The sequence below is a fragment of the Mesorhizobium sp. M0166 genome (genome assembly GCF_040322255.1).
GTDB lineage: Bacteria > Pseudomonadota > Alphaproteobacteria > Rhizobiales > Rhizobiaceae > Mesorhizobium.
On the sequence record NZ_JAMYTD010000028.1, the window covers coordinates 1 to 57,671 of the forward strand.

Genomic DNA, 57,671 nt, shown 5'->3' on the forward strand with positions numbered 1-57,671 from the left:
CTGGATATACGTCGCTCACATTCGCCTGCTCACCCGCAGGCTCGCAAGAAGTTGATATCAAAACACTCTTTTTGATTCAGGCTCTAAGGGCGCACCAGAGTTCACGGCCAGGAAGCTTCCGTCACCACAAAGTTGAGCTGAACATAATCGGCGTCGCTGACCGCTTGCGCTGTTCGGGTCAACTACGCTGCCGTCATTGAGTCCGCGCTGGGCCGTCGCTGTCATGCAGAGATGAACACGTCGGTGAACAATCCGGCGACTCCGGCGGCGATGTGACGGATCGCGTCTCGATCTCGACGGATGGATTCTCGACCGTGCGCCCCGGCGGACGAGTTGGCACATGCATTATTCCATCGACGATTGCACCTCGGGCACCGTTTCACGACTACACCATCGATCCCGGGGGGACCGGAGGCACGTGACGAATTCGCCGGCGGCGTAATCAGCGAACAGCGGCTTCAACGATGGCAACATCCTCTTCGGCCGTGCCGCCGCTGACGCCGACGCCCGCGTAAACTGTGCCGTCGTCGTCGACCAGGGGGATGCCGCCACCCATGGGGCAGAAGCGCCCGCCGCCCACCGTGGGCAGCGCATAGAGCGATTGCCCCGGCTGCACGAGCGGCAGGATGTCAGCCGTGCGCACGCGCACGAGGGCCGAGGTATACGCCTTTCGCTCGGAAATCTCGAGCGCGAAGACAGGCGCGCCGTTCATCCGGTGCTGGAGCACCAGATTGCCGTGGACGTCGATGATGCATACTGCGACCGGAACCTCGGCCTTTGTCGCTTCTGCCTCCACACGTTCGGCTAGCGCCTTCGCTTTCATGAGCAGATCCATAGGGCTCTTCCTTCTCTTGGGGGGACGGCGTCGCCATCGGCGGCGGTCTATCGCGGCGGCAATTCGCCCAGGTGAAAACCCAGCCGGTCCTCGACATCTCCAGGCGCCTGGAAACCTTTAGCGGTCAGCGCTTTGATCCCCTCCTGGGCGGCGGGTCGACCCAGCGATGCTATGCAAGCTTCCCAGCCGGCACCGAGCTCGACATCCGGAGTCAGGCTAGTGTTAACCAGACGCTTAGTCTGCGCGATCGCCCACTTGTCAAACCTCGAGATACGCGTAGCAAGCGCATCGACATAGGCGTCGAGCTCAGCGTCGGGCAGGGCCTTGTTCACGTAGCCATAAGCCTCGGCCAGTTCGCCGCGGATGTCCTCAGAGCTCAACAGCACCTCCATGGCGCGATTGCGGCCGATGAGGTGGGGCAGGCGGGCCATCGGTCCGCCGCCGGCGACCATGCCCACGCCGACTTCCCACTGGGAGATAATGGCCTTTTCCTTGCTTGCGAAAGCCATGTCGCAGGAAAGGGTGATCTCGCTGCCATTGCCCGTAGCACGACCGCGGATGAGCGCGATCGAGGCGACCGGCGCGCGTGTCAGCCGCACGAGGAAATCCGGCCAGGGCGGCAGCCCGGTCCGGCCCGGCGGCAGCGCGAGCATGTCGTCGATCCGCGCCTTGAAATCGGAGTGGTTAAGGAAGTAGCCGTCCACGCTGCTGTCGAACACCACGACCCGAACGTCATCGTCGGCCTCGATGGCGTCGATCAGATGCGTGAATTCTTGAACCATCTGCGGGCCCATGACGTTGAGCGGTGGGTTGTCGAACGTCACTCGCCAATAGGCGGGCGTCCGACGTGTCAGGCGAATCTGCGAGGTGATTGTCTTGGCGTCCACTGGACCCTCCTTCGGTGTTTGCATGCACGGTCCCCACAAAATGATGCACGGGCTTCTTGCCCGCGATTGGACGAACGTATTGCCAAGACCATGGTGTCGGCCTGGGAAGGTAAGGCCGACCGCTTGACGATCGGCCGACCGACTTTCGGACTCCAGCAGCGGCCGCGCCGCCTGTATTCACGCTGCGAACGTTTGCTGTAAAAGAGCTTCCCGGGTATGAGCCCGCACGGCTCCGATGGAACCCTGCTCAAAGGTGCTCACACAGGCACCGAGTCACAGCTGAGGGCAGCCGGCGGATCGCCATCGTCTTCATCCCGGCTTTCCCAGAGATTATCAGTCCCAGGAAAACTTCGGCGGATGAACGGCAAAACTTCGAAGTGGCACGATGTCAATCAGTCCTGCAACGACTAGCGCACAGAATTCTCGTCATCGGCCGCATCTTCGGCACCTTCCGGAAGTGAGTTGGAGATGGGCAGGCTAACGGACCGTCAGCGGCCGGCATCGGCAGAGTCGATGTCCCGATGTGATTGCAGCGCAGCAGCTTGTGCCGTGGGCCGATCCCGATCTCCCTGCCGCCCCCGAACCGACTGACCGCGTTGTCCCCGACATAGGATTGCCAGAGAAGGCCAGGCCTGGACCTTGGTTCCCGCTGACGTAAGGCGGCCGCCGTGAGTCTCGACGATCGAGCGGCTGACTGCAAGGCCAGCCCACGCCGTCAGGCTACTGCCGTAGAAGGCGGCGGACATTTGCGAGATGCTCTGGCGTGGTGCCTTGCGGGCACCCCGCACCATGAAGAGCACTTGGGGCCCCCCTTTCACCGCGATCACGGAAAAATAGGCTCCGTTTTGAATACGGCCTATCTCTTGCGGCGTGCGGCGACGGGCGGCGGCTCGATCGCGCCGGCCCTGACTCGGACCGGCTTCAGCGCCGGGGCGCCGGTATCCTTGACGATCGTCAAACCGCGCGAAAAGAACTGATCGTTGTGCTCGTCACGCCCGATGTTGATGATCGCGGATCCATTCAGATGCCTTTCCAGCATCGACAGCACGCGCCCCAACGAGGGTCCGTCGAACGCGTCCATGGCTTCGTCGATGATCACCCATTTCGGCTGCCGCAAGGCGAGCCTGGCCACGCCCAGCAAGCGCTGTTCGTCATCGCCCAACTCATGACCCCAGCGCCCGACGAGGTCGAGCGACGACGACAGCCGCTCAAGACCGACCTCGGCCAGCACCGCCGAAATGTCGGCGTCACTCGCCGGCGCATGCCCGTTCGCGTGATTGAGCACATCGCGCAGCGTGCCGGCCGGCAAATACGGCACCCGCGGCACGAAAATGAGGGTTTCTCCGGCCGGCAGGCCGATCTTGCCGCCGCCCCACGGCCACAGCCCGGCGATGGCGCGGAAGAACAGCGTCTTGCCGGCACCCGGCTCGCCGGTGATCATGACGCGTTCGCCGGGGCGGATTTCGACATGCTGGTCGGAGAGTTTGGTACAGCCCTCCGGCGAGGCCACTTGAAGCTTCTCGAACGTCAGGTTGCCATTGGCGTTTTGATCGAAGGTGATGCGCTTTTCGGTGTCGTGCAGCACATCGGTTTCATTGAGCGCGATGCGGAAGTCAGCGACACGCATCAACGTAGCGCGCCAATCGGCGATGCTGCCGATGTTGTTGATGAACCAGCGCAACGAAGAATGAACCTGGTTGAAGGCGCCGACCGCCATCATCAGCCCGCCAAAGCTGATATCGCCCGAGAAATAGACTGGCGAGGCGACCAGGATCGGCGCCACGACAGTGATCCAGCCATAAGTATCGGTCACCCAGGAAAGGTTGATCTGCGCGGTATAGATGCGCCGCATGGCGCCCAGCACTGTGCCAAGGTCGAGTTCGAGCGGCCGCCTGGCATCGGCCTCGCCATGGTACAGCGCGATGGCATCGACATTCTCGTTGACGCGCACCATCGAGGAGCGCAGCTCGGCTTCGCGGGTGTAGCGGTCGCTGTTCAGGCTGATCAGCGGCCGCCCGACCAGCCAACTCAGCCAGGAGGCGGTTCCGGCATAGAGGAACGCAGCCCAGACCATGTAGCCCGGTATGGCGAGCGACCAGCCGTCGACGTGGAAGACGAAGCCCGAAGACAGTTCCCAGAGCACACCGACAAACGACACGAGCAGGATGACCGACTGTAGCAGCCCGACACCGAGGTCGGTCGACAGGTCCGAGAGGTGCGCCGCATCCTGCTGCATGCGCTGGTCGGGATTGACGCCGATGGCGCCCGCATTGGCCAACCGAAAGGCCCGCGCCGGCCGCATCCACTGGTCGATCAGGTCCAGCGTCAGCGCTTCGCGCAGCTTCAGCCGGATCATCTGGTTGAGCCAGGTCTGGCCAATATTGAGCACCAGCAGCCCGCCGGCGATCATCGCAAAGATTAGCAACTGGTGCAGGAAGGCCGCCATGTCGCGGCGCGCCAGCGCGTCATAGAAAGGCTGGTTCCAGCGGTTCAGCAGGACCTGACCGATCGATGTCGCGACAATGACGGCCATGATGCCGACCGACGTCCACAGCAACCATTTGCGAACCGGCGAACCCACCAGCGCCTGCTTGATCGTGGCCACCTGATCACGCAGGCTGCGGGCTTCGACAGCCACCAGCTGAACGGCGGCCTGATTGTCCAGTTGATCAGCCATGCCAGAAGTCCTTGCGTTCAGATGCGATGCTGAAACCGGATGAAGAGAGCCGCCGCCACTCACCTAGCCCGTGAGCCCAGCACGACAGATAGGTCCAAGAAATACCGGGCGAGGCAAGTCGCGACTCCGGATGCAGGAGCTAAGGTGTGATCACCGGGAAGCGCACACCCGCAAATGATCCGCACTGGGTAAATTTCCATTCCACGATGCCGCCGAGTTCTGCGGTCAGCCCGCGTATCAACCGCCGCCCACGACCCTCGGACAGATCAGAGGCCGGGCATCCGTTGTCGCAGACGACACACGAGACGCTGCTGCCATTCCTGTTCAGCGTGACGCGGATAGAACCTCGGCCATCCTTTAGACTATGACGTGCCGCGTTCCGGATCAGTTCGGAGATGATCAGACCGACGCGCCAGCATCGCGCGGGGTCGAGCTGGATTTCATCCGTAGCAACGGTCAGTCGAATGCCTTGCTCGCTCAGGGACGCGCGCGACAGGCTGGAACACAGCGTCCCAACATGATGACCGAGGTCGATGTATTCCTCAGTGATCGGTACGAGAAGCGATCGATGTGCCTCAGCCATCGCCTGCAGACGGTCCACCGCGCGCCTCAACGCCGGCTCCGCCGTCACATCCATTAGTGACGCGGCAGACGACAGGATCGCTATCGCTTCAGTATATTCGTCGATCACCCGGTGACTGATCTCTTCAGCCAGATGCAATGCCACCGGCTGGCAGGATCCGAGTGATGGATTCGCAAATCCAGTCGGCATGGCCAAATCCTCCGGTAAACCGCCCGCCGCGAGACTTCCCTCTCGACGTTCCCACAAGACAACAGCAGACCTGGGCGAAACCTTCCATTGCACCAAGGTGTCGGCGGTACTTAAGACGGAGGTGCGCCGCGCGGGTTTGCGCTTTAAGCATCGGCAGGCGAGCCCGTGCCGCCAAATAATCAACAATCTCCGTCAGCTATTGACCTGCGCTTTGGAGGCTCCGCTGATCATCGATATTGTGCGACGTGTCCCGGTATAACCACCGATACCAAAGTGTGCGCGACACCATTGGATAATGGTTCGAGGCCTCGATTGTCAGCATGTAGACGGGGCAGGTCTGGCGTAGCCGGGTCGGTGCGCGGACATCCATCGAGGTTATCATGGAAACTGAACAGAAAGTCGTCGTCATCACCGGCGCGTCGCAGGGCATTGGCGCAGCTCTGGTTGAGGCCTATCTCGGCCGGAACTATCGCGTCGTTGCCACCTCGCGTTCTATGAAGCCTTCCGATAGATCGGACGTGCTCGCGATCACAGGAGATATCGGCGACCCCGCTACGGGGCCGAAGGTGGTTGAGCAAACACTCCAGCGCTTCGGACGGATCGATACGCTGATAAACAACGCCGGCGTCTTCCTTGCCGGCCGTTTCACGAATTACTCGCCGGAGGACTACACCCGTCTGGTCGCGACCAACCTGACCGGTTTCTTCTTCATTACCCAGGCCGTGATCGCCGCAATGGAACGCCAAGGCAGCGGCCATGTCGTCAACGTCACCACCAGCCTGGTGAAGCAGGCCAACTCGAAGGTGCCATCGGTGCTCGCGTCCCTAACAAAGGGCGGGGTCGACGCGGCAACTAGGAGTCTGGCGATCGAATATGCCGGCAGTGGAATCCGGGTGAATGCTGTGTCGCCTGGCGTCATCAGGACGCCCATGCACGAACCAGAGACATACGAGGCGCTGGCGGCGCTGCATCCGATGGGGCGGCTGGGCGAGATTTCCGACATTGTCGGCGCGGTCATGTATTTGGAGAATGCCCCTTTCGTGACGGGGGAAACGCTTCATGTCGACGGCGGCCAAAGCGCTGGCCACTGATTCAGCTGGTCACAAGGGAGAATTTTCATGCCTATCGTTACCGTCCAGCTCACGCGCGAGGGCACGGAACCTGGAGTGGATCATGTTACAGCGGAGCAGAAAGCAGCCATCTACAAGGGCATGAGCGAGGTACTGCTCGACGTCCTCGGCAAGCCGCTGGACTGGACCTGGGTCGTGTTTGAGGAAGTGGAGATGGAGAATTGGGGTTGGGGCGGGATGCCAGTCGGCGAATACCGCAAGCTGTTGGCGGCAAGGGGCGGGTGAGCCTCATTGCGTCCCAGAACGCAACTGCCGCGCCGGCTCAGAGACGGATCGATGACAAAGGCCAACTTAAAGCCCGAGCCGACAAGCCACGTTAGAACCTGTGAGCCGCGCGCCACGGCGGCTCGCGACCGGAACCTGTCTGACTAGGAGTCACGGATGACCCAAGTGCGAGTTGAGGATAAAGTCTATACGATGCCCCCGCAGGACGGATTTACCGTCGCGCATTTTTTGACAGTTGCCGACATCGAACGCTCGGCACGATTCTATGAGAAGGTCTTCGGAGGCCGCATCCTGAGCCTGGGTGATAGCAGTGGCGCGCCGGGATACATCCAGATCGCCAATACGTGGCTCATCGTCAACATCGGGGGCGGCCCCACACCTGACAAACCGTCGGTGACGCTCGGTGTTCCCCCCGATCCCGATTCACTCAGCAGCTTCATGAACATCCGCGTTGATGACATCCACGGCTGCTATGAACACTGGCAAGCCCGGGGCGCTGAATTCATCACGGAGCCGATGGAAAAGTACGGCGAGACTCGCTGCTACATTCGCGATCCAGACGGCTACATCATCGAAGTGGGTCAGAGCAAGCCGGCTGTCGTTTACGGTTAGCCCTGGAAGGACCCATAGTCCGCAACGATCCGCTTTTCACTGTAGAAACAGCGCACCGCACTAGAATCGCTCAACGCGCGTTGGAGCAAATCAGGGACTATTTCCGTATATCGTCTCAAAAGGGTCGACATCCCGCCGCGCTGCCGTTGCCCGGCCGAAGGACTAGACGCGAATCGAAATGCTGGAGGATGCCGGTCTGCTAAGCAAGGCGCGACTGCTGGCTGAGAACCTGCCGGCCCTTCCAGGCGAAAAAGAGGGGGAGGGCGATGCAGCCCGAAATCAAAGAGGCGGCGGAGCGCGTTTCGGGCAGTGGCTCCGAGCGCAGCCACGGTTGAGGAGCCGACTGGCGACTTTCTTCCGCGGAGCCTTGAGATCCTGGGGAACCCGCGAATTGGCGCACATGGATTGCCGACGTCAACGTAGAGCACAATAAAGGCCACGAGCCGACTCTTCCTACGCGAAGGCGCTTTCGGGATAGAGCCGGCAGGCCTTCTCCTCGAGCCAGGCCTCGGCCTCGGCTAAGATGCTGAGTCGCTCATCGCGGAAAATCGGTCGGGAGGACGTTACGGGAAATATTTTCGGTAGATCGCCTGGAACGCCTCGGTCTGCTTGAACTGCTTCAAAGCGCTCGAGAAGGCGTCGACGAAAGCGGGCGAAACACGCGCCTTGGTGAAGCAGACATAAACATTTTCTTCCGCCACGCTACGGGACAATAGTGGCTCGATCTTTCCGGATAATCCCATCTTCGTGATCTCACTCATCGCGTAGGCGAGGCTCGCGACCGCATAATCGACGCGGCCGGCTGCCAGCATGCGGAGGCCGACGGGGGTGCCGTTGGTTGCGACCATGTTGTGATGCTGGCGCAAGAAGCTCCACAACTCGGGCGACACGGTCGGTTGTTCAGATACCTCTACCTGGGGGACTGCTTCCCGGATAGCGACGTCGTGTCCAATCAGATCGTCGAAAGACGTGAACTTCAGCTTCCCGATGTCGGCCGTGCGCACGAACAGGACCCACTTATCTTGGATTAACGGCTCGTCAGAGAAGGAGCAGAACCGCTCTCCCTCGCTGGTTCGAAATGTGGCGACCATTCCGTCGCGCTCGCCGCGGACCACCATCATCCAAGCGCGCTTCGTGGGGAAGCGCTCGAAGGAGACGTCCCGTCCCAGGCCGGCGAAGACCTGCCTGAGGACTTCGCCCCCTAATCCCGGCAACTTGTCATTCTCGTAAAGAGTCAAATAATCATCGTTGACGAGCCGCAACGGGTCCGCCAACAACGGTCGTCCGCTGAGCGCCCAGGTAACAACGATAGTCCCGCATAGCAAGCGCCTGAAACCGGCCGATCTAGCCATTTGCGGGCATCCCTTGCATTCCACATTCGCACGATAGTGTAGAAACGCGATCTATGCGATGGTAGAGGTCTCCATCTCGCGCGAGCCGAGCCTAGCAGTCGTACTAACATGAATTGTGCGAGCTTGCGTCGCGAGGGTAAGTTTTGCAATCTGAATCGATATACGCCAGCACGGGCGGCAGCAAATCCGATCGCGAATCGTCGAAGCTGAGGCGCAGCGCGTCTGCTTGGCGCTTGTTGCCAGACCTTCTCCGCGGCATAGGCGGGCGCTTGCTTGTTCGCGTCGTCTTCTTCAGCTCGGTGATCACGCTGATTCTGACATTGGCGCAGCTTTACCTCGACTATCGCAGCGACGTCCAAGCAATAGATCAAAAGATGTCCGAGATTGACAGCAGCTATCGGCAAAGTCTTAGCGAAGGGCTCTGGGAGATGGACGGGCGCCAGCTTCAATTGCAGGTCGAGGGGATTCTTCGCTTGCCTAATATCCGCTACGTCGAACTGCGTGAGGCCACCGATCAAGCTGCCCCCCTCGTCGTAACCGCCGGCTCCCACCAGGCCAATCCACCCGAGCGGCACGAACTCAGAATTTATTATTCCAAACGCGACGCCAAGCAGTTGCTTGGCATTCTCATGGTCGAAGCCACGTACGACCAGATCTATCGCCAGCTTCTTAACACCGCGGCGACAATCCTGGTCGGTCAGGCGATAAAGACGTTCCTGGTTTCCTTTTTCATCCTCCTTACTGTCCACCGGCTGATCACACGTCACCTCACCGCGATAGGAACGTCGCTCAAGGGATACGATCTTCGCGGTTCGCGGGCACCGCTTCGACTCGAGCGGCGTCCGCCTCGGCCAAGCGACGAGCTTGACTTTCTCGTCGGGGCATTCAACCAGATGTGGACAGGGCTGCAACAAGCGTATGACGACCTGCAGCTCCAGGTTGGATTGCTGCAGCGGCTTCCGGTATCCGCTTGGACGCTCAAACCCGATGGGACGCCGGATTTCGTGAACCAAGTCTGGCTGGAATTTGCGGGTCAGACCCTCGACTTCGTCCAGTCGCATCCCGAGGCCTGGATGACTGCGATCCACCCCGATGATCGAGAGATGGGGGTCAAGAGCTTTTGGGATGGGGTACATTCGGGGCAGGATTTCGCAATGGAAACCCGGTCTCTCCGCGCTCGGGACGGGGCATATCGTTGGCATCTCCAACAAGCCGTGGTCTTGCGCGATTCCGAGGGGAAACTCCTCAGATTCGTCGGTACGACAACCGATATCGACGACCTGAAGCGGACCGAAGAAGCCTTGCGCCAAGCGCAGAGCGATCTTGCTCGCATTAATCGGGTGACAACCATGGGAGAGCTGGCAGCATCCCTTGCGCATGAAGTCAGTCAACCGATCACCGGTGCCCTCACCAATGCCAATGTCTGCCTCCGGGGACTCGATCACGACCAACCCGATCTCGACCAACTGCGCGCGGCTGTCACCAGAATGGTAAGAGATGCACAACGTGCCGCCGAAATTCTGAGACGGATACGCTCACAATTCGAAAGGGGCAACCTGGATCGGGAGGTTCTCGATGTAAATGAGATCAATCGAGGAACCGTGGCCCTCTTGCGCGACCAGGCAGCGCGATACAACATATCGGTACGAACGGAGCTGGCGACCGATCTTCCTCAGATCGCTGGAGATCGCGTGCAATTGCAGCAGGTCGCGATGAACCTGATCGTCAACAGCATCGAAGCGATGAAGAACTTCGAAGGAATACGAGAGGTCGTCGTCAAGTCGCAGCGTGTCGAAAACGATATTCTTGTTTCTGTCAGCGATACCGGCCCAGGGTTCCCGCAGGAACTCGCGGAACAGATATTCGACCCGTTCTTTACAACGAAACCGGACGGAACGGGCATGGGGCTTCGCGTCGCCCGTTCAATCATCGAGTCGCATGGTGGGCGCATGTGGGCGATCGGTTCCCACGGGAACGGCGCAACCTTTCACCTGAGCCTACCCGCCGCGATTTCAGGTTAATTATGAACCAGCCTGTGTGCAGCGGTTGGTAATGAGTCCGCTTGCTTCCCACGCTCATTAACGTCGGTGCCGGACAGCAATGCCTCTCGAGCAAGCTGGAGGCCGGAAAAGCATGGGAGTACCGTTAGTACGAAGTCCAGCCCGGCGGCAGCCGCCGCCGCTTCGACTTGGCGCTCGGAACGTCCGAGAACCATCCGAACGAAACGTCGGAAAAAAAGCGGCCGTCACAAAAAAGACCGTCAGCGCTACCTGCCTAACTGACGGCCGTTTGATTTCGGCAGGTATCCCCTTCAAAAAGAAGTGCCAAGGCCATTTTGGCGCGACGAGGCGCCAAAAACGCAGCTGCCAGAAAGGCGGCGTGAACCGCAGGGCTTGTGGAGACGCCGAACGGGAAATGGACAGCGGCACCTAGCAGCTGGCGTGAGGCGGGTCACGGATGCCCGAGCCTTCTCTCCTGGTGTCAGCCTTGGCGCGGCCGCTGCCGCAGTGCCGACGCTTCCAGTGGCGCGCGGATGCCGGGAGAGGAAGAGGGCGGGCGGGCCGCGGCGGCGGGTGAAGGTCCGGGAGAGAGTCTCCCGGCGCCCGCCGAGGAGCGACACCCATGACCCAGATGGAAATTCACACGCCCAAGCGCAACGAGCGTGCCGGTTACAAGGTCGACGTCAGCCGCGGCCAGCGCATCAGCCGCGTGTCGTCAGAATGGTTCAACCGGCCGGCGGACGAGCGATACCTGTCGCTCACCGACCTTCGGAATTCGGTGAAGGCCCGGTCGGAGCGCAGCAAGACCCGCATCGTTGAAAGTGAGCTGATCCGCGTCGAGGCCAGCCGCGACGATCCGGAACGCCTGAGACTAATGCTGCCCGATGCGCCTGCCCCAGTTGCGCCCACGCATTGGAGTTTCGGCCAACTCGCCAGCCTGGTAGGCGCGCCGGCCACCTATCTGCGCCAGCTTCCGGCCCCGCTCGCGGCGATCAACCTTCAGCACGGTCTCCTCAACCAGCGCGCCGAGCAGGTGAAGACGCTGGAAATCGAGAACGGACGCCTCGAGCTGCGAGCGGTAACAGGTCCGGACTACGGCAGAATATTTGACTCAGAGCTGGTGGACGCCGTGCAAACGATTGCCGGCAACGGTACCGGCGACACGCGCTGGAAAGTGCCCGGCGTGCTCGACTGGTCAACGGGAATCTACAATCCGCACGTCGATATCTCCAGCGACACCACGACGCTCTACGCCTCTGATCGCGATGTCTTCGTGTTCCTCGTCGATGATCTGAACCCGATCGAGGCCGGGCGGCTGCCGAATGGCGAACCGGATCTTTATTTCCGCGGCTTCTACTGCTGGAATTCCGAAGTCGGAGCCCGCACCCTCGGGATTGCCAGCTTCTATCTACGCGCAGTGTGCCAGAATCGTAATTTATGGGGCGTTGAAGATTTCGAGGAAATCACCATCCGCCACTCAAAATACGCGGCCTCCCGTTTCGCCCTGGAAGCCGAGCCGGCGCTGATCCAGTTTGCCGATTCCTCGCCCATGCCATTCGTCAACGGCATCAAGACGGCGCGGCAACGGATTGTTGCCAGAGACGACGAAGATCGCCAGGGTTTCCTGCGCAAACGCGGCTTCTCTAAGTCCGAGACCACAAAGATCATCGATACTGTTCTCATGGAGGAAGGCAGACCACCGGAATCGATTTTTGATTTCGTGCAGGGCATCACGCGGGTCGCGCGCGACAAGCCTCATCAGGATGCCCGCCTGGACATGGAGGGCAAAGCCAAGAAGCTTCTCGACTTCGCCGCCTGATCCTGGAGGCCGGCAACGAAAACTCTCGTCGCCGGCCTGCCTCCGGGCCGTCTCCATCAATCCCAGCGCGGTCCTTCGAAGCAAGACGGCGGCGATTTTTTTCGTGGGAGAACCCGGTGAAGCCAACATGCTGGTGGCCCCTCCCGGCGGCTTGGTCGCGTCGAGATCCGCGAGCCGGGGCCGGGTCGGCGTGAGGCCTGGAGGCAGAGGGGGGAGGGGAGGGTTCTGACGGGCTTGGAGGTTCGGGGAGAGGCCCCGGGCCGCCCGTCATGGAGAACCTGACCATGGCAAAGAACGCCATTCAGAAGATCGCGATGAACGCCGCGGAGAATATTCCCTATGACAAGCTAATGTTGTCGCAGAAAAATGTTCGGCGCATCAAGGACGGCGTGTCGATCGAGCAGCTGGCCGAAGACATCGGACGGCGAAAGCTGATCCAGAGCCTGAACGTCCGTCCCGTGCTCGACGGTGAGGGCGAGGAGACCGGCACGTTCGAGGTGCCCGCCGGCGGGCGGCGTTATCTGGCGCTCGGCATCCTCATCAAGCAAAAGCGCCTGGCCAAGAACGAGCCAATCCCCTGCATCGTCAACCGCGGGCAGGAGACCTCGGCCGAGGAGGACTCTCTTGCTGAAAACCTGCGGCGCGCCGACCTGCACCCGCTCGATCAGTTTCGGGCCTTCAAGACGCTCAGCGATCAGGGCCTCGATCCGGACGAGATTGGCGCCCGCTTTTTCGTGTCGCCGGCCACAGTGAGACAGCGTCTGCGGCTGGCATCGGTATCGCCAAAGCTTCTCGAGCTCTACGAGAAGGACGAAATCCGGCTCGAGCAAATCATGGCGTTTTCGATCTCCGACGATCACGCGCGCCAGGAACAGGTCTGGGAGCGGATTTCCAGCTCGCACATGCACGAACCATACTACATCAGGCGTCTGCTGACGGAGACGACGGTGCGGGCCGATGATCGCCGTGCCGTCTATGTCGGTGCCAAAGCCTATGAGGCTGCGGGCGGGGTCATCCTTCGCGATCTGTTCGAGCAGGATCCCGGCGGCTGGTTCCAGGATGCCGCACTCCTCGAGCAGCTTGTCTTCGACAGGCTGAAGGTGGATGCCGAGGTGATCCGCGCCGAAGGCTGGAAATGGGTCGAGGCCGCGATCAGCTTTCCCTATGGCCACACCTCCGGCATGCGGCGCTTCTACGCCGAGGCGCAAGAGCTCAGCGCCGAGGAGATCGAACGCTACGACGCGCTGAAGGCCGAATACGACAAGCTGGATGCGGACTATGCCAAGGCCGAGGATGCCGATGAAGCAATCGAGGCGAAGCTCGACCAGTTGGGTTCCGAGCTCGATGCGATCGATGATCGTCCTCAAAGCTACGATCCCGCACAGAAGGCCATCGCCGGTGTGTTCGTCACGCTTGCCGCGAACGGTACGCTCCAGGTCGATGCCGGTTTCGTGCGGTCCGAGGACGAGCCGCGGACCGAAACCGGCGACCTCGATGAGGGAGAGGAACAGGGCGCCGACGGCGGAACCCGAACCAATGGCGACGACGATGGCGATGGTGTTGTCGTCAACGGAAAACCGGTGCACGACACCTCTGGCGATGACGGCGAGGACGATGGCATAAAGCCACTGCCCGATCGGCTCGTCTTCGACCTGACCGCGCAGCGGACGCTGGCACTGCGCAACGCGCTCGCCGGTGACGTCGACATCGCCTTCGTCGCCGCACTCCATGCCTTCGTCCTGCAGGTCTTCTATCGCTTCGCGCCGGACACGTGCCTGGAGATCAGCCTGAAGAGCGGCAGCTTCAGCCAAGTCGACGGTCTTGCCGAGACATCCTGGGCCAAGGAGATCGTCGAGCGGCACGAAGCCTGGGACCGCGATTTGCCCGATGAAGCGGATGGCCTGTGGAACTTCCTTCTCGGCCTCGACGAAGCAAGCCGCAAGGCGCTGTTCGCGCACTGCGTCTCGCTGACCCTCAATGCGGTGGTCGAACCCTGGAACAGGCGAGCGAAGGCGCTCGAGCATGCAGACGTGCTTGGCCGCTCGCTCCAGTTCGACATGGTCGACGCTGGCTGGACGCCTACGGTCGAGTTCCTCGGGCGGCTCACCAAGGCGCGGATCCTGCAGGCAGTCCGTGAAGCTCGTGGCGCAGACTCCGCGCAACTGATCGACCACATGAAGAAGGACATCATGGCGCGTGAGGCCGCCCGTCTTCTCGAAGGATCGAGCTGGCTTCCAGAGCCGCTGCGCCTTGAGGTCGATGAAGTTGCTACCGATGCTGGCGACGCGGTCGCTGGCGATATGTCGGACGAGGCGGCTCTCGACGGCGATGCCTCCGAGCTTCCGGCCTTTCTCGCCGACGATGCGGATCCGTCCTCCGATGAGCCGGTGACCATGGACGGCGACGAAACGGACAACCTCCAGGCCGCCGAATAATCGGCCCCACGCTCGCCCCGGGGCCCGGCATTCCCGCCGGGCCCAACCCAGTTCCACTCACTCTCGAGCCCGGGATCGCCATCGCGACCCCGGGCGCTTGCGTTTCATGGAGATCGACATGTTCGACTGGAACAGAAGCTGCTCCTACGACGAGCAGCAGAAGAGACGTTTCCACACCACAGCCCGTTCACGCCTGAAGAAACTTGCCGCTGAATTAAACCTGCCATCGGGCAGCTATGACCTGCGCTCAAACAAGGCGGGCATCGCCGTTTGCGGTGAAATTACCTTGCACCATGACCACACCTACATCCAGGTCGGCCAGTTCGGTTTGTCCTCAGGTCACGGTATCCTGATCCGCACCTGCAAGGGCCGTAAGGACTACACCGGCGGGGCCAACCACTTCGTTGCGCTCGGCATGCTTGACGACATCCCGGCGCTCGCCGCCGCCGTCCGTGCCATCACCGGGGTTGGTCGAGACGCTTCGCGTTCCTCCGAACGACGCGCCGCCTGAACCCCTGCAAACCCCATTATCGCCGATGGATGCGCCGGCCGCAGGCTCGGCCCGTCGCCAGCCACAACACACCAGGCAGTTGCCATGGCGCGGTGATGCCGCGCGTGGCCGACCTGCGTTCAGGAGAACCCCATGACCGCACATCCACCGTTCAGGAAGGTGCTCGACGGCGTCGCCACCCGCGAGCAGATGTTCCAACTGTTCAGCCGTCACAAAGACACTCCCGGCATCGATCCGCTTTCCGGCACTCCCTATTCAGCCGAGTGGTTCGAGATCAACGCGTCAGAATATTACTTCATGCTCGATTTGCTGCCGCCGCTCTTCATGCGCACCGGCATGTTCGGAATGTCTGAGTATAAGGCCGGCAACGTGACCAGCGTATTCTTCGCGATTCGGGTTCGGGGCCGCGAGCGCTGGTTTCACGGCTTCTGCGATCTCACGGATCGGCAGTCGCCAGACAAGATGCGCGCCGCCATCATCGCCCACGAGACCGGCGCGAGCGACAGCATGACCCGCTCGGAAAAGCTCGAGGCGATCTGGACCATAACCCCCGTCGAACTCAGGGGGACCGCCCGCAACGCAGACCCCGAGACCGGGTGGGCCGAACATCGCGGCAAACGCACCATTCTCGTCAACGCCGGAAAGCATGATGCTGCCTTCAAGCTGCTCGATGATCTGTCGGATCTCGAGATCGACGAGTTCCTGTCCAAAGTGCGATTGCATCGGAGCTGACGACCGCGCCTCGACGGCGAAACCTCTCCATCAGGGCGACCGACTTTCGCTCAATGGATGCACCCGCATACGACCCATCCTCAAGCTGTTGAGACATGCGAGACCGTATGGCCAACTGCCCCGAGGAAATAAGCATCCGGCCCCCAGAAAAACGTCTGCTCAGTGCCCGCCACGCGGGAGGTATCCGGCATTGCGTAAAGCGCCGATGAACAGGCTGGCCGGGCCGGCGATACTCGTCCTGGCCTGCGTCGCGAGCGGCAGCGTGTTCCAGTACTCCAACGGAGCGATAAAGCTGGAGAAGGTGCCATTGACCATGCAATGGCTGGTCAACAAGCCCTGCCTATCCAGCACCAGGACCCCTGTCTGATTGCTTGGATACCGGATAGCGGCGACGCGCTGAAGTTCCATGTCGCCATCGATGCGCAAATTGAAAAGCACGACGCCCTGGCTTCTGTGGGCGACTTCCGCGACTTTTTCCGCGAAAGGAACAGAAAGCGCACGAACGCTGTCGACCGCCATCCCGAAAACAAGCGCGTCCAGCTCATCCGCCGCCATGAGAAGATTAGTTCCCAAGAAAATTGGGATTGCAATCGCTCCAGCCGGATTGTGCACAGTCATCCCACACCGCCGGCTAGACGCCTGAGCATCGCGTGTACGATGCAGCTCTCTCTGTTGGCGTGTTTGCCCGCGTTGATTGAGCCGATTGCCCAAGGCCCATGACACACCGCTTGCTCGTTGCGGGGTTTCTCCGATAAAGCACGGCGAGTTCGATAAGATACGTCGGGTACCAGCTAACACGGGCAGCGACTTGGCTTGCAAGACATGCTCACATCAAGGAACAGACTATGAAGCGCCAGATCCGGCCATTCATCGTGGAAATGAAACAGAAGCGCGGCCTGCCAAAGCGAAGTCATTCGATATGGGGCGATCTTGACCTGTCCAATATTGCCACGGAGATGACGCAGCCGGCTCATGCTGCTCAGCTTCCAAAGTCCCAGGTCATTGACTTCAGTATAAGACCCCTTGATGCTGAAGAAGGGGACAAACCACAAGCGGAGTGTATGATGGCCGATTTTCAGGACGCTCAGACTGTTCAGACGACAGGAGCCCCAGCCAAAGTGGAAGTGCCTGAATCCAAGAAGAAAGTTCCGCGAGCAAAGAAAGCGAAGGCAGAGCTCGTAAAGCCGGTCCGCAAGAACGGAGCGAAACCTACACCCCAGGCGGCGGAAGCTCCCGTGGCAGCGAAGGCCCGCAAGACATATTCCGAGAATGAACGCGCCCAGAAGCTTGCCCAGATCGAGAAATCGATCGCTGGCGGCGCGACCAGCAAGATTGCGGTTGGCCAGGCCGGCATATCCGAGCAGACCTACTATTATTGGAAGAGGGCTGCCGCACCTTCTTCAGACAGCGGCGATCTCCGTGATCTTGTCGCGCTCGAAGAAGAGAACAAGCGCCTCAAGAGCCTGCTTGCCGACCGTCTGCGCAAGGAAAATGCCGAGCTCAAGAAGAAGCTGGGCCTGGCCTAAGGCATACTGAAGCAGCCACGGAAATTCCGCCGACACTCAAGGCGGTAGCGGCGGCATATCGCCTTCGCCGACCCGCCACACCCAGGAGCCGATCTCCGGTCGCGCGGCGATCATTTCGTCGAGCGACACTTCGAAGTTCTGGTCCGCTCCGGCCGGAACGACAAAGAGCGCGATCGGCTCGTCCCTGGTCTGAAGCAACGCATTGGCGATCGGCTGGTCGGGTTGCAGGTCAAAGCGCAATCCCTTCACGCTCTTCTCGCGAAGGCGGGCGAGCCCATCGACGAGCCTTTTCTCCGGGACAGTCTCGTAGGGAATCCAGTTCTCGGACACCACCATCAACGCGACCTCCTCGACAATGGCGAGGCCGGCCGGGTTCAGTCCGAACGTCGCGATCGTCATGAGATGCGAGCTGGAATCCGCTGCCCACAGCGACAATTCTTTTTCAAAATGCGCCTGCAAGCGGCGATGCAATGCATCGTCGATGATGAAGGGAAAACCGGGCAGGTGCCTGATGACGAGTTTCTGACCGGAGCGGGCGGGCACGATCTCCTTCACTTCGCCGACCAGGACGAGCAACTTTCGTGGACCTGATTTCGGCGGGAGCGCCGTGCCGAGAACCGCGTTGCGACGCTGCTCGATGGCTTGCCTGTTCTCGGCCCGAAACGGCTCGGGCACGAACAGGGTATCGGCGAGTGGTCCGCCCCTCACTGTCATTTGCCCGGCAGCCTCGAGGAGATGCCAGCGGACATTCCACCAATGCCGTTTGCCGGCCCACCTCGATGTCCAGACCGTCAGTTCAGCCTCGTGCCAGAGATAATGAAGCAGGCCACGCAGCGACATTCTCCTGGGATCGGCGGTTACGCTGGCGGAACTTTGCCCCGCAGGCACCGATGCCGCGCGGCTCCCCGTCTTCGACAGGCTGAAGTCCAACTTGAGGGCGGCCAAGCCGTTTTGCGGATCGAGCTGTATCGCGCTGCCCATCAAGGCGCCCAGCCCGGACAGTTCGTAAGGTGATTCATAGGAATCACAGGACGGATCATGCCCGCCGCCGCTGAGCGGCATGCGCTTGATCAGATGAAGGTCGCCGATGCGGGCGATGTACATCGGGCAGCCTGGCTCGCGGCACAGGCATAGCGGACGCTCGGTGCGGGCATAGGCGTTCGCCAGCGCCGCCTGCAGGTCAGGCGCTCCCTCCTCGTAGACCGCACTGCCAATTCTGAACCGTCGCATCACCTCCGCAGCTCCAGGTCGCCGCCGCATCCCTGTGCGCGCATTCAAGTCATGGCTTTGCGCAGAGTGCAACCCGTTTGGTGCATCGGCGCCAGAGGCAGAGGGGAGCGGGAGGCGTGCGGCCCAGCTGGCGCGGAGAGAGTGCCGGCGCGGGCGCCACTCCCCTCTCGCGAAGGACATTTCCATGAACATTGTTTCGCCCACACCGGCCGTTGCCCGGACTGCTGCTCCCCTCGACGCGCCGACGCCTGCCTCCATCAACAACGCCCAGGCAATCCATCAGGCGGGAACGCTGCTTTTGCCTTTCCTAGAACAGGGCGAGCCTGTCACCACCGCCGCACTGCGCACCGCCATGACGACCAGTTTTGGCGGCAGCGATGCGCAAGGGTTGTGGGTCTGGAAGGACGCCTATGAAGCGCTCGAAGTTGCCCAGGTGCTGTTTTTGCGCCGGTTCGGCCCTGCGATCCTGTCGCGGTCGACCACGCCGCAGGCAACGCTGGCGATGATTAAGCGCATTGCCGAACTACTTCCCACCCATACGCGACGGTCCGACGAGAGCCAGGCCCTGCAGCAGCTCTCCACACCCTTGCCGCTGGCCTTCGTCACAGCGTACGCCGCGGCGATCGCATCTTGCGACCTCGTTCTCGAACCCTCGGCCGGCACCGGTCTGCTCGCCGTCCATGCCGCGATAGCGCGCGCCTCGATCGCCCTCAACGAGCTTGCCGCGACGCGGGCCGATCTGCTCGGCCTGCTGTTTCCACGGTTTTCCGTCTCGCGGCACGACGCCACCCATATCGACGATCATCTCGACTCGGCCATGGAGCCGTCCGTCGTGCTGATGAATCCACCCTTCAGCGTCGGCGCTTATGTCGACGGCCATATCGCCGATGCGGCACTGCGGCACCTCTCTTCCGCATTCGCACGCCTGCGTTCGGGCGGACGCCTCGTTGCCATCACCGGCACCAGCCTGTCTCCCGAAAACCCCAAATGGCGGCTCGCCTTCGAACGCCTGCAGCAGCAGGGCACGGTCATCTTCACCGCAGCGATCGACGGCCGTGTCTACGCCCGCCATGGGACGACGGCCGAGACCCGCCTGACAATTATTGACAAGGTACCGGCCACCGACCAAACCGGCTTCATCCCATCGCCCGGCAAGGCCACAGATGTCGAAACGCTGCTCTCCTGGATCACGGATCTGCCGCCCCGGACACCGGGTGGCTTTCCCGATTCGATCGGTGCATTGTCCGGCGACATGCTGCGCAATGCCGCCATGCACATGGGCGGCCGATCGGGAGCGAGAGCCGCACCCCTCGCTGTCTCAACGGCTGCTGCGAAGGCCATCCAATCGGTCCGTCCGATTGCGCGGCCGAAGCCCACTCGCCAGGAGTTGGCAAACAGCACGCTGGCGGTCCCCCTCGCCTATGAGCTGCGCGACTGGATGCCGGAACAGGGCGGCCGGCTCACCGACACGATCTACGAACCCTACGCGATCCAGTCGATCCACATTCCCCGCGCCAAGCCGCATCCGACGCCGCTCGTGCAGTCGGCTGCCATGGCCGCCGTCGCGCCGCCGAAGCCATCCTATCGGCCGCTTCTTCCTGATGCGATCATCGACGAGGGCCTGCTGTCGGACGCCCAGCTCGAAAGCGTCATCTATGCCGGCGAAGCCCATTGCGGCCATCTCACCGGCGCCTGGACGGTTGACGAGACCTGCGATGTCGTCTCCGCCGCGCCAGAAGGTGCTGCGAACGCTGTGCGCTTCCGCCGTGGATGGTTTTTGGGTGACGGAACGGGCTGCGGCAAGGGACGGCAAGTCGCCGGCATTATCCTCGACAATTGGCTGCAGGGCCGCCGCCGTGCGATCTGGATTTCCAAGTCCGACAAATTGCTGGAAGACGCCCAGCGCGATTGGGCAGCACTTGGCCAGGAACAACTCCTCGTCCAGCCGCTCTCACGTTATCGGCAGGGCACGCCGATCCGCCTTGCCGAAGGCATCCTGTTCACGACCTACGCAACCCTGCGCTCGCAGGAACGGGAGGGCAAGAAATCCCGGATCGCCCAGATCCTTGACTGGGTGGGCCAAGAGGCGGGGAGGGCCGACGGCCCGATGGGGAACAGAGGAAACTTGGCGGGGAGGCCCGAAAGCCCGACGGGGATTAAAGAAAGCCAGACAGGGATTGGAGAAAACCCGTCGGGGGCGAAAAAATCTTTCGACGGCGTCATCGTCTTCGACGAGGCCCACGCCATGGCCAACGCCGCTGGCAGCAAAAGCGAGCGTGGCGACGTCGCGCCCTCGCAACAGGGCAAGGCAGGCCTGCGGCTGCAGCATGCACTGCCTGACGCCCGCATCGTCTATGTCTCGGCCACTGGCGCGACCGCCGTCGAGAACCTCGCCTATGCGCAGCGCCTCGGCATCTGGGGCAGCGAGGATTTTCCATTCGCCAACCGCGCCGAGTTCGTCGCGGCAATCGAAGACGGCGGTGTCGCGGCGATGGAAGTGCTCGCCCGCGATCTCAAATCGCTCGGTCTCTATACGGCCCGTTCGCTCTCCTATGACGGTGTCGAATACGACCTCCTCGAGCACGCGCTGACCGAGGAGCAGATCCGCATCTACAACGCCTATGCCGATGCCTTCCAGGTCATCCACAACAACCTGACCGCCGCACTCGAGGCCACCAACATCACCGGTGAGTCCGGCACACTGAACCGCAACGCAAAATCGGCGGCGCGCTCAGCCTTTGAAAGTACCAAGCAACGTTTTTTCTCACATTTGATCACCTCGATGATGACGCCGACGCTGATCGGCGCGATCGAGCGGGACCTCGCCGACGGCCATGCGGCCGTTGTGCAGATCGTCTCGACCGGCGAAGCGCTGATGGAACGGCGGCTTGCCGAGATCCCGACCGAGGAATGGTCGGACCTGCATGTCGACGTGACGCCGCGCGAGTATGTCGGCGGGTACTTGCTGCACTCCTTCCCGACGCAGTTGTTCGAGGAATATTCGGACGCCGAAGGCAACCTCTATTCGCGGCCCGTCCACGACGAAGATGGCAACCCGGTTCAATGCCGGGAGGCGGTTCGCCGGCGCGACGAGATGATCGAGAAGCTTGCGTCCCTGCCACCGGTGGGCAGCGCCCTCGACCAGATCATCCATCACTTCGGCACCGACACCGTTGCCGAGGTGACCGGCCGCTCGCGGCGCATCGTAAAGAAGACCGGCCGCGATGGTATCGACCGGCTTGCCGTCGAGAACCGCCCGGGCTCGGCCAATCTCGCCGAGACCCAGAGTTTCATGGATGACGACAAGCGCGTACTGATTTTTTCGGACGCCGGCGGTACCGGCCGTTCGTATCACGCCGATCTCGGGGTCAGGAACCAGAGGCTGCGCAAGCACTATCTGCTTGAGGCCGGCTGGCGCGCCGACAACGCCATCCAGGGTCTCGGACGGACCCACCGCACAAATCAGAAGCAACCGCCGCTGTTCCGGCCCATGGCCGCCAATGTGAAGGCCGGCAAGCGCTTCCTGTCGACGATCGCACGACGGCTCGACACGCTGGGCGCGATCACGCGCGGCCAGCGCCAGACCGGCGGGGCAGGGCTGTTCCGTGCCGAGGACAATCTCGAAAGCCCCTATGCCCGCGCAGCCCTGCGGCAGTTCTATTATCTGCTGCACCAGGGCAAGATCGAGGGCCGCTCGCTCACGACCTTCGAGACCGTGACCGGGCTGTCGCTGACGACCGACGAGGGCGGGCTACGCGACGAACTGCCGCCGATCACGACCTGGCTCAATCGCCTGCTGGCGTTGCGCATCGAAACCCAGAATCTGCTGTTCGAGGTGTTCGAGCAGCTGATGGCGGGAAGAATAGAAGGCGCCATCGCCGCCGGAAACTACGACAAGGGCCTGGAGACCATCACGGCGGAAAGCATCGTCGTCACCGATCGCCGCAACGTCTACGCGCACCCGGTCTCCGGCGCGCAGTCGCATGTGCTGACCGTCGCGCGCAAGGACCGTATCAGGCCGCTCGGCCTCGTCGACGCGCTGGCCATCGTACGGGCGGAGCCCCAATCGGTTCTGCTCGTCAACTCGCGCTCGAGCCGTACAGCCATACAGCTTCCGACGGCGAGCCTCATGCTCGACGATGGCGCGATAGAGCATCGCGTGCGCCTGCTGCGGCCGACGGACGAGCTGCGCTTCGGCCTCGACGCCCTTGCCGAAACCCACTGGCAGCCGGCCGACCGAAAACTGTTCTGCGACCTGTGGCAGGCAGAAGTCGCTGCCGTCCCGGAGTTCACCACCAGCACCTTTCACATCGTGACGGGTTTGCTATTGCCGATCTGGCGTCGGCTGCCGGACCATGATTGTCAGGTCTACCGGATCCAGACCGATGCCGGCGAACGCATCATCGGCCGTCACATCGCGCCGACGCTTGTCGCGACCATGTTCCGCAATCTGGGGCTCGGCGTTGTACCCAAGCTCGCGCCGGAAGATGCCTGGACCGGGCTTGTCGACGGACGGATCGGACTGCAACTCGCCGATGGCCTGATCCTGCGCCGCAGCCGCGTCATGAATGACTACCGTGTCGAGCTGATTGGCTTCACCGACGCCATGGTTCCGCGGCTGAAGGCGCTGGGGCTGATCTCCGAGATCATCTCCTGGAAGCTGAGGTTGTTCATCCCGACGGCCGCGCAAGGCTCAGCCATCCTCGCCTCGCTCCTTGATCGCCATGCGATCATCGGGCTCACCGAACGTAGCGCAGCGGCTTGAGGGGAGGCGACCATGACCGGCTCGGCTTCCGAGCTGGCGCGCCGCCTTGGTGAACACGCCGAGGCGGTGTGCCGCGAATATCTCTCCAACGGCCATCGCTCCGGCAATTACTGGATTGTCGGCGATGTCCGCAACGCGCGCGGCCGTTCCATGCATGTGCGGCTCAGGGCAAACGCCAAGGGCCTGGCGGGTAGGTGGGTCGACGAGGCGACATCTGAATTTGGCGATCTGCTCGATGTCATCCGTGAAACTTGCGGCCTCGTCGACTTCCGTGACATCGCGGATGAAGCGCGTCGCTTTCTCTCCATGCCGCTGCCACCGCCCCAGCACCAGTCTCAGCCCCTTGGCGCGCAGTGCCAGCCAGCCGCGAAACGCGGCTCGCCTGAGGCCGCGCGTCGCCTGTTCGCCATGTCCCAGCCGATCGCGGGCACGCTGGCCGGACGCTATCTCGCCGGTCGCGGCATTCTGCTTTCGGCGCATGAGCGCGCATTGCGCTTTCATCCCGACTGCTACTACAGGAATCTCATTACGGGCGAGACGCAGGCACTTCCTGCGCTTATTGCCGCTGTCACCAACCTCGATGGGCAGATCACCGGCCTGCAACGGACCTGGCTTGATCCTTCGGGTCAGGGCAAGGCGCAACTCGCGGATCCACGCCGCTCGCTGGGGGATCTCCTTGGCAACGCCATCTGGCTAGGCCACCAGCCAGGTGGTCCCGTACCGATCATGGCCGCCGGCGAGGGCTTCGAGACGATGGCGACGCTCCGGACGGTGATGCCGGCGCTGCCGGTGGCCGCCGCCACCTCGGCCAATCACCTGGCCGGCCTGACGTTCCCGCCCGGCTGCCGCCGCCTCTACATCGCGGCCGATGCCGACGCGGCCGGCCGGCACGGCATCGAGCGTCTCAGCCAGCGCGCGGGCGAGTTCGGAATCCTCGCCCTGGTGTTGCGGCCGCAGCTCGGCGACTTCAACGACGATCTGCGCCATCTCGGCCCGGCCCATCTCGCGGCATGGCTCAGCGATCAGCTCGTCCCGGAAGATGGCCGTCTCTTCCTGCCGCCCAGATGAGCGGGCAGGCCGGCAGGCGGGCAGGGGCGGCGTCACCGGAAGCCTTGCAGGCATGGCGGCGGTCCGCCCGGAGAGGCCGCGCCCGCGGCCTGCCCGAGAGGCGACCCCTGCCACCCCCCGGTCACGGCCGCAACGGCTGCGCCGTCCTCCGCTTGCGCTTCGGCCTTCGGTGCGGCCCGCGTCCGGCGCGCGGCCGGGATGCGCTGTCAGGCCGCGATAGGCGCGGCCACCACCGACGGAGACACCGCCATGACCTACGAGCTTCCTCTCGACGACGCCTACGAGCCCTACCACGCCTCCTCGCCGACCGACCGCGTCATCCTCGAACTGCAGATGTACGGCCATCGCCCGCATCAGGACGAACCCGACCCCCGGCCACTTCCCGACGATGAGGTGATCCGGGCCGGCCTCGCCGGGATCGTCGAGACCTTCGCCGGGATGCTTGGCGACACCAGGCTCGAACCCGATCTCGACGACCTGCTCTGGTCCTTCGCAAACGTCTTCCACCGCGCCGCCGAGCGCGTCGCCCGTAGCCTCGACCGCAACGAGGAGGCCCAGCGCTCGAGCCAGCAGGAGCAGGACGGCTCGGAGGTGAAGTCCGTTGAGCTGGAGCGGCTGACTGCGGAAGGCATCACCTATATCGAGCGCCGCAACGTGCTCGAAATCATGCGCGATGAGGCGGCCGACCTCTACGAGGCGCAGACCGGATCGGCATGGCGGCCGCGCACCGGCTCAAAGGTATCCCACCAGGCGATGACCGCAGCGGTGATCGACTCCAGAGACTTCCTCGCCGCCCGCCGCCACGCCGAAACCGAGGTGCTCGTTCCGGCCGGCACCAAGATCGCTTTCGCCGGCGGCCTCGACTGCAACGATCACGATCGGATCTGGGACGCGCTCGACAAGGCCCGCGAGAAGCATCCCGACATGGTCCTGATCCACGGTGGCAGCCCGCGCGGCGCCGAACGCATCGCCGCCTGCTGGGCCGAGAATCGCAAGGTCACCCAGATCGCTTTCAAGCCGGATTGGAACCGGCACGCCAAGGCAGCTCCGTTCCGCCGCAACGACCAGCTTCTCTCCGTAGTGCCCTATGGCCTGATCGTCTTTCCCGGCTCCGGCATCACCGACAACCTTGCCGATAAGGCCCGTCGGCTCGGCATCCCCGTCTGGCGGTTCGCGGAGGACGGCGCGTGAAGCGTCGGGTTCCTCGCATCCGCACCACCGAACCCGACCGCGCGCGGTCGGGTTCGGCGCGCGCGAAGCACGGCACCCTCCGCCTCCACCGATCTTATCGACGCGGTGGAGCGCGCCGCCACGCAACGTTGTATTGCGGTCCGCGTTACACTGACGTATATACGTCCGCAGCACAGGAGCGCGCCATGGCCCCCACAGCCACGAGGAAGGAAACACCCGTCTCGATGCGGTTTCGCGACGATGATCTCACCATCATCGACCGCGGCGCGGAGCTGCTCGGCCTGTCGCGCACGGAGTTCATGCGGCGCGCAGCACTCCACGAGGCGCAGGCGGCCATCCTCAACGAAACCGTCATCCGCGTGTCCCCGGAAGCCTATGACGCCTTCATGCAGGCGATCTCAGCCCCGGCCGCCGCGCCCCCGCCGAAGGCGGCCGAGCGGCTGCGTCGGTCCCCGCCCTGGGACCGCTAGGTGGCGCTTTCAGGCATCGAACTCCTCGACGACGTGCACCGCCTCGACAGCTTCGATTGCGGCAAGCCCGCGCTCAACGCTTGGCTGGCCGGCTTCGCGCGAACGAACCAGGCCCGCGGGTTTACCCGCGTCCTGGTCGTTCACGACGAGGGAACAGTCGTGGGCTATTACGGCCTCGCGCCGGGCGTGATCCAGCCAAACAGCGCACCGCGCGCCATACGCACCGGACGGCCGCCCGATCCGATCCCCTGCCTGCTGATTGGACAACTCGCCGTCGACCATCGCTACGCCGGACAAGGCATCGGCAGCGGCCTGGTCAAGGACGCGCTGCATCGCTGTGTCGCCGGCGCCGACATCGTCGGCGGCCGCGCGGTGGTGGTGCGGGCGATCGACGCCGAGGCCGAGCGCTACTGGCAGAGCTGGGGCTTCATTCCCGCGCGGGACAATCCGTCGGTGCTCATGCGCTCGATCCAGGACGTGAGCCTCTGGCTGGCCGACAAAGGCCACTAGCTCCAAGCACGTAGCGCCAGTAGCCAAATCCGCGTAGCGCCTCCGGCAGCGGCAGGATCCGGGCGCGCCGGCCTGCGGCCGGCCGGGCTCTCGTCGCGGCGTCCGGCCGCTTCCCGAGCCGGCTTCGCCGTCTCGGCCTTCGGGTGACGATCCCTCGCGCAGGGTCAGGGGGAGAGGGCGGCCGGCGCGGGGCGGGGGACGCGAGCGAGAAGGGAAAGTCACGATGTCGATGATATTCATAGGCGGATCACGCGAGATATTCGAGCTGCCGGAACCTGCCATCGCTCGCATCGGCGCAATCGTTGCTGCCGAGCACGGCGTGCTGGTTGGCGACGCGCCTGGAGCCGATGCCGAGGCGCAGGGCCTGCTCGCCGGCTACAAGTACGAGCATGTCGGGGTCTTCCATGCGGGCAAGGAACCCCGCAACAATCTGGGCGACTGGGCCGCCTACCATGTTCCGTCTCCTGAAGGAGCTCACGACTGGTTCCACGCCGCCAAGGACCGGGAGATGGCGCAGCGCGCCGACTTTGGCATGATGGTCTGGGACGGCGCATCACCCGGTACGGCCGTCAACGTGCTTCGGCTCGCCATCGCGAACAAGCCGTGCGTCATTTACGATCTGGCCAGGGGCCGGATGGCGACGACGTACAATGTGGAGGACTGGTGCGCCATGCTCCGCCATGCCGGTCCGGACATTCGACGCCAAGCCGAAGCCCGCATGACGCCGGACGAGCGTCTGGCGTTGCCAGGATGATGGATGCGGTCCCGCCGACAGCCCGGCGGGTTCAATCAGATATGTTGATCCGGCTCCTCGCCGCCTAGTCCATTTGTATGTGCGGACGGAGCCGGCCCCTTTCGAAACCGGTCCACGCGCAGAGCCGCAGGGCTTGTGCGGATGATCATCTTTTCTCGCCTCTGAAGCGGGTGCAAGCGTGCCGAACAACATCTTGGCTTGCCGGGTCATCCAACCTGACTGCGCGGTATCCCCCCCGAGGGCGTGAAGGCCGCTGCCAGCCGGCCCCGATCTCGAATCGCTATGCCGCCATACCGAACACGCAAGGCGGTCACGCGCGGCACTGTTAGATGTGTTGGCAATGCCGACGATATGACCCGAGAGGCTGCAGCATGTTCCTGCGATCCGCCAACGTTGCGTTGGCGGTCTGGCGATGGCGGCCTGAGTTCTTTTCCTTCGGTTGCATCCGGACCATTCCCGTTTCATGTCGCCTTTGTAGACGACCGCCTGCTTTGTGCGGTCAACCCCCGTTGGGGGTACACTCGGCGAATATTCAGGAAAATTCGATTTCTGTTTTTTGTCTGCGGGCAGGCGAAGGGCCTGCCCGCTATTTTTCGGCAAATAGAATTTTCCAGAATTTTCGCCGAGATGACCGCAGCAGGACGGCCCTCTCCTTTGGCGCCATCGGGAATGGTCCCGATGCAACCGAAGGAGAACTACCATGGCCACCACGATCGCAAACCTCACCACCAAGGCCGACGGCTCGATGGAAGGCGTCTTTGCCACGCTCCGGGTCAATGCCCCGATCACGCTGATCCCGAACACCAACAAGTCGCGCGAGGACGCCCCCGACTACCGGATCGTCAACAAGCGCACGGGCTTCGAGATCGGAGCCGGCTGGCACCGCATCTCCCAGCGTTCGGGCGAGGAATACCTCTCGGTCAAGCTGGAAGCCCCCGAGATCGGCGTCATCTTCGGCAATCTCGCTCCCGCCCCGGGCGGCGAGGAAAACAAGAAGGTAATCCTCTGGAACAACCCCCAGTGAGGCATCGGTGGCCGGCCCCTTCCGGGGCCGGCTCCCACCGGCAAAAGGAGGTTGCAATGAGCCGCTACACCATCACTGTCACCGGACAGGGCCGCTCGGATCCAGAAGCTGTCATCGGCTACGACCCACCGCTTCGGACCTACTTCCTGCAGGCGTTCCCGCACGAAGAAACCGACGAGCCCGGTCTTTGGCTCGGCACCCACGATCGCGCGTTCGAAACGCTTGAGGATCTTCGCCGCGCAGCCATCTCACACGGCTACGACTTCATGCCGCTGTCGCCCAAACTGGCCGCAAAGCTGGTCGACGACAAAGCGGCAGCCAGCGGGCGTTCGGTGCGAGACGCGATCCTCGGCCAGGGGCTGAAACACCTCAACCAACCCAAGTAACGTCTCAGGGCCCGCGACCGGAGTGTTCCGTCGCGGGCCCTTTTTTTGCGCGTCGCAAAAGAGTCACAAACATCACCCGTCACTAGCATGCGATAGCGACTCCATACCGCCGATTAATCCTTCGGCAGTTTGTGCTTGTGGGTGCGGATATAATCCTGCACGGCCTTTCGCAGCAGCTCGGTCATGCTGTGCCCGTTGCTGATCGCCAGCAACTTGAACTGGCGCTGCTCCGCAGCCGTCAGGTAGTAACCGCAGCGGATCATCTCCTCCTCGCGAATCTTCTTTCCGGCGATGGGGTCCCTTTTCTGACCCTGCCGCAGCAGCTTGCGGAAATCGGGCCCGACTGCCGGGGACGGCTTTGTCGGTTCCTGCATCTGTGGCGTAGCTTGCTCCTTGGTCCCTGACGTCTCGACCTTCGGTGGGATGAACATGCTGGGCAGTACGGGCGGCTGCGTGGAGATCGCCTTCATCATGCGGGCTTTCTTGTCGTCACCGGGTTTCGGTGCGGTTTCTTCACTCATGCCGCGTTCCTTGTGGCTTCGATGAAGGTTTGCAGAAGGTCGTCGAAGACCCCTTCGCTCTCGGCAATCGCTTTCGCGTCAGGCACCTCGGGGCTGTAAAGGGTCTGCCCGGTCTGAAGGTCGCGGTAGGCAACGCGATTGTGCAGGACGTGTTCTGCAATGGGCGTGCCGTTGGCCTGGATGATGGCGCGCAGTTCGGTCAGGGCTCGCGCCCTGCCATCGATGATGGTCTGCTTGGTCAGCACGAATATCGCAGGCAACGGTCTACCCCGGCTCTCGACCGCCAGAGGGATGTAGTGGTCGGTGATCTGGATGGCGGCGGTCACATCATCGAGGGCAAAATAGACCGGCACAACGACAATATCAGCGGCGAAGAGCCCAGCCATGAGGTTGTCATTTGTGGTGCCTTCTGTATCGATCAAGACGACCGAGCGTTCCCCGTTGTGAGTGGCTGCCGCGCGAAGGATTTCCTGCGGCGTCATCGCGCTCACCATCGTGAGTCTGTCGGGACGATTGCCAGCTTCGCCCAGCATCTGGAACCAGCGGTTCATGTTCTGCCGCCGGTCGCCATCGATAAGAGTGACCGAATAGCCCCGATGCAGCGCGACGGATGCGAGGGTGCGCAGCATCGTCGATTTGCCAGTGCCGCCCTTTGGGATCGCAGCGGAGATGATCATGGGGCCTCCTTCCGGCGTGGTCTACTTGTATCCATGTTAACATGGATACAAGTCATCATGGACACATGGAATAATATCGCAGTAAAAACATGGTGACATAGTCAACGGAGCGAACCGGTTTGGCAACCCAGGCGCGCGCCGTAAGGCCCGCTCGGGGTGCAGACATTGCGCAGCTGCTATCAGTGAGGAAGGGGTCTGGCAGGCTGACCGGGGTGCGGATCGCTCTGATGTTTCCATGTTAACATGGAAACAAGTCTTCAACGCATCATGGAGACATCAAAGCAAATCGTGATGGAGACATTTGCCCGGACCGCTGCCGCTGACAAATGCGCTCGTTTGAAAGGAACTCCGGCCCGCCCCTTGCCCCCTTTTTTATTGGCAGGATAGCCTATTTTGTGATACACACAAAATAGGCGGCGCGGCCCTGGCGGGCCTTAGCGCCCGCAAGCGGGCTTGAGAGATGGATGCAGACGCCCAGAAAGCCGCGGTAAAGAGTGCGTCACGACGCTATGGCGACGTGACGCACATCCGGTTTTCGGCTGACGAGCTGGCCAGCCTCAAAGCCATTGCGGAGCGGGACCGCGTAACCGTCAGCGAGGTCGTCCGGCGTCTGGTGCGGGCAGAGGCCGGGCATCTGCCTATCGCATCAGAGGCATTACGGCCGGCGATCGTGGACATGACCGACCAGCTGCGGCGCGTCGGCGTCAATTTCAATCAGGCCGTGCGCGCCATGAATGACGGCCGCGTTGCCCACGATGAGGATCTTGAACAGGCGCTGGTCGCCGTGGGCAACCTGGTGCGGCAGTTTCGCGAGGAACTGAAGGCGATGACTGGCGGGTCCCGCAAGGCGAGGGACGCCAGGCCATGAGCGGTCGTCTTGCTGGCTACGCGGCCGAAATCGAACGCTATCTTCGAGGCGAGTCCGGCGTGAAGCGTGAGGAGCTGGACGACGACAAGTCCGTGACGGGCGCCCGACGCGAGGCCGGTGAATTCCAGGCGATGAAGAGTTATGAACGGACCGGTGGCGGCGGACGTCTCGGGCAAGGACAAGCCGGCTCGACGCTAGGTGGCGGCAGGAACGCACCTCGTTCGTCGGCGGGAGGGACAGGACTGGCGGGGAGCTCCATGTCCAACAGGGCACCGAAGTCCACTGCTGCTGCGAGCTCGCCCAAGGCCGCTAGCGCGCCGATCATGGTCTATGGCGCCACGCTCGCCGGTTTCCGGCCGGAAGAGGAGGAGGAGGAAGACTGGAAGCGGCGCGGCGGCGGCGGCGGCCGTGGTCGTGGTGCCGTTCGTCCGAGCGGTACAGGACGAGCGGCGCGGGCGGGCTATCAGGCGCGGGCCGTGGCGGCACGGGCAGGCTATGCGGCGGGCGCGCAGCCTGCTGTGTTTAAGGTCATGCCCAATCCGCCATCGACCAAGGACGCCGCTGCTCGGCTGCTCAATTACATCGGAAAGCGCGAGGACGAAAAAGGCGAGAAACACGACATCGAGATTTTTGACGAGGACGGGCAGGTCCTGGCGACAGGCGGCGCACGAAAGGCGTTCCTGGAAACGTTTTGCGAAACGTTCGAACCGCCTTTGGAAAATACCAATTTCCTGGAGGTTCGTTTCGAGCTCGCCGGCGAGGTCGCCGATGCCGCCTTGAGCGAGGCGTTGAACAACGCCTTCGGTGCAAAACCGTTCATCTATGCACGGGGCGGTCAGGCGGTGGAGGTCTACGCGCACACCGATGAGCGGGCCGGACCGCTTGCGAGAGTCCTGGCTGGCGGTCGGGAAAATTCGCGCAGCAAGGCGCTCGACAAGATCGAGGCGCGCTTGTCTGAAACCATGGGCGCGGCGGGGGTGGTCGCCAGGGCAGAGCTAACGGCGGCTGTGAGCCGTGAACCCAAAGCAAAATATTTCCTGCAGAAGTTCATCCGCACCCACAGTCACGTCCGCCACGCAAATGGCGAGCCCGTGCCTGGAGTGAAGAACTCCACGAAGGCTGCGGCTTCAGTCTATGAACAATGGCGCCCGCAGTTTTCGGGGCGTGAGCGCCGCAATGCCTATCACCTGCTTTTCTCGGCAAGAGCCGGCACCGATGCCAACGCCGTCATGGCCGGGGCGCGCGCCGTGCTCGAGGAGCGCGCGCCAGGATACAAGTTCGTCCTGGCGCATCACAAGGACACCAAGCACGTCCATATCCACGCGATGGTGCAGGCACGGTCAGCCGATGGCGAACGCCTGAAATTCTACAAGCCAGATCTAGTCGCCTGGCGCGAGACCTTTGCGGAAAAAGCACGCGAGAACGGCATTGCGATGGTGGCGACGCGGCGCATGGATCATGCGATGACGCGGCCATTCACGAAGGAGCATGCCGGAGCCTATAGCCGCGCCCAGAGCGATCCGCGCTACCAGGTCAGCGCCAAAACAATCGAGCGAGTTGAGGCCAAGCGGCAACGCCGTTTGGATGGACAATCCCTTGTCGTGAACGGTGATGCAATCGCTGCCGCATGGCAAAGGACTGTGACGACGATGCGGGCGGCCGGCGTGGTCGGTCAGGCCCTCACGGCAGCGGAGTCGATCGGCAACAATTTTCTGCAGTTCCGTCGTGATCGGACAAGGGAGGGGCAGCCAGGTCCTGCCGCGGATCGCGGAGCTGATGAATCGGGGCAGAAGTCTTTCCTGTCCCATCCCGGTATGAGAGAATTGAATGCACTGATAGGAGATTTGGATATGGCGCAAACCCCCTTGGAAATGCGGCGTCAGATGGCCCGCGTCAATCAGGCTCTCGACAATATCCGCGAGACGCTGCCGCCGGCGCATCAAGGACAGTTCGAACAGTATCGTGAAGAGGTCAACGACAAGATGCACGACCGTCTCGCGCGGCTGCAATTCGAGCGGCAGCAACAGCGTCGTGGTGGTGGCAGTGAGGAGCCAATCCCCGAGCGCGAGGCGCGAGAGCGAGACCTTCCAACGCGGGACGATCCCCGCGAGCCGGAGCAGCCGCGCACCGGCACCGAGCAGGAGAAGGTAAGCGCCAAGCAGAAGGACGCCAAAAAGCAGAAGGCTCAGCAGGCTGAAGAGCAGGACCGCAAGACGCAGCGCTCAAACGACAACGATTACGAGCGTTGAGCAAGGGCCAACCTAGCGTCCTCGCGCGGCGGTCTATCAAAACGACGCATCGTCGCAGAATGATCAGGCTGGATGGCAGCAATGCGCCTGAAATCAGACGTACAGATCGGGGTTCTTGCACCCTGAAAGCGGATATTGGACCTGAGAGCTGCAGCGGCGCTTTTCGATCAGAGGAGCCACCTGTTCACCTGCTCTCCGCCTCGAATCTCTCTAGCAGGCGAGTGGCTATATTCGGCCCGGCGAAGTAGAGGCCGATCTCATCCAGCGGCTGATCCGCCGACGTTGAGTTCGACCCCCAGTTTAGGCTGCTGACCACGACATGATCCTTATCCCAGGCAAGGAACTTGCCGTGCAATTGAGGCTCCGCTACCCCTATCAACTCCACGATGCCGTTGAGTCGTTCACGGTGCTGGTTAACGTGCGAGCGTTTGACCGGACCGGATCTTCGCGAGTAGTAGACCCTCACATCTTTGAGCCGCCCTCCGGCAACTTCGGCCGGATCGAACAGGGCTTGCACCATATTGGCACCCACCTTGTTCGTGCAGCAGATGAACCGTTCTTGGGCGTCGTGCGCGGCAAATCTCAGCAGCCGATTATGGTCGTCCGCTTCGAGGATGGTCATCGTGGTCGTTGCTGAGTTTGACCCATCGACAACCCGCCTGGCTCCGTTCCGTCGTAGTTCTGATGCCATGAACTGAAGTGCCTCGGCCGATCTGGTGGCGGTCGATAGCTTGCCGACGATGTTGCGGAGCATGTCCAGACCGACGGTTGCTGCCTGAGCTTCCCGAAGCTCCGCCGAGACCTCCACGGCAGAGAACGGCGAGAAGAGCCAATTGCAAGAACCGATGAGTACCGCAGCGCCGTCTCCGCCGTCGTCGGCCGCGAGGAACTTGGCGTGGCTGTCGACCGACTCGCGTTGGACGAGAAGGCGCCCTCTGGCCTGGCGCACCGCGGAAAGTCGAACATTCAACTCCTGCATCGCTGCCGCGTGCTTTTCTCGATCCAGGGAAGTACCAAAGAACAGGTGGCAATATACCCCCCTCCGACAAGCGTCCTCTAAGGCTCGCAAGATCCGTTCTCGCCGATCTCGGCCCTTCTCGTCCGACTGCGAGGCCACAAACGTCGAAAGAACGAAGACATGATCTTTGGCCGAACCCACAATCTTCTCGAAACGTTGCAAGTGCTGCTCAGAGCCGAGGATCAGATCATCGCCACCGAAAGTAGTTTCCACGGACAGGGTCTCGCGTTTTTCCGGAGGCGCAATAGTCGGTAGAGTGCCGGTTTTCGCGGTGTGACGAAGGGCCTCTATAAGCCGCTCGCTCGCCCCCTCCGGAAACACTCCGCTTCGGACATCGTCCAAATCCATCACCAAGAACTTGCGTTCGAAAGAGGAGTTCGTCTGTTCGACGCCCCGCAGCCATTCGCCCGCCCGCAGGTTGCCGGACATGAACTGCGTCACGCGCCTCAGCATTGTAAAGGTGGTTTCCGGCTCTTCGTTCGGAGGGAAAACGACAACCGTGGCGGATGCCGGCAACCTCTGCACAGGGATCGTATCCACGTCCCGGTATCGCAAGACCGACTGGCCCACCCTTTCGTAAACAATGCTGATGCCGGTCTCGCGGTCGAGGGTGCGCTCCGGCAACGCTCGGCCAGATCTGATGAACTCCTGCCCAACGCCGCTCGCGGCCAGCATGGGGTGGGGCGTCAGTCGAACCTCAACCAATCCGAACTGCATCAGCCGAGCGATCGTTGAGCTCGCCACCTGTCTCGGGACGCCCAGGCCTTCCGCCACTGCTTCAATGGTGCCAGGTGCACGATCAAGGGATAACAGAACCATTTCCTCAACCGGGCTCCAACCCCAAGTGCGCTGAATGATAGCGGGAGCACGGTAGTGCCAAGCAGGTATGTGGATCGTATTCAACTCGGCATCATCCCATGCTCATCGACATCGACGATGGCCAGCCCCTTGCCCACGCCAGGAAAATCCTTTCGGGACAGCCCAGCTATCTCCGTGGACATCTTTCTGAGGAAGTCCAACTCGGCGTCGAGGCCATCGGGGTCGATGCCTTTAACGGCGTTTTCGATAAAGCCTAAGCTGGTCACCAGCACCAGCTTGTGCTTCGCACGGCTCAGCAACACGTTCATCCGTTGCGAATGGGTCATGAAGCCCAGCGCCCGCGATCCAACTTGCACGTTGTTTCGTACCAGACTGGCAAGCACCACGTCAGCCTCGCCGCCTTGAAAGCTGTCGCTTGTGTAGACGAACCTACCGTCGGGGCGCGGGCTATTGAAGCCATACAACGTGCTCTCACGCGTATTGATCTCTTGCTTGAGCATGCGTTCCAGCAAGTCGACCTGCGCAGCATAGGGGGAGAGGACAACCAATGTCGGTCGCTTGCCGTCCGTCGACCTCAACGATCGCAAGCGTCTCGCGGCGGCAATCAAGGCAGTGCATTCGGCTTCATTGGAATACGATCGCTTGACCTTCCGCTCGAAGGAACGTCGCCGCGCTTTGCTCAGGGAGGGAAAATTCAGGACTACGATGGGCGAGGTCGGGAAATGCTCAAGAGACTCGACGACCAGATCTCGGTTCTTGACTCGATCAGAGGAGACGAGGGCACCTTCGTAGAATACATTCGAGACCAGTTCACCGATGGCTGGGTGCATTCGACTTTGTTCGAGCAAAGTGCTTGCAACCGAGCTTGGCCGACCAGCCTCGGCTGCGCGTTGCTCTTCCCGCTGGACTATCGACTTGAATGGCTCCTCCAGCCGGGCAGCAGTCGCCAGAACGTCCCTCAGGAGCGCGGGGTCTGCTCCCAATGCATCGAAAGCGGCATCGATCTCCGGCGGAAGATCCGAGATAGTCGAAAGTTTCTTTTTCGCGTCGCATAAAAGTTCGTTGGCGCGTTCCTGGTCGTAGAATTTTTGCCGATCGCGTGCGTCAAACGGCGAAAGCTGATTGTGGTCTCCGATCACAACCCGACGATTGCCCAACAGAAGGGGACCAATCAGTTCCGCTCCATTTGCGCGCGCCGCTTCCTCTACAAACACCCAGTCGAATTGTTCGCCATCGGCGATCATCTCTTCGACCACATATGAGGAGGTGGTCGCTAGCGTCACATCGGAAGACCGGAGCATTAAGTTGTCCGTGTCTCTCAGTACCCGATCCGCAATGGCGTTTTCCGAGCCGTCGCCCGGCAAGAGTGCCTGCGAGATCTGCCGCCGCTGGTTGAGCATGATCGCCGCTTCAACACCGATGCCCGTAACGTCGCGCAGGAGGTCGATAGTCCCCTTCCGGAGCGTACTGTCCTCTTCGCTTACTCGGGATTTCTCCACACGGATAACGATGGCGGATTTGCCGGGTAAGAACTTTCTGAGTTCCTCCTCCATGGTGACGAGGGTTTCATGGTTCTGTGCGGAGATAAGGATGCGTGCGTCGGGAGTGCCGAGCAAAATGCTCTTGACCAAGTTGGAAATGAGATAGGTTTTGCCTACCCCGGGAGGTCCGACCACGACGCTGATCGACTGACCGGAAGCTATCGAACGCCAGGTCGCAAACTTGGTAGGCTCCATATCTTCGGGCGCCTGTCCGGGGGTTGCGATGTCCCGCAAGCCCATGTCTATGGCTACCTGTGCAGGATCGTTGAGCGCGCGAAGCAGTTCTGTATTGGTCTTGGCGGAGACAATATTCTGCAAGCGTCGCTTGATCGCGCGCTCGGTTCCCGTGTCTTTACGAGGGCGAAGGTAAAGAACGTCGCCAGCCGTTACATGGCGGCTTGCCGAGAACGCGAACGCCCACCTCCCTTGGGTTTGCCCTTTTCCCTCGAAGTTGAGCTCCGGGAGGCGCTCTGCCGCTCCGAGCGCCGAGGAGGGAGAGAGCACCCAATTCGGTTTGCCGTCGTCGTACTTCAGCTCCCTCTCGATCGCTTCAGCGGAGGCGCGGAGCCCTACCTTGGCACGCCGCTCGTCCAATGCGGCATCCTTGAACGGCGCCAGCCAAACGATGCCGGGGTCGCCTTCGGCTGGTGGAGTTAGAACCTCGACGGGAAATACCCGGAACTGCTCCCTCAACAAGGTGAAGGCTTCCAGCATCACGAGAGAATACCAAGTTGGAACTTCGCTTGGCCGTTCCGCCACTCGCTCAGGCTTGGCGGAGTCCATCCAACGCTTCGCAGCGGCGCCCAGCTTCGTCACACGTTCCTCCGCAGCGCCACGATTGCGGCACAGATTGATCCGGTGGCGAACTTCGACGGCATCGAACAGCCGGTCCTCGGCCCGGCGTGCGTGGGCGGCGTCCAGTGCCGCGACGGCCGGACCTACGATCCGCAGTTCGTATATGGCAAGGTCCGTCGCCAGTCGCAGGCGCTCTCCAGAAGAAGGAAGTATCCGAAGCCCCGGCCGGAGAAAATCCTCCTCTACGAACTTGGACAACCCTTCAATGTCTGCAGCCGGGATGGTGCCGGAAGTAAGCGACGGAATGTCGCTGAGCAGGGCGTTGCGGGTTGTGTAAAGGACCAGCTCTGCATCGGCGCTGGATCCAACCCTGTCCAGCTCTGCGATCAGATCCCTCAACTCTTGAAGGACTATGGCTCCGTCGAACAACTGGAACTGCGGAGGGTTGGCCAAGCGCTCGAGAAATCGCACTTCTGCGGCATGCAGCGCTGGTCCGGTCTCGCCGTCCGCACCTAGGAGCCGGGTCGCCGTACCCGCTAGGTCGATCCAATCCTGCCTGAAGGATATCGAGCCGGTGGATCGTAAGAGGCGCCCTGATGCACCGAAGTCGCCATCCGAGATGTGGACACAGGCTTCGAAACCTCCCAGCCGATACTCCTCGTCGTCATCGCCATCAGAGAAGATCGAGTGCTCTCCAACGGAGCCGTGAACGATGCCGGCGCTATGACAGAGGGCCAATCCTTCGGCGACCCGCTTCATATTGGACCAGAAGACCCTGCGCCCCGAGCCGGTCAGGAACAGGTCCCGCCTGCGTCTCGATCGTTGTGAGTTCCCCGAGATCGGGCTCCCAGGGTCCAGCATGACGATGGCCACCTCATCTTCATCTTCCACAACTTCCAGCACTTCCACCAAAATGGAACGGGCTCGCCTGGACGAGAGGACGCGTCGGACCCTTCGCAAACCTCTGGAGATGATACCCTTCAGGTCGTCATCCAATGCGGTATGTGATTTCTTGAACAGGCGAAGCTGATAGCGTTCACCGTCCGCAACGCCGATAGCGGGTCGCAGATCGGAGGCCCAGGCACCCGAAAGGGCGGCATAGGCGTCGTCTGCGATTCGATATTTTGCTTCGATCGGTTCGAACCGGTGACGTTTCGATTGCATGGCGCGATAAGCCCGACTCATAAGTTGCAGTCAGGACCGACCCTAGGGAGCAAAGCTTTACGTAGAAAGTGCATATCAATCTCAGTGCACCGTTGGCATTCGGTTTGCTCCGACCATGCCCATTGGGCAGATCGTTCCGCCTCCTCTGTGTTCTTCATTTGAACGTCCGCTACCTCAGGCCTCCTGCCCAAAAGCGTCAAGTCAGCTTTCGGCCCAAAGCCGCCAGGCGGAAACGCACTGTGAGATGAACTCTGCTGCTTCCTGTTAGTCGTAATTGCAAGCGGGCCCGCTAACAATCGTGGTGCGCCTTTAGGGCATACTGGTTAGGCCACTGGGGATTAGAACTCGCGTTGGCTTTGCGATCGGCTCATCGCTGCCGACAATGGATGACCTATATAAAGGGGCATGTCCACGCGCCGAAAAATCAATGCAACGGAGGAGCTGATTGGAGAGTGGCCTTTAACCCCGGCTGCAACGCTTGGATCGTCCGTCAGAGCGAAGGGTATTTTTCTCGAAATACGCGCCCGCCTTCCAACGGAGTTCAGGAAACTGCTCCATATCGAGTCCCGCGTGCTCACCCTGCGCCTATCTGAGGGCGCCGAGACTGATGTGCAGGTGGTATTCGGGATCGTATCCAAAGCACTGCAGAATATCGAAGACCTGCCCGCAATCCCCCGTGAAATCGAGGACATTCTGACGATCTCGACGGCCGAACGGCACCGCTGGCTGAAAGATGGTCGCTTGCAGAGCGCCGGGACGAAAACGGTGAAACTCCGCGGGCGGGCAAGGAACATCACCTTTCACGTGTTCGACCCACAGCACGTGGAGGATGTGCTTGACCGCGACCTGGTTACGGTCTGGCGCGAACAGGACGCAGCGACAGCAGCAGAGAATAGGCGGCGAGCCGCGGGGAAGGCCGCTATGAAGCGCGCCCAAAGAAACGATCGCGGAACTGCAGCTTCAGCTGGCTATGGCCCCGATGAGAACTCGCACTCCAGTTTGCGCGGCTGGGAAGATTTTGAGAAGGACGGACTCCTGCGCTGATAGGCCGGGCGCACAAGCAGTTTAAGACGTTTGCCTGCGCCGTGCGAGATGCGCAAGGAGGGCCGCCAAACGCATCGCGTTCAGGACCCGCTTCGCAGGGACACCGCCCTTGCGCGCCATCTCGACACCCCAATGCATGTGGTCAAGCTCGCGGATCGAATGAGCGTCAGGATTGATGCTGAAGATGCAGCCCAGATCGAGTGCCTTTTGATGCCAGCGCCAGTCGAGGTCGAGCCGCCACGGATGAGCGTTGATTTCGACAGCGACGCCGTGTTTCGCACACGCTTTGAGGACTTTGTCGATGTCGAGATCATAACCGGGCCGGCGCAACAGCTGGCGACCGGTCATGTGCCCGATCATTGTCGTCCGAGGATTTCCGATCGCCTCGATGATACGCTCCGTCTGCTCCTTCTTGGGCAACTTGAAGCGGCTGTGCACGCTCGCGACGACAAAATCGAACGTCTCCAAGATATCATTCGGGTAATCGAGCGAGCCATCCGCCAGGATGTCCGCCTCGATGCCCTTCAGGATGCGAAATTTCCCATTGTATGCTTTGTTCAGCCGGTCAGCTTCGCGGTGCTGTTCAGCAATCTCCCGCAACGAAAGGCCGCCTGCGTAGTGAGCGGACTGCGAATGATCGGCGACACCAAAGTATTCGAACCCGCGCTTGCGCGTGGCTTCAGCCATTGCCTCAAGCGTTTCGGTGCCATCGGATGCGGTCGTGTGAGAGTGCAGGATGCCATGCAGATCTTCATCCCGGATAAGGGCGGGTAGTTTCTGCTTTGCCGCTCGCTCGATCTCGCCCCTGCCTTCGCGCAATTCTGGCTCGATAAACTGCAGGCCTAGAGCTTGGTAGATTTCTTCTTCTGTCGCTGACGCGATCAGCTTTCTCCCGCGATGAAGCCCGTCGGCGTTTAGAGTGAAACCCTTGTCGGCCGCGAACGTCTTTAGTTGCTCAAGGTGATCTGCCGAACCGGTCGCTTCGAGCAGGCTCGCGCCAAAGTGCTTCCTGTCCGAGACGACAAGCCTGAGGGTCGTATCCTCAATTCCAACCGACTTTCTGCCCTGCGCTACCAGGGCGAAGTCGGAAACGAGCTCGCAACCGCGCCGGAAGTCGCCGGCAATTTCGACGCGCGAAAACTCTGGATGCTCTTGCTTTACCGATATGACCGCATGTTCGAGAAGAGCGGCGGCCTTGTGCAGGTGAAGTTGCGTTTCGCCGCTGCGCACAATGGCCAGGTTCTGCAGGAGCTTTGTCTGAAGGGCGGCGCCGAGGCCTTTAACTGGGCGTATGCGGTCTTCTCTTGCTGCGGCCTCGAGCTCCGCCAGCGAGTTCACGCCGAGCGCCTGATGAAGCTTCAGTATCTTATCGGGACGAAGCCCGGGTATGGCAAACAGCTCCATCACGCCCGCTGGAACATCCTCGCGCAGCTTCTCAAGGCTCGGGTGCGTGCCGGTTTGGTAAAGCTTGGTCACGATGTCTGCGATCGCATCACCGATCCCCGGGATCTTGGTGAGGGCGCCGGCGGCGATGATCCGAGCAAGCGGCTGCGATAGCGCCGTCAGACTGTCTGCCGCGCGCAAGTATGCCTTTGTGCGATAGGGATTGTCGCCGCGCATGGACGCCCGTTGCGCGTATTCCCTCAAAAGACTGGCGACGGTCTTCGGATCGATTTTTGCCATGGCTTCAGCCAAACGAGGCCGACCTCCACAGGTTCCAATCAGGCAAGGCCATGAGCGCCGCGTTGCCCTTTGAATGCTGGCTTTACTGACTCTTCCCGCGTCGGACGCTACAGTTTGGGCAAGGATTGGTCAGCGCGACCCCATCCAGCCAGAGCTTTGGACGCTGCGCGTTTCTTTAATTCAGGAGCATCGCCCACGTGGAAATGTGAGGGCGCATCTATTGTCTTCATCTCCGCCCACGTGATCGGTGCCGCCACAGGGGCGCCCGGACGTGATCTTGCGCTGTAGGGCATGATCGCGGTCGCCCCGCGCTGATTGCGTAGATAGTCCACAAAGATGCGACCCTTGCGGCGCGCCTTTGACAATACGGCCGTGAAATGGGCCGGATCGCTCTGGGCAACCGCTTGCGCCAGGCGAGACGCGAAGTCCTTCACCTCTGGCCACTCGGCGTCAGGGGTGAGGGGCGCGATAACGTGCACGCCTTTGCCACCCGTCAGCATCGGGAAAGTCGTAAGCCCCAGCGATTTAAGGATAGCGCGGAACTGAAAGGCAGCTGCACGGACGGCTTGAAAATCGAGGCCCTCATCGGGGTCGAGGTCGAACACGAGGCGGTCGGCCTTTTCGACATCCTCGATACGAGCCCCCCATCCATGCAGCTCAATCGTTCCCATCTGGACGCAAGTCATCAGTCCGTCGGCATCGTCGATATAAAGATATGGTTCCTCGTGCCCATCCTTCTCCGTGATGCCGACCTGGTGGACTTTGTCGCCAAAGCTGCCGGCATCGTGTTTTTGGAAGAAGCACTTCTTCGCGCGGCCCTGTGGGCATCGAACCAGACTGATCGGCCGGCTGCCAACCCAAGGAAGCATGATCGCCGAGACCGCTGCGTAATGGTCGGCGAGCTGTCCCTTGGTGATGTTGGACTCCGGATAGATGACGCGGTCACGGTTACTTATCGCGATGGCGGTTGTCGCAGACGCGGCGAGATCGGCTGCATGACGTTCCGTCTCGATCACGACCGCCTCCGGCTTCTTGTCTTCGCGGAGACCAAGATAGCTCGGATGGCGTAACGTCCCTTCATTTGTCATTTCGGTGAACGCAATCTCAGCGACCAGTTTGGGACGCAGCCAGTGTGCGCCGCGCACTTCGGCGCGTGGTGCGTCGACGGTCGCGGCCTTCTGCTCAAGCGGCGCCATGATCTTCAAGAGACGAAGAAGTTCAGCGGTATCGAAGCCGGTGCCGACTTTCCCGGCGTAACGCAGCTTGCCGCCGTCATGAACGCCAAGGATCAAGGACCGAAACGCGCGGACCTTGTCGGACGGCGTCCAGCCGACAATCACAAATTCCTGCCGCCTGATGCATTTGATCTTCAGCCAGCTTGCGCCGCGGGCCGCCACATAACTCGAATCCGCGAGCTTTGAGATGACGCCCTCAAGGCCGGCTGCGCAGAAGCGATCGAGCAGCTCTTCTCCGCGGCCGACGATATGGTCGGAGTAACGAAGGACCGGATTTTTCGCAGGCAAGATCGCCTCCAGCTTCGCCTTGCGCTCAAGAAGAGAAAGACTTGTCAGATCTTCCCCGTCGAGCTGCAGCAGATCGAACGCATAAAAGTCGATAGTCGCCGGGGCACCCTTCAATGCATTCTGAAGCGCCTGGAAGTTAGATCTTCCTTCCGCATCGACAACCACGGCCTCGCCGTCAATCAGGGCGGAGCGCACCTTGAGCTTGCGAGCCTCGGAGAGGATCGAGGGAAAACGGCTAGACCAGTCCAGACCAGATCGTGTGTAGGCTCGCGCCTCGCCACCGCCGACGGCAACGAGAATACGATAGCCGTCGTATTTCATCTCATGGATCCAACGATCGCCGGCAGGGACCGTGTCCACGAGCGTTGCGAGCTGGACCGGCCGGAAAGCGGGAGGCGCTAAAGTGACCTCGTCACGAGCGGGCGACTTCGCTTGACTAGCGCTCGACCCATTGATTGCCTTAGGCGACGTTGGCTTGACCACTCTGACCTAAACCATACTCAGAGACGAAATAGCGTTATCCGCGTCCAACGCGCGACTACTTCTTTAGTTTCGCTGCAGGCCGTATTGAGCTTTTCGCGATCATTTTGCCGACCCGCTTGAGCGCATCGGCCTGAGGCCGTGCTTTCTGCCTCCGGACCCTCCACCTTCCCAATCTGCGCACACAGCTCACTGGCAATAATTAAGAGCAGGAACGTGCCCTCGAATGCCGCCGCGTATCCGCTTTCTGCCATCGGCCTTAAAACCCCGGTTGGGCCTCCACCGAGGGAGCCGACTTTCCCCAGCTTTTCGCTAGCGGCGGATTCTTTGCCAGTCGCGCATTTGAAGCCTATGCTGTCGCATCGGTCGCCAGATCCTTCGGATGCGGCCGACAGTAAGAGGTACGCGCTCTTGCCCGCATGGGAGAGAGCCATGCCCCAATCGCTTCTTCGCAACCATGTATTGAAAACCCTCTCCGCCGAGGATTTCGCGCTATTGCAGCCCTCACTGCATCACATCGAACTGAACATAAAAGCCCAGCTTGAAGTCTCATATCAGCCGATCGAGCGTGTGTATTTTCCAGAGATGGGCATCGCGTCGGTGGTCGCCACCATGACCGGTGGGCGGCAAAGTGAAGTCGGCATCGTCGGCCATGACGGCATGACCGGAGTGGCCGTTATCCTCGGCCAGGACAGGTCTCCCAATGAAACCTATATCCAGGTCGCCGGTAATGGCTGGATCCTCCCGGTTGAAGCCCTTCGCTCTGCGATTGCGGCGAGCCAATCCCTTCGCGAGTCACTGCTGCGCTATGCCCACGCGTTCCTTATCCAGTCCTCCCGGACGGCACTGGTCAACGGCCATTCGAAAATCGAGGAGCGGTTGGCCCGCTGGTTGCTGATGGTCCAAGACCGCGTCGAAGGAAGCAAGATCTACCTGACGCATGAATTTCTGGCGACCATGCTTGGCGCTCGGCGTCCCGGCGTTACCACTGCCCTCCAAATGCTTGAATATCGGGGGCTGGTTCACGCCAGGCGCGGCGAGATCACGATTGTCGACCGCGTTGGAATGATCCAACTCACACATGGTGCTTACGGAGAGGAGGAGCAAAGTCACTTCGGCCTAGCCTCCACCTAATTGTCCTGAATCGGACAAACCCTTGCAGGCTACCGAATTCGTGCCGTAAATCGTGTTGAGGGTTCTAGGGAGGCATTCTCGATGACCACACAGTCACGGTTGAAAAGGCGGCAGAGGCCTATGTCCGTTCCAGAGGCAAGGCCCAGTTCCTGTCCATCGCACAGGCGATCCGCGCTATTAGAACTCTCATGCCCGCATGCAAGGCTACCGACCACGAGTTGGAGGAGTTGCTGGCAGCGGCATCCATCATTCACGGTGTGCACGTCGCTTTCGATGCAAAAACAGCCGATGGCGTAGAGCTACGGCTCCATTCGTAGGCCATAGATGCCTGCGCTCGCGCAGAGGCCTACCTTGTCGGACGTTCGCCAGGCGATTGTCCGCTACCTTGTCGACGGTGTCGTCAGGCCGTGCATTTCGATATCCGAGGTTAGCCACGCCGTAAGGGGCACATTTCCGCTTTGCGAACTCACGGATTGGGAACTTGGCGATCTCAGCGAAGTGCCATCGACGCAGGATTCGCGATTGAGTTCGACGCGGATTCTTGAGACACCTGTTGAGGCATGTGTCGTCGACGATTTCGTGCGACAAGGGCACGATAGACAATGACCTCTCCGCCGCATCGGAATGCTAGCCTACCCATCGACTACATCAGGCAAAGTATCTTCGACGACGCTCAAATTTCGATCGAAAGCCTCGGTGTCGGATGCGTGAGCTCGGAGAGACCGCACCTTGTTTAGGATAGCCGCAACCGCCGATTCTTTTTCGGGCGCTATGCGTGTTGTTACCGCTTTCGCCGCCAACGCGGAAAAATCTATGGCGGCATAGACTGGCGCGACTGCAGCGTCGGTTGCTTTCGGCCGTTCCTTTACGATTGTGCGCCGGCCGCGCGGCGGAGCCATACGGCCGGCTTTTGCTGCGAATGTCGCGCCGCGCCGTACGCGGGTCTGCAAGAGGCCGGAGCGGTACGCAGGTGCTGTCGGCACAATCGTCGGGAGCGCAGGAGATGGAACCGCCGCAGAGGAGTCCAACGCAGGGCTTTTCGTCCGCGAAACGTCGGTAGAGGCGGGCAGGGGCATGAACGCGCGTTTGGCGAGCTGGCCGTCGGCGAAATAGAAATTGCGGGTGCCCAGGATCGGCAGTTCGCCGCGCGGCAATATGATGACCTTGTTCTTGTCGAGCGTACGAATTTCATCCGGCCGCATCAGGGGCCGCCGCACTTCCTTGCGGTGCTCCGAGCGCGTGTAATAAGTGTCGAACAACGTCGCTTTGGTGCGCGTCACGTCCTTTTGCACGTCCGACGTTTCGCCGAGCTGCTCGGAAACGTAGCGCAGATCGTCCGCGTCCTGCGCACCGAAAAAGATCTGCACGCGAGCCGCGTTGATGAGCGTCTTGCGCCCTTCCTGGCGATAGATCTCGTCTACAGCCTTCAGCGACTGCACGAAAAACCACATCGAAACGCCGTTGCCGCCGAGCACGCTCGCCATTTCGGTCACGTTCTCGAGCTTGCCGAGGTTCTGGAACTCGTCGAGCAGCACAAGCATCGGATGCTCGTCCGGCTGCGGCAGACTTTCCGACATGAAGTTCATCATCTGCGTGAGCAGGACGTTGAACAACGGTCCAAGCGACGTGATCTGCTCGCGCCGCACGTCAAGATAAAGAGAGATCCGATCGCGCTTGAGATTGCGAATATCGAACGTGCTTCGCGCCGTAGCTCGCATCAGGCGCTCGTTGAGAAAGGGGGCCATGCCGGTCCGGACGCCGGCGTAGATTCCGGAAAACTGCCGCTCGGACATCTCGAAATACGGCAGCAGGGTTTGCAGCGTGAAATGCGAACATTCGCGGCGGCGTTCCTCGCGCAGCGAGCCGATGAATTCCAGGAGCGGCTGCTCGGCACCGTTCATGATCTCGAGGATTGTGGCGAAGGTCTTCTTCTCGTTTGGGATTGCAGGCGATTCCATGACGAAGGACGCGATGCCGGTAAAAAGGAGGCGGGCGTCGTTGACCCAGTAGGGATCCGCGTTCGAAGGGGGGCGCGGAAACAGCGCCGCAGCGATGTTGCGAAGGTCGATGTCGCGCTGCGCCGAATCCAGCGAAATGAAGTCCATCGGATTGTAGCAGGCGGTATTGCCGTCGGGGTCAGCCGGCGCGAAACGCACCACACGGCTCATGGTTGAACGGTAACCGGCGGTCGCCGCATAGGTCTCGCCCCGAAGGTCGAGAACCACGAGCGAATGCGGCCAGGTGAGGGCGTTCGGGATGATGAGAGAAGTGCCTTTGCCGGAGCGCGGCGGCCCTATGACGAAGCCGCCGACATCATCGCCATCAATCCACAATTTCTTGCCGCCGATCAGCTTGCGTTGGGTCAAGCGGATCTTGCCTGAGCGCTGATCGCGGCGCGGCGACAAAACTTCGGCAAGGCTGCCGCCGGCTCGACCGACGAAGACGCCGCCAACTTTCGTCAGGCCGGTTTTCGACACGTCGCTCATAGTCATGAAGTGAGAATCATTGCGCTTTCTTGGGCGCATGAGAAACAGGCCGACCAGTGGCAAGACAAACCCTATTGCTCCTGCCGCAACGGCGTATTGCACCCGGCTCAAATCCCCCGCCGTCGTGTCCGCCCAGGCCTGACGAACGACCGGCAAGGGATTGGCGTTCAGCTGGTCGAACAGGACGTGGGAGCCAGTCCGGCACCAATCCGTCGAGGCATAGGCGACCGTGAATAGCAGGGCGCCCAGGGCCATCGACATGAGCCCCATAAAAATTGCTGTTGCGACTTTCTGCATGGATAGGCCCCGCTAGATCGTCTCCGCCTTGGTGAACTTGATCTCGCTGATGCCGCGCCGTCCGCCTTCTGTCCGAACCATCTGGACGACCACCGGAATGACCTCGCGCAGGTAGTCGAGGATTTCGCTTCGTGAGAGGCCCGAGCTGCCCTGCATGACCATAAGCGCCAGCCGCTCGTAGGCGGACCGGGCGGAATTGGCATGAACGGTGGTGAGCGAACCCGGGTGGCCGGTGTTGATCGCCTGGAGGAACGCGAAGGTTTCAGCGCCGCGCAACTCGCCCAATAGCAGACGGTCGGGCCGCATGCGAAGCGAGGCTTCGAGCAGCTGTTGCGCGGAGACCTTGGCAAGGCCCTGGTCGCCCTTCGAGGCTATCAGGGTGACGTTATTGGGAGCCGGCAGCCTCAGTTCGCGGGTATCTTCGATCGTGATGATCCGTTCATGAGCCGGGATCTCCTTCAAGAGTGCATTCAAGAACGTCGTCTTGCCGGTCGACGTACCGCCAGAAACGACGATCGAGACTCGGTTGACCACCGCATACTGCAGGAACTCCATCGGCGATGTGTCGTGCAGCATTTCGACGAGGCGCTTTTCTTCGGTTGAAAGCGCCAGGCCGCTGCCCATCGCCGTGTTTTCGAATGCGCCAAGATCGTTGTAGGCAGCAAGGCTCATATCCATGATGACTTGCTTGCGGATCGAAACCGCGCCGCCTTCGGGTGCTGCGGGGGGCAAGATGCACTGGATGCGCTCGCCCGAAGGTAGAGCAGCCGACAGGACCGGCTTTTCTTCGTTGATGACCTGATTGGTCGCCGAGGCAACGCCGGTCGAGATATGCCTAATCCAGCCGGGCGTGACCTCGCGCTTGACGACGTGCTCCATTTCCTTCGCGCCGAGGCGTTCGATGAACAATTCACCCGGCCTGTTGATCGCAATCTCGGACACCGCATCTTCGTTCAAATAGGACCATATCGGCTCCAGATGAGCGCGCAGGACCGGGGCTCTCGCCCAAGGGTCGGGGAGGGGATGCACGGCGTTCATTTCACCGGGCTCCCATAGCCGGGATAGAAATGATCCTTCGGCGTGCCGTAGAGAGGCGTCGGATCGATCGCCGTCTTCGGCCGCCCGCCTGCCTTCAGGCGGGCAACTTCTTCCTGAACGGGATCGGCGTACAAATCCGAGAAATCGAGATCTCGCCGCACCAGCACGACGACCGATGTGCCCTGGTCGACGTAGACCGTCGGGCCAATGTTCTGCGTATCGCGAAACGCCTCTTGCGCGAGTTGCTGCAGGGCGGTCGATGACTTATCGAAGGCGATGCTGCGGGCGTCGCGCTGCGAGCCATTGCCACCATAAGTTACGGTCGTGGTCTCACCGGTTACCGGATCGACCGTCGACACCTGGCGCTGTTGTCCATTCTGGCTGCCATCGGAAAGCGAGGACAGATATTCAGAGACACCGCCAACGACGGAAAGCATGATGGCGTTGCCGTAGCGTTCAAGCCAGTGCGTATCGACACGGCCGCCCATGCCACCGCGGCCGAGCGCGTCTGCCCCGGGCGACTTGATATCAACGGAAATGCCGTCCGAGCGAATGACCCTGCTCCAGACGATGAAAACACGCTTTTGACCGCGCGCGAGCCCTGAGCGGTATTCCCCGGTCAGTCGCGAGCCCTTCGGAATGAGGATCCGCCTGCCGTCGAGCGAGAAGACATTCTCACGCACGACAGCGCGTACGGCGCCGGGAAGGTCGGTGTTAACAGCGGTTTCCAAATAGCCGCGAATGATCGTTCCTTCGGGGATCAACGCGTCGGTACGCCGGAAGGCCCTGGCTTTGACGATGCCGGAAGAACTTGTCTCAGACTGCGCCAGGAATGCCTTGTTGGGATCACTGTCGGCGCCGGGGACCGGGACGATCTGACCGCCGGGCGCGATTTCGACTTGCGCCGCTTGGGCGCCGGCATCCGTCGAGCCGGTTTGATCATTCGTCACCATCTGGTTCGACCGCAGGCGTTCCCACACCGCTTTTTCATGCTCGGCGGCCTCCGCTTTGCGGCGAGCCTCTTTGTCAGCCGCGGTCTTGCGTCGGGCTTCGTCCGCCTCGGCCTTGCGGCGAGCTTCCTCGGCCGCCATTTGCGCCTCCAGCGCGCGCCGCTGCGCATCGAGATCCGCGCCCTCCTGCACGGTCTGATCGACATTATCGGCTTGTTGCGTGCCGTTCTGGTCGGCGGCCGGTGGCGGCACCACGATCTGGTCGATCGTGCCGTCGGCAGGTTGCGGCGGTTCGTTCAAGGCCGGCGGGCGGAACTCGGGCGGGTTGAAGTTTTCCTCGCCATCGCTGCGAACATCGCGCGATACCGGCTCCCGGGGCCAGTTGAGCCATATCAGCGCGCCTACCAGCACTGTGCCGAGGCCGACCAGTGCAATCCTGGTACCCACGCCCGCACCACGGCGCGCGACCGTCGGGCTCCCGTCCAGTTGGTTATAATCGATCTGGGACATCAGCGCCCTCCGCTGGATCCGAACAGGGTGGAACCGCCTGTCAGTTTCGTTGGACCGTAGACTTGCTCGACGGGATCGATGGCGTTGGGTCGCGCCCGGTTGTAGAGGCAGAGCGTCTTGCCATCGGCCCGCAAGGTGAATTGCCGTGCGACCTTGTCGATGACGGTGTATTTGCCCTGCGTGCGAACGTTGACCAGCGACTCCTGACGCTTGTCGTCGACAACGAAGATCGCCGGAATGTCGCCCTTGAACTCCAGAAACACCTTGGTGCCGTCGTCGAATACGGTGCGCGGTTTCAGGCTATCGTCGCCCTTGTAGGCGTAGTCGTAATTGAGATCGGCATAATTCAGATCCTTCAAATCCGGATCGGCGGCGCTCTCTTTGGCCTGTGAGAGCAGGCGCGCGTTGATATCCTCGTCCGGGTATTTGAACCGGACCTGGAAGGATGCCCGGTCACGGCTATTGTCAGTCGCCTGCAGCAGCAGGGAATAGACGCGCCGGTTGGTGACCACGTTGACGTTGGTCCACGCATCGCGCTCCAGCGGCTTCACGAAGAGGAATCGCGACCCGCGTTTGGGGATGATCGACCAGCCTTTCGTATCGCCAGCCGACACGGTTTCGATGACTTCGGTCGGGCTGAGCTCGACCATCGTGGAAATGCCAAGTGCGGCGCGCACCGACGTCACGTCGTCATTGTTGAAGGTGACATATCGGATGCGGCCGTCGCGCGCGGCCGCGCTGTGCATCGCGCCGAGCAGAAGGGCGGCCGACAGGGCGAGGCCCGCGCGCCATCTCATTGGAGGCTCCCCGCGGCCGGGACCGATTCCTGGTCGCGGCGGTAATCCGTAACCTGAAATCCCAGCGGATTGTCGAAACGCCATTCGTTCTTGAGCGGCGTTGAGGTATAGCGGAATTTTATCACCGCCACCCAGTTGTCGGCCGTGGACGAATTGTCCCGCCGCGTCGTCGTGGCAAAGCGCACCGAGGCGGTGTTGCGATTGAGCAGGGAAACCGATTTGATCTCGACCGAGACAGTAACATTGCGGCCTAAAATCTTGTCCAGTGATTGCGGGTTTGCAGGCGTGAACAGCCATGTCAAATCCTTGGACGCGGCATCGGTGGAGTAGAGCTGCGCCAGGTCGTAATTCTGTTTCAGTTCACGGGAATCATAGGTTTCGCGGGCCCTGATGTAGCGCACCAGATTGGCCGCCGTGACGGCTTCGTTCTGGGACAAATCTCCAGGCTTGAGCGCGCGCATGATCTCGAGGTAGCCCGTCGATTTGTCGACCTCGACAACATATGGTTCGAACTGCCGGAGCGGCAGGATAAGCACGAGCGCCAACAGCGACAGCACAGCAACCAGCCCTGAAATGCCGCTGACGATCCAGGCCAATGTACGCGATCGACGCATGGACCGGTGCGTGTCGTCTTCCCAAGTCGCGCCCGCCCTGTAATAGCACTTGTCGACGAGTTCGCTGCTGCGTTCAGCAGCTGTTTCCACTGGCATTATCACGTTACTATTGCCTCGTTTGCGCGACGATCCTGACCCAGAGCCGCGATTGGTGATCGTTGTGTTCTTGTCTAGGCCAGAGGCCTGGAGTTATCGCGCGCACCTTGCTGGATGGCGGTCCGGGTTGCGGCGTCCGCCCTGGCTGCTCGCGAAGATCGAAAACTGTTTGTCGCGAGCTGCCGGGCGCCCCGGGCGGCGCGGCCTGCGGCCCATCGCGCGCCGGAATAGCGCACGGCATTCCTGCCGAACGTCCCATATGAGTAGCGAGCGCCCATGGTGCTAAGATACCCGCCGCCATTCAAGATCGAAGCAATCGAAGGTATTTGCATGAGAACGTAGATGCCGATGATCGTCACCAGGACCAGAGGCAGCACCAGCGACATTTTGCTGTCCATGGTCGCCCCGCCGGACGTGGCGGTGTTCAGCGCCGCATTGACGAGCGAGAAGTAGAAACCGAGAAAGCCGTAGATCAGGATTTGCTGGATCATCAGGAAGGTGGTCAGCGAAAGAAAGCCTTCGCTCATGCGCGAGGACCATCGGTAAAGCCAAAGGATGATCCATATCGGCGCCAAGGCCAGCGTGATGAACAACATCACTTTGGCGGCGATGATCGCGGCAATGGCAAGCGCTGCGAAGATGATGGCCGACAGCAGAACGAGCAGCGACAAGAGCGCACCAAAAATGTCATAGAAGGATCCGCTGTAGACCTGATTGGCGACGTCCTGGGCCCCTTGGTAGAGGTTGTCGATAAGCGCTGGAATTGCCGCCTGGTCGCTAAGCTGATTGCCGGTGGCCCGCGACACGGCGCCGACGATCACCTTACCGACCTCGTCTGGAATGCTTTGCACGAGCTGATAGATCGTCGGGGAAAACGTACCCCATCCGGTCAGCAGCAGATAGATGATGACGGCGCGGCCGAGCCGATAGGCCGCTTCGATTGGCGAAATTGACTCTAGCCCGCTCAGGATCGAATAACCCCACCACACGATATAGAGGGTCAGCATCAAGGTGAAGACGTTGCCCATCGCATTGCCCAACTGCATATAGACGGTGCGAACGAAGTCCTCGCCGATGTTGTCAATGCCACCGAGGATGCTTTCGGCAAGACCGTTCATGGATCCTCGTCAATGATGCTGGCGAACGGCGTTGAATTGACCGGCTTCAGCGCACCGCATTCGTCGGCGTCGGCATACGCCAAAGGCCCGCACGGCGCTTTCCGTTCGCGATTTGCGCATCCGAAAAGCACTGCGCCGAGCCCAATCACAACGCACATGAGCAGGACTCGCCGCGACAAGCGCTCAGCCTCCGCTCTTGCCGAATTCCGCGAACGGATTGACGGTGCGCGGTGTCATCATCTTCTGCACCTGGCTCTGGCGTAGAAGATCTCCCTTCAGCTTCTCATTCAGGGCCGCGACCGCACCGTTCTGGACGCCGATCAGTTCGTTGACGGCGCGCGCGTTTTCCAGCTGCATTCGTGTGTTCTGGTCCACCGAACCCTTGACGTCCTGCGACTGCCCGATCTGCCCGCTCGCTGACTGCAGAGACTGTTGGCGCTGGGTAACGCCCTGCGAAGCCTGGGAGGTCAATGCGCTTAGCAGCGAGGCCACATTGACGCTGCCGCCGTAGGCCGTGTTGACGGCGCTGGTCTCCTTGCCGGCAATCTGCTGGAGCTGCTTCACCAGCTGGAGCCCATTGATGACGGCGGCGGCGATTTTCTGGATTTCGGGCGACAGGCCACCAAACGAAAGAGCCCCGCCGTTCAGGATCGATCCGAACGACGGCGCCTGGGCAATCGACATGTTGCCGCCGAGGCCCATCTGTCCGATACCGAGGGAACCGTCACGACTGCCGCTGAGAGCCTGCAGGATCTCCTCGCTCTTTTTCAGGATATCCTTGTTCGAATCCATGATGGAGTTGGTATTGTCCGCATTCTTGCGGGCGACATCGAGATTGGCGCCATCGATGACGGCAATCTGTGCGTGGGCCGTGCTTGCCCAAAGCGTCAGACTGGCGGCAATTGCGAATTTCTTCATGTCAGCCTCCTATTGCTGTAGCGAATCGAGCACGCTGGCAGCACCAGCAGGATCACTGGTGATGATCATCGAGCGGCTGTCGGCTGAGCTTGCCCTCCGGTTCTCAAGTGCACATGGTAACCACCGGCCGCGATCGATCTTCGACTGTTCCAGTTCGGCGGGATCACAAGAGAACGGGTTTGGAGAGCCGCTCTTTGGCTGTTGCACCAGTTTGGCCGACTGCGATGCCTGAACGTTCTGCAACGATAGAAGTTGGCCCAGCAACGCCGTAAAATCCCCCGCCTGGGCGAGGTACTGGTTGGTGACATCGGCGTTGATCCCACGAGCCGATGAGTTCTGCTCCCATGCGTCCTTGTATTCGGTCACCTGGCCAACGTTGCCCGCCAGCGCGTCGATCGCCGCGGCGTTGGCGCCCATCTGCGATGAGCTTGCATCAAGGCCGCCAGCCGCCTTCCTCACCGTGCCCATGGCCGCGTCCTGAGCCGTGCCGCCTGCGCCGTCGGCCGGTACGATCGAGAATGGTGGCGGCGCGGCGACCGGAGCCTTGCCGCTCCCTACATATTCGTTGAAGTAGCTGTTCCAGCGGCCGACACCGCCGGCCCATTGGTTTTGCTCGCCTGCGTTCGATCCGTTGTAGAAGGAGGCGAGACAGCTGTAATTCGTCGCCCCGCATTGCTTCACACCCATTCCGAGATATTTGACGCCGCCTTCGACATTCTGCTCGTTCACGTCGCGGTCCAGTCCCATGGACTTGCCTGTGCCCTTGGTCAGCTGCATGACGCCTTTGACGCCGGTGTGGCTCCCGGCGCATGTGTCGAAGCGCGATTCCTGATAGGCGACGGACAGTGCCAGGCCTTCAGGCACGCCGTATTTTTGCGCATAATAGCGGATCATCTTCACGTTGCCCGCGTCGCGCTGCAACGCTTCGGCAGGCGACCGGCGAAACATCTGTGAGCGGTATTTGTTCGAATAGGTGCAGACGACGCTTTTCTTCTTGTCGGTTTCGTCCTTCTTGGCCTCATCCGACTTCGTGCTGTGCTGCTCGTCCTCTTGCCGCTTGTCGAGGTTCGGCCCATCGATCACCGCGATCTGAGCGATAGCCACGCTCATGCCATCCGCCGTAGCGAGAGCCACGGCCAGACAAGCGCTGCTAAGCCGCTTCGTCATGCTCGTTCTCCCATCCGCAGAAGTATGGCAGCCACATCTCCGGCTCGTCGCCGAAGGTCTCCCGGAGCCGTGCGCATTCCTTGCTGTTGGCTTCGTTCGAGGACAAGACTTTGATGAGATCGGGCATCGCCGACAAATCGAGCTTGGCTACGATCGAGTCGCTGTCGTGCTTGACCAGGAAGGTGCGTGTTTCCTTGGCGGTGCGGCGCACGAACTCGAATTCCTTCGCTGTCAGCGAGAAGCGCTCCATGTAGGACTCCTTGCTCGCCTTCGGGTTGGGGAAGAAAATATTGGTCTTCGTTTGCTCGATCAGCGACGGCGAAATGGAGGAATTGACGACGTCTTCCGCTGTCTGCGTGCCAAAGCCGACGACGCCGTTGCGGCGACGAATGGTCTTCAGCGTCTCGTTGATGAAAGCGGCGAAAACCTCGTCGTCCAACAGCTTCCAGCCTTCATCGAGGAAGAGCATGATCGGCGAGCCGTCGATGACGTCCTCAAGACGGTGGAAGATGTAGAGCAACGCCGCCGAACGCAGCTTTCGGTCACTCAGGATCCTGGTCATGTCGAACCCGACCACCGGCTTCGAGAAATCGACCAGATCGACGGGATTGTTGAAAAGCCAGCCCTTGTCCTTGGGGTCGAGCCAGGGCTGTATTCGCGCGGCCAGATCATTCATGCCAGGCATGAGCGAGCCCCGCAGCACTTCCGGCAGCAGGTCGAAGGTCCGTTTTTCGCGTGGGATCTTGTAGATCATATCGACGGCGGCGTTGATGACGCGCATCTCCGCCACATCAAGCGCGCCGCCTTCCGGCGTCAGAATGTAGAGGAGCAAATCTTCCAGGAAAGAACGGTTTTCTGCCGTGTCCTCGAGCTGCAATGGCGCGAACCCGGTCGGCTGAGAAGGTTCCATCACCTCGTAACGACCGCCGAGCGCCCGAACGAAAATCTCAGCGCCGCGCATATAGTCGAAATAGACACATCGCGGCCGCGGCATGATGCGCATGGCCTGCGCCATCAGGAACGACAGCACGACGGTCTTGCCCGAGCCGGTCGGGCCGAACACCGTGAAGTGGCCGACATCGTGAACGTGGAAATTGAAATAGTAGGCCGTCTGGCTGGTCGTTTCGAGCAAAGCGATAGGGCGTTTCCAATGCAGCCGCTCACGTTGGCCGGACGGGAAATTGTGTCCTGAGAAAAGGCCGGCGAAGTTAAGTGACGAGATCAACGCACGTCGCGCGATGTAGCTGAAATTTCCCGGCAATTGCGCCCAGAAAGCCAGTTCCGTGTTCAGCGTCTCGCGAACCGGCACGATCGACATGCGCGAAAGCTCTGCCGAGATGTCGGAAAGCGCACGGTTGAGCCCGGTCATGTCCGGTGCCAAGGCCATGACGCTCATGTGATGTTGTCCGAAGACGACCTCACCGCCGGCCAGCTTGTCGGCGCCGTCGTGGACGGACTCCTCGACCGTCGTGCCCGCCTCGTCGGAACCCTCAACCTGGTTCGCGATGGTGTTGATCCGGCGCATCGCGGTTACACGGTCTTCGATCGCGAAACTCTGCGTCAGGACAAACTCATGTGGCAGGCGCAAGAGACCGTCCAATGAGCCCGGAGCGGTGAACGGTGGGTATTCCTTGATCGACACCATGGCGCCGAGTTTGGCGGCGTCCGGCCCCCGAAGTTCCAGCGCGGATTTGCCGAAAAATAGCTGTCGTGTCGCCAGTACATCACCAAGGCTCATGCGCGGCAAAGGCATTTCCACGTCGAGGCCGCCGGCCAGGATCTTCGCCAGAAATTCCGCCGGCTCGGAAAAGAAGCTGTCGCGGCGCTTCACGACGCCGAGAAGACGCGCCCCATAAGCCGTAAAATCCTTGACGACGCCGTCGAGAACATCACGCAATTCGGCCATCGCCTCTTCACGGGTTTCTTCGCCCGCGGTACTGATGCGGAACGCATTGAGCGCCTTGTCCACCCAGCCGACGCGGCCGACCATCGGTCGGCGTATGACCGTCAGATACGCTTCGTTGACGAAAAGGTTTTTCGCCCCAAGCTCATCCATGTAGCGGGCGTCGAGCTCGGCCACGAAAGGATTGTCAAAGTCGCCTTCGATCTCCGGCGTCACGTGGCGGCGGATGATCGTCGTGTAGACGGCAAAGCGAGAGGTCGAGAGATTGCGGAACGTCGTGTTGCGGTTGAACATTCGGCTGTTCAACTCGGCCTGGTCCATCGTCTGGAACGGCAGGCCACTGAGCTGGATGACGCCGACCAGAAAGCCGCTCTTCGTCACGATCAGATTGTCATCGGCATGGCGAAGGTAGGGGATGTGCATCGCCGCGGGCTTTTCGCGCCGGCGCTCACGGCCAAATTTCAGGTCGGCATCGAGGCTCATGGCGAATAGCTCCTCGCCCCCCAGAAAGTAAGGTTAGCCACCGCTCCGCGTTTGGAGACGCGCCGCTCGAAAATATGAAACATGTAGGGGTCGCGCTGGCACAGATATGCGCTGACCATATGCACCACGCCGAACACGCCAAGACCGAGCATGAAGCTGCTCGTGGCGATAAAACCGATCACCGCCAGGATGCCGTTCAAGGCAAAAACTTCATATCGCACCCCCCATTTCATAGGGGGGCGTGTCAGTGGCAGGCTGACAGGCTCGACATAGACCTCCTCGTCGTCCATGTCTCAGCTGCCTCCGGCGGTCGCGCGAACCGCATCCACAAGCTGGGCGGCGCCGAAGATCAGAGCGATGCCAATGATGATCGAGAATGCCATCATCCATGCCAGCCGGCCTGTCATGGCAAGGAAGCCGAGAAAACAGACCGCGATGATGGCGAACGAACGCGCTATGTTGCCCTGCAGAACTCCGACGAACCACTCCAGCACATTTTCGACTGGCGCTGCCGACTGGGCATACGCAGTGGCTGGCGCGAGCGCTATTCCGACCGCTGAGGCCAAGGCCAGTTTCAGGGCAAATATGCCGGCTTTCCTGTATTGCACCCTTGGCTCCTTTCAGTTGCCGAAATCCATGACATGACCATCCTGCCAAGCGTCCTCGCTTGCTGGCGGCGCCGCCGCGAGCGTCTCGGATTTGCTCAGCGCGGACTTCTTGACCACACCGCCGAACTTCCAGCGATTCAGTATTTTCACGATGTATTCCGCCGTCTCCGGACTCACCGGAATGCCCTGCGCCTTGTAGACGCTCTTGGGCCCGGCGTTGTAGGCCGCAAGCATCAGCAACGGATCCCCGAATTCGTCA

47 protein-coding genes (1 of these 47 running past the window's edge) are annotated in these 57,671 nt (G+C 61.4%); 21 read left to right on the forward strand and 26 right to left on the reverse strand.

Annotation, left to right across the window (positions count from 1 at the left end; all coding sequences use genetic code 11):
• Positions 1-442 precede the first annotated feature (442 nt).
• The 4 genes from NKJ46_RS24635 to NKJ46_RS24650 form a co-directional block, all read right to left on the reverse strand.
• Positions 443-835 carry a GlcG/HbpS family heme-binding protein gene (locus tag NKJ46_RS24635; RefSeq protein ID WP_352668307.1) on the reverse strand — a complete coding sequence of 131 codons (393 nt, stop codon included), beginning with the start codon at positions 833-835 and terminating at the stop codon, positions 443-445.
• A gap of 47 nt (positions 836-882) precedes the next feature.
• Positions 883-1,722, reverse strand: coding sequence for an enoyl-CoA hydratase/isomerase family protein (locus tag NKJ46_RS24640; protein WP_352668309.1), 840 nt, complete (start codon positions 1,720-1,722; stop codon positions 883-885).
• A gap of 856 nt (positions 1,723-2,578) precedes the next feature.
• Positions 2,579-4,399: an ABC transporter ATP-binding protein/permease gene (locus NKJ46_RS24645; RefSeq protein WP_352668310.1), complete on the reverse strand. Its 1,821-nt coding sequence runs from the start codon at positions 4,397-4,399 to the stop codon at positions 2,579-2,581.
• 139 nt (positions 4,400-4,538) lie between these two features.
• Positions 4,539-5,171, reverse strand: coding sequence for a sensor histidine kinase (locus NKJ46_RS24650; RefSeq protein ID WP_352668312.1), 633 nt, complete (start codon positions 5,169-5,171; stop codon positions 4,539-4,541).
• 380 nt (positions 5,172-5,551) lie between these two features.
• Between NKJ46_RS24650 and NKJ46_RS24655 the strand changes: the two genes are divergently transcribed.
• The 3 genes from NKJ46_RS24655 (at position 5,552) to NKJ46_RS24665 (ending at position 7,138) form a co-directional block, all read left to right on the forward strand.
• Entirely contained in the window at positions 5,552-6,262 is a 711-nt protein-coding gene (locus NKJ46_RS24655) for an SDR family NAD(P)-dependent oxidoreductase (RefSeq protein WP_352668314.1), read from the forward strand.
• A 27-nt stretch (positions 6,263-6,289) separates the two neighbouring features.
• Positions 6,290-6,526, forward strand: coding sequence for a tautomerase family protein (locus tag NKJ46_RS24660; RefSeq protein WP_027027091.1), 237 nt, complete (start codon positions 6,290-6,292; stop codon positions 6,524-6,526).
• A gap of 156 nt (positions 6,527-6,682) precedes the next feature.
• Complete coding sequence (locus NKJ46_RS24665; protein WP_352668316.1) at positions 6,683-7,138, forward strand: VOC family protein; 456 nt, start codon at positions 6,683-6,685, stop codon at positions 7,136-7,138.
• A gap of 563 nt (positions 7,139-7,701) precedes the next feature.
• Here NKJ46_RS24665 and NKJ46_RS24670 read toward each other — a convergent pair.
• Positions 7,702-8,412, reverse strand: a complete 711-nt coding sequence (locus NKJ46_RS24670) for a substrate-binding periplasmic protein (protein ID WP_352668318.1) — start codon at positions 8,410-8,412, stop codon at positions 7,702-7,704.
• A gap of 347 nt (positions 8,413-8,759) precedes the next feature.
• On the opposite strand from NKJ46_RS24670, the gene NKJ46_RS34845 reads away from it, so the two are divergent.
• The 5 genes from NKJ46_RS34845 to NKJ46_RS24710 all read left to right on the forward strand — a co-directional run bounded on the left by NKJ46_RS34845 (position 8,760) and on the right by NKJ46_RS24710 (position 15,987).
• Entirely contained in the window at positions 8,760-10,511 is a 1,752-nt protein-coding gene (locus NKJ46_RS34845) for a sensor histidine kinase (protein WP_502903449.1), read from the forward strand.
• Between the two features lie 601 nt (positions 10,512-11,112).
• Entirely contained in the window at positions 11,113-12,309 is a 1,197-nt protein-coding gene (locus NKJ46_RS24695) for a DUF932 domain-containing protein (RefSeq protein ID WP_352668321.1), read from the forward strand.
• A gap of 284 nt (positions 12,310-12,593) precedes the next feature.
• Positions 12,594-14,744: a ParB/RepB/Spo0J family partition protein gene (locus NKJ46_RS24700; protein ID WP_352668322.1), complete on the forward strand. Its 2,151-nt coding sequence runs from the start codon at positions 12,594-12,596 to the stop codon at positions 14,742-14,744.
• Positions 14,745-14,850: 106 nt separating this feature from the next.
• A complete protein-coding gene (locus NKJ46_RS24705; protein WP_352668323.1) occupies positions 14,851-15,255 on the forward strand; it encodes a hypothetical protein in 405 nt (134 codons plus the stop codon).
• A 132-nt stretch (positions 15,256-15,387) separates the two neighbouring features.
• Positions 15,388-15,987, forward strand: coding sequence for a DUF1419 domain-containing protein (locus NKJ46_RS24710; protein ID WP_502903450.1), 600 nt, complete (start codon positions 15,388-15,390; stop codon positions 15,985-15,987).
• Between the two features lie 159 nt (positions 15,988-16,146).
• On the opposite strand, the gene NKJ46_RS24715 is transcribed toward NKJ46_RS24710, so the two are convergent.
• On the reverse strand, positions 16,147-16,605 hold the full coding sequence (locus NKJ46_RS24715) for a hypothetical protein (RefSeq protein WP_352668327.1): 459 nt from the start codon (positions 16,603-16,605) through the stop codon (positions 16,147-16,149).
• A gap of 227 nt (positions 16,606-16,832) precedes the next feature.
• Here NKJ46_RS24715 and NKJ46_RS24720 point away from each other — a divergent pair, with 227 nt between their 5' ends.
• On the forward strand, positions 16,833-17,513 hold the full coding sequence (locus NKJ46_RS24720; protein ID WP_352668329.1) for a transposase: 681 nt from the start codon (positions 16,833-16,835) through the stop codon (positions 17,511-17,513).
• Positions 17,514-17,549: 36 nt separating this feature from the next.
• On the opposite strand, the gene NKJ46_RS24725 is transcribed toward NKJ46_RS24720, so the two are convergent.
• Positions 17,550-18,743 carry a DUF1173 domain-containing protein gene (locus NKJ46_RS24725; RefSeq protein ID WP_352668331.1) on the reverse strand — a complete coding sequence of 398 codons (1,194 nt, stop codon included), beginning with the start codon at positions 18,741-18,743 and terminating at the stop codon, positions 17,550-17,552.
• A 184-nt stretch (positions 18,744-18,927) separates the two neighbouring features.
• Here NKJ46_RS24725 and NKJ46_RS24730 point away from each other — a divergent pair, with 184 nt between their 5' ends.
• From NKJ46_RS24730 to NKJ46_RS24755, 6 genes are all read left to right on the forward strand, one after another.
• Positions 18,928-23,508, forward strand: a complete 4,581-nt coding sequence (locus NKJ46_RS24730) for a strawberry notch-like NTP hydrolase domain-containing protein (protein WP_352668333.1) — start codon at positions 18,928-18,930, stop codon at positions 23,506-23,508.
• A 12-nt stretch (positions 23,509-23,520) separates the two neighbouring features.
• Positions 23,521-24,576: a DUF7146 domain-containing protein gene (locus NKJ46_RS24735; protein WP_352668335.1), complete on the forward strand. Its 1,056-nt coding sequence runs from the start codon at positions 23,521-23,523 to the stop codon at positions 24,574-24,576.
• Positions 24,577-24,825: 249 nt separating this feature from the next.
• Complete coding sequence (locus NKJ46_RS24740; RefSeq protein ID WP_352668336.1) at positions 24,826-25,767, forward strand: DUF2493 domain-containing protein; 942 nt, start codon at positions 24,826-24,828, stop codon at positions 25,765-25,767.
• A 185-nt stretch (positions 25,768-25,952) separates the two neighbouring features.
• Complete coding sequence (locus tag NKJ46_RS24745; protein ID WP_352668338.1) at positions 25,953-26,237, forward strand: type II toxin-antitoxin system TacA family antitoxin; 285 nt, start codon at positions 25,953-25,955, stop codon at positions 26,235-26,237.
• On the forward strand, positions 26,238-26,747 hold the full coding sequence (locus NKJ46_RS24750; protein WP_352668341.1) for a GNAT family N-acetyltransferase: 510 nt from the start codon (positions 26,238-26,240) through the stop codon (positions 26,745-26,747).
• 223 nt (positions 26,748-26,970) lie between these two features.
• Entirely contained in the window at positions 26,971-27,501 is a 531-nt protein-coding gene (locus NKJ46_RS24755) for a hypothetical protein (RefSeq protein WP_352668342.1), read from the forward strand.
• Positions 27,502-27,646: 145 nt separating this feature from the next.
• On the opposite strand, the gene NKJ46_RS24760 is transcribed toward NKJ46_RS24755, so the two are convergent.
• On the reverse strand, positions 27,647-27,772 hold the full coding sequence (locus NKJ46_RS24760; RefSeq protein WP_352668401.1) for a hypothetical protein: 126 nt from the start codon (positions 27,770-27,772) through the stop codon (positions 27,647-27,649).
• Between the two features lie 429 nt (positions 27,773-28,201).
• Between NKJ46_RS24760 and NKJ46_RS24765 the strand changes: the two genes are divergently transcribed.
• Positions 28,202-28,525, forward strand: a complete 324-nt coding sequence (locus NKJ46_RS24765) for a DUF736 domain-containing protein (RefSeq protein WP_006205585.1) — start codon at positions 28,202-28,204, stop codon at positions 28,523-28,525.
• A 56-nt stretch (positions 28,526-28,581) separates the two neighbouring features.
• Positions 28,582-28,911 carry a hypothetical protein gene (locus NKJ46_RS24770; protein ID WP_352668343.1) on the forward strand — a complete coding sequence of 110 codons (330 nt, stop codon included), beginning with the start codon at positions 28,582-28,584 and terminating at the stop codon, positions 28,909-28,911.
• A 113-nt stretch (positions 28,912-29,024) separates the two neighbouring features.
• Here the strand turns inward: NKJ46_RS24770 and NKJ46_RS24775 are convergent, their stop codons facing one another.
• Both NKJ46_RS24775 and NKJ46_RS24780 read right to left on the reverse strand, forming a co-directional pair.
• On the reverse strand, positions 29,025-29,432 hold the full coding sequence (locus NKJ46_RS24775; RefSeq protein WP_352668345.1) for a hypothetical protein: 408 nt from the start codon (positions 29,430-29,432) through the stop codon (positions 29,025-29,027).
• On the reverse strand, positions 29,429-30,109 hold the full coding sequence (locus NKJ46_RS24780) for a nucleotide-binding protein (protein WP_128304907.1): 681 nt from the start codon (positions 30,107-30,109) through the stop codon (positions 29,429-29,431). The genes NKJ46_RS24775 and NKJ46_RS24780 overlap by 4 nt, the downstream gene beginning before the upstream one ends.
• 460 nt (positions 30,110-30,569) lie before the next feature.
• Between NKJ46_RS24780 and NKJ46_RS24785 the strand changes: the two genes are divergently transcribed.
• Positions 30,570-30,977, forward strand: a complete 408-nt coding sequence (locus tag NKJ46_RS24785; RefSeq protein WP_352668348.1) for a hypothetical protein — start codon at positions 30,570-30,572, stop codon at positions 30,975-30,977.
• A gap of 59 nt (positions 30,978-31,036) precedes the next feature.
• Complete coding sequence (locus NKJ46_RS24790; protein WP_352668349.1) at positions 31,037-33,226, forward strand: relaxase/mobilization nuclease domain-containing protein; 2,190 nt, start codon at positions 31,037-31,039, stop codon at positions 33,224-33,226.
• Positions 33,227-33,410: 184 nt separating this feature from the next.
• Here the strand turns inward: NKJ46_RS24790 and NKJ46_RS24795 are convergent, their stop codons facing one another.
• Both NKJ46_RS24795 and NKJ46_RS24800 read right to left on the reverse strand, forming a co-directional pair.
• Positions 33,411-35,147 (reverse strand): hypothetical protein, encoded by a 1,737-nt coding sequence (locus NKJ46_RS24795; protein ID WP_352668351.1) that lies wholly within the window; start codon positions 35,145-35,147, stop codon positions 33,411-33,413.
• Positions 35,144-38,563 carry a DEAD/DEAH box helicase gene (locus tag NKJ46_RS24800; RefSeq protein ID WP_352668352.1) on the reverse strand — a complete coding sequence of 1,140 codons (3,420 nt, stop codon included), beginning with the start codon at positions 38,561-38,563 and terminating at the stop codon, positions 35,144-35,146. The genes NKJ46_RS24795 and NKJ46_RS24800 overlap by 4 nt, the downstream gene beginning before the upstream one ends.
• Before the next feature lie 405 nt (positions 38,564-38,968).
• On the opposite strand from NKJ46_RS24800, the gene NKJ46_RS24805 reads away from it, so the two are divergent.
• Positions 38,969-39,607, forward strand: a complete 639-nt coding sequence (locus NKJ46_RS24805) for a hypothetical protein (RefSeq protein ID WP_352668353.1) — start codon at positions 38,969-38,971, stop codon at positions 39,605-39,607.
• A gap of 21 nt (positions 39,608-39,628) precedes the next feature.
• Here the strand turns inward: NKJ46_RS24805 and NKJ46_RS24810 are convergent, their stop codons facing one another.
• Complete coding sequence (locus tag NKJ46_RS24810; RefSeq protein ID WP_352668356.1) at positions 39,629-41,290, reverse strand: DNA polymerase/3'-5' exonuclease PolX; 1,662 nt, start codon at positions 41,288-41,290, stop codon at positions 39,629-39,631.
• Positions 41,291-41,397: 107 nt separating this feature from the next.
• Positions 41,398-43,296, reverse strand: coding sequence for a DNA ligase D (ligD, locus tag NKJ46_RS24815; RefSeq protein WP_352668357.1), 1,899 nt, complete (start codon positions 43,294-43,296; stop codon positions 41,398-41,400).
• Between the two features lie 429 nt (positions 43,297-43,725).
• On the opposite strand from ligD, the gene NKJ46_RS24820 reads away from it, so the two are divergent.
• Positions 43,726-44,427, forward strand: coding sequence for a Crp/Fnr family transcriptional regulator (locus tag NKJ46_RS24820; RefSeq protein WP_352668359.1), 702 nt, complete (start codon positions 43,726-43,728; stop codon positions 44,425-44,427).
• Positions 44,428-45,059: 632 nt separating this feature from the next.
• On the opposite strand, the gene NKJ46_RS24825 is transcribed toward NKJ46_RS24820, so the two are convergent.
• From NKJ46_RS24825 to NKJ46_RS24880, 12 genes are all read right to left on the reverse strand, one after another.
• Positions 45,060-47,210, reverse strand: a complete 2,151-nt coding sequence (locus NKJ46_RS24825) for a type IV secretory system conjugative DNA transfer family protein (protein ID WP_352668361.1) — start codon at positions 47,208-47,210, stop codon at positions 45,060-45,062.
• Positions 47,211-47,222: 12 nt separating this feature from the next.
• Complete coding sequence (gene virB11, locus NKJ46_RS24830; RefSeq protein WP_352668363.1) at positions 47,223-48,248, reverse strand: P-type DNA transfer ATPase VirB11; 1,026 nt, start codon at positions 48,246-48,248, stop codon at positions 47,223-47,225.
• Positions 48,245-49,708: a type IV secretion system protein VirB10 gene (gene virB10 / locus NKJ46_RS24835; protein ID WP_352668365.1), complete on the reverse strand. Its 1,464-nt coding sequence runs from the start codon at positions 49,706-49,708 to the stop codon at positions 48,245-48,247. Before virB10 ends, virB11 begins: the two co-directional genes overlap by 4 nt.
• Positions 49,708-50,505, reverse strand: a complete 798-nt coding sequence (locus NKJ46_RS24840) for a TrbG/VirB9 family P-type conjugative transfer protein (RefSeq protein ID WP_352668366.1) — start codon at positions 50,503-50,505, stop codon at positions 49,708-49,710. Before NKJ46_RS24840 ends, virB10 begins: the two co-directional genes overlap by 1 nt.
• Positions 50,502-51,215, reverse strand: coding sequence for a VirB8 family type IV secretion system protein (locus NKJ46_RS24845; protein ID WP_352668367.1), 714 nt, complete (start codon positions 51,213-51,215; stop codon positions 50,502-50,504). Before NKJ46_RS24845 ends, NKJ46_RS24840 begins: the two co-directional genes overlap by 4 nt.
• Positions 51,216-51,289: 74 nt before the next feature.
• Complete coding sequence (locus tag NKJ46_RS24850) at positions 51,290-52,333, reverse strand: TrbL/VirB6 family protein (protein ID WP_352668369.1); 1,044 nt, start codon at positions 52,331-52,333, stop codon at positions 51,290-51,292.
• Positions 52,334-52,516: 183 nt separating this feature from the next.
• Positions 52,517-53,251 carry a type IV secretion system protein gene (locus tag NKJ46_RS24855; RefSeq protein ID WP_352668371.1) on the reverse strand — a complete coding sequence of 245 codons (735 nt, stop codon included), beginning with the start codon at positions 53,249-53,251 and terminating at the stop codon, positions 52,517-52,519.
• A 9-nt stretch (positions 53,252-53,260) separates the two neighbouring features.
• Positions 53,261-54,418, reverse strand: a complete 1,158-nt coding sequence (locus NKJ46_RS24860) for a transglycosylase SLT domain-containing protein (protein ID WP_352668373.1) — start codon at positions 54,416-54,418, stop codon at positions 53,261-53,263.
• A complete protein-coding gene (locus NKJ46_RS24865; RefSeq protein WP_352668375.1) occupies positions 54,402-56,804 on the reverse strand; it encodes a VirB4 family type IV secretion/conjugal transfer ATPase in 2,403 nt (800 codons plus the stop codon). The genes NKJ46_RS24860 and NKJ46_RS24865 overlap by 17 nt, the downstream gene beginning before the upstream one ends.
• Complete coding sequence (locus NKJ46_RS24870) at positions 56,801-57,094, reverse strand: VirB3 family type IV secretion system protein (RefSeq protein ID WP_352668377.1); 294 nt, start codon at positions 57,092-57,094, stop codon at positions 56,801-56,803. The genes NKJ46_RS24865 and NKJ46_RS24870 overlap by 4 nt, the downstream gene beginning before the upstream one ends.
• Before the next feature lie 3 nt (positions 57,095-57,097).
• On the reverse strand, positions 57,098-57,412 hold the full coding sequence (locus tag NKJ46_RS24875; RefSeq protein WP_352647656.1) for a TrbC/VirB2 family type IV secretion system protein: 315 nt from the start codon (positions 57,410-57,412) through the stop codon (positions 57,098-57,100).
• 12 nt (positions 57,413-57,424) lie between these two features.
• A protein-coding gene (locus tag NKJ46_RS24880; RefSeq protein WP_352668379.1) for a lytic transglycosylase domain-containing protein crosses the window boundary here: on the reverse strand, positions 57,425-57,671 show its 3' end. Its footprint extends 407 nt past the window's final position; only the last 247 of its 654 coding nucleotides appear in the window; its start codon lies off the right edge, out of view — the gene reads right to left on this strand; the stop codon is at positions 57,425-57,427.

What these genes read in the sequence shown, in the direction of transcription:
- NKJ46_RS24665 (WP_352668316.1), top strand. Translation starts at nt 6,683, where the DNA reads ATGACCCAAGTGCGAGTTGAGGATAAAGTCTATACGATGCCCCCGCAG.
- NKJ46_RS24645 (WP_352668310.1), bottom strand. Translation starts at nt 4,399, where the DNA reads ATGGCTGATCAACTGGACAATCAGGCCGCCGTTCAGCTGGTGGCTGTC.
- NKJ46_RS24710 (WP_502903450.1), top strand. Translation starts at nt 15,388, where the DNA reads ATGACCGCACATCCACCGTTCAGGAAGGTGCTCGACGGCGTCGCCACC.
- NKJ46_RS24725 (WP_352668331.1), bottom strand. Translation starts at nt 18,743, where the DNA reads ATGCGACGGTTCAGAATTGGCAGTGCGGTCTACGAGGAGGGAGCGCCT.
- NKJ46_RS24700 (WP_352668322.1), top strand. Translation starts at nt 12,594, where the DNA reads ATGGCAAAGAACGCCATTCAGAAGATCGCGATGAACGCCGCGGAGAAT.
- NKJ46_RS24715 (WP_352668327.1), bottom strand. Translation starts at nt 16,605, where the DNA reads ATGACTGTGCACAATCCGGCTGGAGCGATTGCAATCCCAATTTTCTTG.
- NKJ46_RS24840 (WP_352668366.1), bottom strand. Translation starts at nt 50,505, where the DNA reads ATGAGATGGCGCGCGGGCCTCGCCCTGTCGGCCGCCCTTCTGCTCGGC.
- NKJ46_RS24740 (WP_352668336.1), top strand. Translation starts at nt 24,826, where the DNA reads ATGACCTACGAGCTTCCTCTCGACGACGCCTACGAGCCCTACCACGCC.
- NKJ46_RS24820 (WP_352668359.1), top strand. Translation starts at nt 43,726, where the DNA reads ATGCCCCAATCGCTTCTTCGCAACCATGTATTGAAAACCCTCTCCGCC.
- NKJ46_RS24650 (WP_352668312.1), bottom strand. Translation starts at nt 5,171, where the DNA reads ATGCCGACTGGATTTGCGAATCCATCACTCGGATCCTGCCAGCCGGTG.
- NKJ46_RS24660 (WP_027027091.1), top strand. Translation starts at nt 6,290, where the DNA reads ATGCCTATCGTTACCGTCCAGCTCACGCGCGAGGGCACGGAACCTGGA.
- NKJ46_RS24775 (WP_352668345.1), bottom strand. Translation starts at nt 29,432, where the DNA reads ATGAGTGAAGAAACCGCACCGAAACCCGGTGACGACAAGAAAGCCCGC.
- NKJ46_RS24825 (WP_352668361.1), bottom strand. Translation starts at nt 47,210, where the DNA reads ATGCAGAAAGTCGCAACAGCAATTTTTATGGGGCTCATGTCGATGGCC.
- NKJ46_RS24635 (WP_352668307.1), bottom strand. Translation starts at nt 835, where the DNA reads ATGGATCTGCTCATGAAAGCGAAGGCGCTAGCCGAACGTGTGGAGGCA.
- NKJ46_RS24655 (WP_352668314.1), top strand. Translation starts at nt 5,552, where the DNA reads ATGGAAACTGAACAGAAAGTCGTCGTCATCACCGGCGCGTCGCAGGGC.
- NKJ46_RS24870 (WP_352668377.1), bottom strand. Translation starts at nt 57,094, where the DNA reads ATGGACGACGAGGAGGTCTATGTCGAGCCTGTCAGCCTGCCACTGACA.
- NKJ46_RS24730 (WP_352668333.1), top strand. Translation starts at nt 18,928, where the DNA reads ATGAACATTGTTTCGCCCACACCGGCCGTTGCCCGGACTGCTGCTCCC.
- NKJ46_RS24860 (WP_352668373.1), bottom strand. Translation starts at nt 54,418, where the DNA reads ATGACGAAGCGGCTTAGCAGCGCTTGTCTGGCCGTGGCTCTCGCTACG.
- NKJ46_RS24865 (WP_352668375.1), bottom strand. Translation starts at nt 56,804, where the DNA reads ATGAGCCTCGATGCCGACCTGAAATTTGGCCGTGAGCGCCGGCGCGAA.
- NKJ46_RS24735 (WP_352668335.1), top strand. Translation starts at nt 23,521, where the DNA reads ATGACCGGCTCGGCTTCCGAGCTGGCGCGCCGCCTTGGTGAACACGCC.
- NKJ46_RS24780 (WP_128304907.1), bottom strand. Translation starts at nt 30,109, where the DNA reads ATGATCATCTCCGCTGCGATCCCAAAGGGCGGCACTGGCAAATCGACG.
- NKJ46_RS24705 (WP_352668323.1), top strand. Translation starts at nt 14,851, where the DNA reads ATGGAGATCGACATGTTCGACTGGAACAGAAGCTGCTCCTACGACGAG.
- NKJ46_RS24805 (WP_352668353.1), top strand. Translation starts at nt 38,969, where the DNA reads ATGTCCACGCGCCGAAAAATCAATGCAACGGAGGAGCTGATTGGAGAG.
- NKJ46_RS24850 (WP_352668369.1), bottom strand. Translation starts at nt 52,333, where the DNA reads ATGAACGGTCTTGCCGAAAGCATCCTCGGTGGCATTGACAACATCGGC.
- virB10 (WP_352668365.1), bottom strand. Translation starts at nt 49,708, where the DNA reads ATGTCCCAGATCGATTATAACCAACTGGACGGGAGCCCGACGGTCGCG.
- NKJ46_RS24755 (WP_352668342.1), top strand. Translation starts at nt 26,971, where the DNA reads ATGTCGATGATATTCATAGGCGGATCACGCGAGATATTCGAGCTGCCG.
- NKJ46_RS24745 (WP_352668338.1), top strand. Translation starts at nt 25,953, where the DNA reads ATGGCCCCCACAGCCACGAGGAAGGAAACACCCGTCTCGATGCGGTTT.
- NKJ46_RS24785 (WP_352668348.1), top strand. Translation starts at nt 30,570, where the DNA reads ATGGATGCAGACGCCCAGAAAGCCGCGGTAAAGAGTGCGTCACGACGC.
- NKJ46_RS24800 (WP_352668352.1), bottom strand. Translation starts at nt 38,563, where the DNA reads ATGCAATCGAAACGTCACCGGTTCGAACCGATCGAAGCAAAATATCGA.
- virB11 (WP_352668363.1), bottom strand. Translation starts at nt 48,248, where the DNA reads ATGAACGCCGTGCATCCCCTCCCCGACCCTTGGGCGAGAGCCCCGGTC.
- NKJ46_RS24855 (WP_352668371.1), bottom strand. Translation starts at nt 53,251, where the DNA reads ATGAAGAAATTCGCAATTGCCGCCAGTCTGACGCTTTGGGCAAGCACG.
- NKJ46_RS24770 (WP_352668343.1), top strand. Translation starts at nt 28,582, where the DNA reads ATGAGCCGCTACACCATCACTGTCACCGGACAGGGCCGCTCGGATCCA.
- NKJ46_RS24695 (WP_352668321.1), top strand. Translation starts at nt 11,113, where the DNA reads ATGACCCAGATGGAAATTCACACGCCCAAGCGCAACGAGCGTGCCGGT.
- NKJ46_RS24765 (WP_006205585.1), top strand. Translation starts at nt 28,202, where the DNA reads ATGGCCACCACGATCGCAAACCTCACCACCAAGGCCGACGGCTCGATG.
- NKJ46_RS24845 (WP_352668367.1), bottom strand. Translation starts at nt 51,215, where the DNA reads ATGCCAGTGGAAACAGCTGCTGAACGCAGCAGCGAACTCGTCGACAAG.
- NKJ46_RS24720 (WP_352668329.1), top strand. Translation starts at nt 16,833, where the DNA reads ATGAAGCGCCAGATCCGGCCATTCATCGTGGAAATGAAACAGAAGCGC.
- NKJ46_RS24810 (WP_352668356.1), bottom strand. Translation starts at nt 41,290, where the DNA reads ATGGCAAAAATCGATCCGAAGACCGTCGCCAGTCTTTTGAGGGAATAC.